Here is a 57,671-nt window from a genome sequence, read left to right as displayed (position 1 = left end):
TTTTCTACTTAATCATCATCTAATATAAATTGATAATATAATTACATTTTATTATAAAATTATTATATTATCAGCGTTTATATTATTATCAACTAACAACTAAATTTGTACATTTTAGTTAACATGTTTTTAAATGATGATTAAATTGGAATAATCTTTATTTACGATATAAAGTATATCACTAATTATTCATAAGTCAAATGTACTAATTTTAAAATCCACTTTTCGTTTATCATTTTAATTCTCAATTATCAAAAACGCACTACCATCTATCTAAAAAAATGCTTTAAATTCAATATTTTCAGGACTTCTTTATTTTCAATTAAAAATTTTTAAAATTTATTTTTCCACGAAATGAATAATCTAAATATCCGTAATTTTAGTTAATTTATAATAAAAAGAGAGTCACTAGATTTAAATCGAGTGACTCTCTTCGTTTTTTGCATTTAATCTCTAAATTCCTATTATTTTAGAATGAAATAATAGTTTTAACTAAATGGATTAATTTACATACCTAAACGTTCCATTAACAATTTAATCTGTTCGCGTTGTTCTTCTAACTGATCTTTTAATGCAGCATTTTCTTTTTCAAGAGTATTCACTTTATCGTCAAGAACAGTCAACGTACTAAGTGGAGCTTGTTTATAATTCTGTGCCCCTTTTGCATAGTCACTATCTTGACCTACACGTAAAGAAACACCAACATTAAACATGTTTTCATTACCACCGAAAGAACCACCAACACTGAACATTGTATCATCATTTGGACGGTAGAACGCACCGACTGCCACAGCTTGTTTGCTTTGGAATGTACCAACACCAGCCGCAATGGATAATTTTTCTTCTTCCAAGTATTCCATTGGATGTAAAGCAGCCATAGCAGCAGCGTGAGCACCAATCGTATTCATACGGTTGTTAAGATCACGTTTTACACCACTTAATTGACCTACATTTACAGCATCATTTGGTTCAATGCCATGTGCTACATTTTGAATACGATTACCTTCAGCACTAATTGTGCCAGTGCCTGGAACGTATTGACCATTTACTTGTTCACCAGGAAGAACAACTAAACCACCAGGTACACTTAAACCATCATTTAAGTTAGTTGGACCGCCATTATTATTAGAAATACCTTTGTCATTAATTGTTACAACAGTATTGCCATCTTTATCCTTCACTTCTACGCCATTAGGGCCAAGAACTGTAGAATTGCCATTAGGATCTTTAGATGTTACACCATCAGGCTTGATTGTTGTAGAAGAACCATCTTCACCATTAACAGAGATACCATCTTTGCCATTTGTGGAAATGCCATCTTTACCAACAATTGTAGCTGGTTTGCCATCATCACCATTAACAACCATACCATCGGAACCAACAGTAGTGCCAGGGTTGCCGTCTTCACCTTTTACAGTAAGACCATCATTATTAATACTTGTATTACCAGTTGTTACACTGCCATCTTTGCCAAGATTGATATCTTTAGCCAATTTAACAGTTAATGTATCTTTACCATTAGAAACAACACCAATATTGTTATCAGTTAATTGTTCTTCATTGGAAATGCCACCATTAACAGTTAATTTTTGGCTTAATGCACGATGTGCTGTATCACCAGTGTCACCACCGAAGTCAAGACCAGCTTGTGCTACGGCTTGAAGGTCTTTAATTGTAGCTAAATTACTCAAAGATGGGCCAATTTTGTCTAATAGACCATCTTTACCTGGTTGTCCATCTGCACCTGGCGTGCCACCAACAATGTCTTTAGCTTCTTGTTCAGTAATAGGTTTACTATTATCCTTATTATCTAGACCTAGACCACTAGTACCAGCACCAGAACCTAAGGTAGACTCAACAGGCTTAGCACCATCTTTAGGGTTGCCATTTTCATCAACATCAGATGGGTTGTAATTCTTGCCATCATTGCCAGTAACCAGTTTACTGTCATCAATTGGATTACCATTCTGGTCAACTTTAGTTAAATCACCAGCTGCGCCCAATTTGCTTTCTAGCTTATTGATATCGCCCTTTAACTCTTCTTTAACAGCATGCAATTGGCTACCATTTACAGCATCTTTAGAATTAGCACTTACGTCACCATCTGCTACATTGGTAATTTTGTTACCACCATTGTTAAGGCCTTCATTAGTTAAGGATACAGTTTTAGTTGCATCACCATTACTTGGTGTAATTGTTACGCCTGTGCCATCAACTTTAGTCGTAATGCCATCTTTTGTAGTAGTAGTTATACTACCATCAGTTAATGTAAGATCCTTAGCTAAGCCCACTTCAATCGTGTTATCATTAACTTTTGTTGTAATATTTTCATTGGCTCCTACAATATCAAAGCGATTTGTTTTACCTTCAGTACCTTTGTCTACTGTAATACCTGCAGCAGTGGCATTTTTATCAGCCCCCACTACGAAGCTTTCTAACTTGCTATTAGCAGCTGTATTGATATCACCAATCTGACCTGCTAAGACCTCAGCAGTTTGTTTGAGATCACTTACATTAACTGCTGAATTAGGATTAGATTCATTAGCCGCATTCAATTTATCCGTAAATTTAGCGCCATCTTTACCAGCAATCGCACTCTTCACATTGTCTATTGTTTGGTCACCTGCTGAAATGCCAGCAGTAGTGAATTTTAGCTTATCAGAAATAGTTAAACCAGTGGCATCTACTTTTGGTGCATTCGCGCCATTACCAAAGGATATGGATCCAGCATCTGTTAAATTTAATGTATTAGCTAAACCTATTTTAACCTGACGTTCTTCTATTGCTGTAGTAATGTTTTCATTAGCACCTAAAATGTCAAAACGTGTATTATCTTTATCCACGGCAATGCCCTTCTCTTGTGCTGCTGCATCTGTACCTACAGTAAATTTGCCAAGTTTACTTTCTGCTGCTGTATTGGCATCACCAATTTTATCTGCTAGCTCATCAGTTACACTATTTAAGTCACCTACATTAACTGCTGAATTAGCATTAGTAGCAAGAGCTGCATCTAGCTTATCAGAGAATGTGTCCCCAGCTTTATCAGAAATAGCACTCTTCATATTATCTACTATCTGATTACCTGCCAAAATGCCCGCATTAGTGAATTTTAACTGATCAGAAATAGTTAAACCAGACACATCTACTTTTGGTGCTGTAGCAGCCGTACCAAAGGCCACACTACCATCAGCAGTCAAGTTAATATCCTTAGCTAATTTAAGCTCTAAACCATCAGTAGTATCATTAGCCACCACACCAATATTGCCAGTAGTTAACTTAGCTTTTGCTTCTGCAGTGGATACATCCGCCCCACCAGCAATAGTTAACTCATCACCTAAATCACGGTGAATAACTGTCGTATCATCGCCAGAGTAATTAATACCGGTTGCGCGAAGCTGTTTTAATTGCATAACATTCACTGCATCGCTATCAGCTGTACCAGCAGCAACATTGGTAATTTGTCGAGTATAACCTTCCTTACCAACAGATACTGCACCATAACCACTCTTGTAAGTTGATATAAGAGATTTTAAATCTGCATCAGCAGCATTAAATTCTATGGCCGCAGCCTCCCTAGCCTCTCTATTTGCAGCTGTCTTGCTCTTTTCATATGCAGCATTTTTTTCTAAATAAACTTGTAATTTTTCATTATATACTTTTGATTTAGCATTATATTCTTCAGCCTTACCTAAAGTACCTGCAAGAGCCGCATCAGTATCCCCTTCAAAGACAGTATTTGTTAATGGATTATATCCAACAATCCCTTTTTCAGTATTCGCATTAGACATATATCCTAATGCAACCCCACGTGAAGCAGTCGTATTAGTTTCAGAACCAATCGATACCCCTTGTGCACCAGTTGTATAAGAGGAATAACCAACTGCCACGCCTTGTACCGTGGAGACTTCACTACTACCACCTAGTGCTGTAGCCTGAGCGGCAGTTACCTTACTTCCGCCACCAACAGCAGTACCTTGCGCTGCATTTGTAACAGTAGCTAAATAACCTACAGCTGTACCAGCAAGGGAGTTACCTACATTCGATTGACTACCAACACCTACAGCGTTCTGAGATTTATTAATGCTTGCCATATTCCCCAATAATAAGCTAAATCGACCTTCTGTGATTGATGATAAGGTACCAAGAAGTACTGCATTATTAGACGTATTAGTTGTTCCGCCCATAATTTTATTGCCTACCCCAATAACTGTTGAATTCGTAGCTTTTTCGCCAACATAAGAACCTGCACCAATCGCAATCGCTTTCTCGCTATTTGTTTTAGGTAAGTATTGATCTGGAGCATCAGAAGTAGCCCCATCTTTTTTAGTACTAAGACCAATACCAATAGAATTAGTACCATTAGTCACAGTGAAAGTACCTATAGCAACGGATTGATTTCCAACTGCTTTTGCATGACTACCAGTAGCTACCCCATATTGACCAGCTTGAGTATTATAACCTAATGCAATCGAACGAAAAGCACTTGCATCAGCATGAGCACCTACTGCCAAGGAATATTCCCCTGCATGTGAAGTAAGACCAACAGCTGTACCTTGGTGACCATCAGCAATGCTATTTTGACCTACAGCCAATGTGCCACCGCCAGAAGCTTTTGCATCAGAAATAGCTAGCGGTTGCGCATCTACAGCAGGATCAACATCGATATATTTTAAACCAATATCAATGTTAGTGCCATCTTGATTTAATTTAATACCACGTTCTGCACGTAACGTTACTGTATTACCATTTTTAATCTCTGTAGGAGTACCAACAGCAGTTGCTTCACCATCACCAACAGTTGTAATAGAAGTAACTTTTGCAACACCAAGTGTCCACGATGAATTACCTACAGCCGTTGTAACATCATCCTTCGAAGCAATATCCGTAACAGCAAAAGGTTGTTCATCATTATTAGTAGTAATTGACAAGGTGTTAGTATCTTTGTCAAAAGCTACATTAGTAATCTTTGTATCTACTGCATTTACTTTATATTCTGTATAGCCTTTTGAAATATCACTCTCAACGCTACTAATATTCTCACCTGCTATTATTTCAACACGCGCAGCTTTTAATTGTGCTACATTGACTGCGTCAGTATCTTCAGAGCCTGCGGCTACACCTGTAATTTGACGATAAATACCTTCTTCTCGATTACCAACCGAAACAGCCCCCATAATAGATGCATAAGGGGCAAATAAATTATAATATTCATTCCGTGCATCATCTAATTCTTTATAATCAGGATTATTAGTTTTAGATATAATTTGTCTAAGTGAAATTTCACCTTCACTTTGCTCATTAACTAAACGACCATATTCTTTGATTTTTTCTAAGCTAGCTTGATATTTATCTTTATCTTTATCATATTTATATAAATTTTGCATCTCAGAATTTAGCAAATCCTGATTCTTTTGTCGTTCACTAATATAGTTATTATATTCTTTCTCTTTTTGCGCTAAATCAGCATGCTTTTGAATAGTAGCAACAATCCGGTCATAATCAGCTTTTTTACCAATTTTTTCTGCCAATGCAGCTCTATCCGTTGTATCATACGTAGAAAAATACCCTACTTCGCCACCAGTTCTATCCGCAATACTCTTGTAACCAATAGCGACACCATTGGATTTTGCAATCGCTCCATTACCAAGTGCTACAGAGCCCACTTGCTGCGTTTCACTATAAGCACCAACTGCAATCGCTGAAGTAGTAGGCCCCTTAGCAAAACGACCTATAGCAATAGAGTCTACACCATTAGTTGTTGTCATATAGCCAATATTTACTGCGTGTTCTCCGTAATTCTTATTAAAATCACCAACAACAACCGCATTTGTACCCGTAACAATATTCTTATCACCCAACAAAGCGGCATCTTTTACATAATTATTATTACCTACTATAGCTAGACCATTAACAAACGTTTCTGTTACTTCATTAGTTTCCTTTTTATAATTCAAATTTTTTGCGGTATTATTAGATCCTACAATAACAGCATTATAATTTAAATTATTATTACCGATTGTATTGGGACCAATAATTACTACATCTCTACCTTGGCCTTCAACACCAGCCTGAGAATTATCCTTATTCGCCTCTTTTGTAGAATTAATACTTACATATTGCAAAGTATCAACAGCATCTACAGTATACATAGATAATCCAACAGTCCCCATCAATGTAGCAGCAATTAATTTAGATAAAATATGTTTATCTTTACTAGACTTCATACCTTTACCTCACTTTAAATATAAAAAGTAAATACACTTTCATTTAAATATTACAATCAAAACTGAACCTAATCCTAAAACTTCATACATGACACACAACAAAAAGATAAAACAAATTTTTACCTTCCAACTCTTTTACTATCCCCTCCAAACTAAGCTATCCCTTCCTCGTAACATAAAGTTTTTAATTTTTTAATCTACGCGAGTATATTATCTCATTAACTAAATTTTCATATACTCTTCCTCCACTATCATAGACTAAATAATTCAATATAGTCAATTACCAATAGACTTTTTACCCCCAGATGTATTTTTGTAGTGTACATAAATAAATTAAACTCATAAAACCTGATAATTAAAGCTCTTAATAAGCGCATATTAATTGGTTTTATCAACTCATTAGGTCTTCATATACACCCTGTCTAACATTACACGAATCGTGTAATGTATATTCATAAAAAATAGTCGTAAACTCTTTTTACGACTATTTTCTATGTATTATTTACTTTTTTAATACGTAAAGATCTATCAAGCTAAAGTTAAACTTTTTAACTATATCTGCTTTCGTAATTAGCTAACAAATTCTAGGCACCTGATCCTCACCTAACTGATCAAGCAAGCGCACTCCACCAAGAGCTGTTTTAAGGCCTACTTTGCCTACGTTACTACTTAATGTTTCACCAATGCAAACAGCTTCTTGACCATATTCAGTCTTATGAAGGATATCAAGTACGGTTTCAACAGCTTCAGCCTCTACTACAAAAACAGCTTTTCCTTCATTAGCCAAATACAACGGATCATATCCTAAAATACTGCACACAGATACAACTTCTTCATGAATAGGCACTTTTTCTTCATCAATACGTATTCCCACTTGCCCTTGGTCAGCAATTTCATACAGAGTCGTGGCTAAACCACCTCGTGTTGGATCACGCATAACAGCTACATTATCACCTACAGCTTCAAGTACAGCCATAACCATATGATTAAGGGGCGCACAATCTGTTTTAATCGTTTCAGGCAAAGCTAATTCATAACGGCTCCCCATAACAGCAATCGCATGATCACCTATGGATCCTGATACAATAATTTTCATGCCCGGTTTAACGCGCTCAGGATCAATGTGAATATGGTCTGGAATCATACCAACTCCGGCCGTATTAATGTATAATCCATCGACAGCGCCTTTTTCAACAACCTTCGTATCACCAGTAACTATAGTTACACCAGCTTCCTTAGCCATTTGTGCCATAGTAGCTAAAATGGTATCTAAAGTCTTAACAGGTAACCCTTCTTCTAAAATAAGACCACAACTAAGATATAAAGGCTTAGCTCCATTCATAGCTAAATCGTTAACAGTACCACAAACAGCCAATTTACCAATATTGCCACCAGGGAAAAATTGTGGTGTCACTACATAAGAGTCTGTTGTAAAAGCCATACGACCAGCCGGCACAACAAACTGAGCACCATCATGAAGCTTGGCTAATGTATCATTTTTAAAATGAGGCATGATATATCGCTCCATTAATTCATGGCTAAAACGACCACCATTACCATGAACTAAGCGAATTGTTTCTTCCATTAATAGCCTCCTATTCTTCCCAAGTCATACCACCACTAGCACGACCATATTTATACCACGCTGCACAACTACCTTCTACAGAAACCATACAAGCACCTACAGGATGATCAGCAGTACATAATTTACCAAATAGACCACATTCATCAGGGCGAATTAAGCCTTGTAATACGCGACCACACTGACAGCCTTTAGGTACACCACCACTTTCAATAGGACCAAGTGGTATAGCACGCTCCGCATCAAGAGCAGCATAATCGCCTTTTAACCTAAGGCCTGATTGAGGAATCGTACCAATACCACGCCAGGTATCGTCAATCACTTCATACAGTTCATTCATAAGAGCTACTGCCACGGGGTTTCCTTTCTTAGCAACCACTGATTTGTATTGATTTCCTACATAATATTGACCACTTTTACGTTGTGCCAATAAATCACGAACAGCCGCTAAAATTTCAAGGCCATCAAAACCAGCTATACAAGATGGCATATGACATTCAGTGGGAATAAAACTATACGGTTCTTCCCCAATAATAACGCTCACATGACCTGGTAGAATAAACCCATCAAGATGCCCTTCTTTTTGATTCGCTAAGGCTCTCAAAGCGGGTGGTACTAATTTATGAGATACTAAGAAAAATACATTCGTAAGACCTGATAAGGCCACTGCTTTAACTGCTGCAGCAATTACAGCAATAGTCGTTTCAAAACCAATCGCTAAAAATACAATTTTCTTATCTGGATTAGCTTTACCTAACTCGATAATTTCAAGAGGGCTATAAATAATGTGTATCTGAGCACCCTGACTTTTTGCTTCCCATAAATTACTATGCGAGCCAGGAACTTTAAGCATGTCTCCAAAAGTAGCGACAATCACATCGTCCATAACCGCATAAGCTAAAGCTTTATCCATATACACTTGATCTGTAACGCAGACTGGACAGCCTGGACCGCTAACCAATTCAATACCTTTAGGCAATAATTGACGAATTCCTTCACGGAAAATAGCCACCGTATGCGTGCCACATACTTCCATAAAGCGGACTGTTTCACCAGGTGTATGTAAAGCTTCTATTTCTTTAAGCAGTTCCTTAGCGACCTGCGTTTTTTCCTGCAAAGTAATTTTCTTCAAGTTCTTCCAACTCCCTAAATGCTTCCATCGTAGCTCTTGCTTCTTCTTCATCTACTACTTGCACGGCACAACCAGCATGCACTAACACATAGTCTCCTACTTTGGCTTCTGGCACTAACATTAGATTAACATCTCGAGTAACCCCGGTTAATTCAATAGTGCCAATAAATTCATTTACTTTAATGAGTTGAGCTGGTACAGCTAAGCACATACGCTTTCCTCCAATCTATCTGTTAGGAACAAACTACGCTCATTGAATCTACGTTTTATCAAATTAATAGTCATTCGCTAACCGTTGATGACCGAGCCATAACTGCCCCAATGCTAAGCCGCCGTCATTAGGTGGCACTCGCCGTGGCAATAACATGACTTGATCATGATTAATATTCATCATTTCTTCTATGAGGCGACGGTTTTGAAATACCCCGCCACATAAGACAACTTGTTTAATTTTATATAAGGAACAAAGATATTCCATAGTTTCTGTAATCCCATAAGCCAAGGTTCTGTGAAACGATGCAGCCAGCACTCGTTTTGAAATACCATCCCCCAGATGACCTATAATATCTTGTACTAAGGGTTTAAAATCAAGAATTTCACCATCAAAAGTAAATTCCTTAATCTTACCACGTTCACCATGGGCCAGTTGTTCTAAACCAAGGGCAATCTGCCCATCAAAGGTGTGTACATTACCTAGGCCAAGCAAAGAACCTACTGCATCAAATAAGCGACCAGCGCTACTGGCTTGTACCATAGGCATACCATGTGTCATCATTTGATCCAATAATTGCCAATTTTCAGGTAGTTTAGCTAACCAAGGCTCCAGCCAAGTTGGTATGGAATCGCCATAAGTGTCCCGAATATACCATAAAGCTTGCCGCCAAGGCTCTTTTACAGCCGCTTCACCGCCAGGTAAAGGGGCTCCATGTACATGAGCTAAGCGCTGCATAGTAGCGCCTTGGCATAATAAAAATTCGCCACCCCAAACAGTACCATCTAGCCCATAGCCCGTACCATCAAAGCAAATCCCCAGCACTGGCTCTTCTTGCAATCCATATTCAGCCATAACAGCAGCAACATGAGCATGATGATGCTGAACCTGAATAAACGGAATACTTTGTGTTTCACTATAAGATTTACCATATTGACTAGAAAAATACTGGGGATGATAATCAGCCACCACTGCTTTAGGCGTTAATCCAAATAAGTCCTTATAGCGTTCAATAGTATGAACTAAACTATTATTCATGGCTTCATTGGCTAAATCGCCAATATGTGGCCCCATAAGCACCGCTTCACCACGGTTCATAGCGAAGGCATTTTTCAAATCACCACCCATAGCCAGTATAGTATTGGCCCCTTGATCTGGCAAACGCACATTAAACGACAATGGAACATACCCACGACTGCGTCGTATTGGTAACGTTTCCCCCTTCACTACTTCCACCACAGAATCATCTACAGACGCTACAATTCGGCGATTGTGAACCAAGAAATAGTCCACCACATTCATAAGTTGTTCCTTAGCCTCGTCATCTTCAAAAATAACTGGCTCACCACTGCGATTACCACTGGTCATGGCCCAAACTGCACCAGGTGGCAACCATACTTCATGAACAGGCGCATAAGGCAGCATAATCCCAATATAGTGATTATTGGGCGCCACTACAGACCAAGCGACATTAGCCTCTGGACGCTGTGGTAAGAGCACAATAGGCCGTGCTGACGATTGTAATAAAGCTTCTTCTTCTGGCGTGAGATGTGCTATTTGCCGTGCTGTTGCTATAGAGTCCACCATAACTGCCAACGGTTTATGGGGTCTCCTTTTACGTTCTCTTAAACGTTGTACAGCCTCTCTATTTGTTGCATCACATACAAGATGATAACCACCCACACCTTTAAACGCAATAATATGACCTGACATTACATAATCGCGCCCCAAAGTTAAAGGATCTAACTGTACATCAGACCAATCAACTACAGCAGAGTCAATCGCACTATTACTATGACGGCTATTCACAGATTGCCATTCACCATTCACTACCTCATATAACTTATATTGAGGTCCACACACGGGACAAGCATTAGGTTCTGCATGATATCGACGATCTGTTTCCGTTTCATACTCAGTTTGACAGGCTTTGCAAAGAGGGAACCCTTTCATCGACGTAAACTGACGATCATAGGGTACTGTTTCCACAATAGTATAACGAGGCCCACAATGAGTGCAATTGATAAAACTATAGCGATAACGCCGATTCATAGGATCGTGTAACTCTTGTCTACAAGCTTCACAAGGAGCCGTATCAGCGCCTATAAAGGTAGCCGGCTGTCTACCCGCTGGTGATGGTGCAATAACAAATAAGTTTTCATCACCTAATGATAAGTCTGTAACAGTTATACTATCTATCCGAGCCAAAGGGCCTTTGCGCGTTTGTACTTGCTCAACAAAAAAGTCTACTGCTTCTTCCTTACCTTGTACTTCTGTATACACACCTGCATCATCATTGTATACAAAACCTACTAAGTGTAACTCTCGTGCTATAACGGCAATAAGGGGGCGAAACCCAACCCCCTGTACTATGCCTGTAAATCGTATACCTTGTCGCTTCATAAATTAGTTCCTTTACTACTTATGTATAACATCTGTGTATACTTTATATAGTGATCATATGTGTCAAATGACCAACTACTTACTGAATATAATCCTTACTGAATATAATCTTGTAAATTCTTATATTCAAAGATTTTCTTTACATCCAATTATGCTGTTTTCGTTCTTGGAAAGCTGGATCATCTTTTGGCACAATGCCTTGTTCACGCAATTCATCCAATTCTGCTTGAATCATAATAGCGCATTCAATGCGTTTTTTCTGTAGTTCACAGCCTAATGCATACGGCTCATGAATAGTTCCCGTAAAGGTTTCATTATTGGCATGACAGCCACCAGAACAGAAGAACTTAGCCCAACATTTGGCACAAGTCGGCTTAGTGAATACATGGGTATTACGGAATTCTCGTGGAATATCAAAGTTTTTAAGGCCTTCAAAAACATTGCCTAACACATACCCATCACGGCCTACAAATTGGTGACATGGATAAATATCCCCATTTGGTACAATAGCCATATATTCATGACCAGCACCACAACCGCGCAAACGCTTAGCCATGCAAGGACCACGATATAAATCCATACGGAAGTGGAAGAAATTAAACTTCTCTCCCCAACCTTCTTTTTGACGCTCCAAGTATAAGTCAGCAAGCTTTTCATACTCTTCCATCAACGCTGGTAAATCTTCATCACGAAGTACATACTCGCCTTCTTGGCCTACTACTGGCTCCATAGATAAATGTTCAAAGCCTAAGTCAGACATAGCAATGACGTCTTTAGTAAAGTCCAAATTATTATGCGTATATGTACCACGAGCATAATATTCTAAACCATCCCGTTGTTTTACCGCATTGATAAGATTTTTAGCCACTGTCTTATAAGTATCTGTACCACCAGCACTTGGACGCATATGATTATGAACTTCTTCACGACCATCAATAGATAGCACCATACTTAATTTATGTTCATTTAAGTAATCGATCTTTTCTTGGGTTAACAGAACACCATTGGTGGTCATAGTCATTTTGAAAATCTTATTGTGTTCAGCGCCCACTTTTTCGGCATATTCAATGGTTTGCTTAACCACGTCCCAATTCATCAAAGGTTCTCCACCAAAGAAGTCAATCTCTAAATGTTGACGAGGACCACTCATAGAAATTAAGAAGTCAACTGCTCGTTTAGCTACATCAAAACTCATGAGTTCACGTTTCACACCGCCATAGTCCCCTTGGCTAGCAAAGCAATATTTACAAGCTAAATTGCAATCATGAGCAATGTTTAAACAAAGGGCTTTTACAATAGGCTTTTCAGCAGCTACAAGTTTGAAATCTTCCGACATCGGTGCATATAGCATTTCGTCTTTGATTAAACCATCGATTTCATCTAACAACTCGTCAAGCTCTGCTGGTGATTCTACACTATCAAGAGCTTCATGAACCGCAGCTCGATTCGTGCCATCATAAATATCTAGCACGCGGTCTGTTAATTCGTCGATTACATGAATAATGCCACTATTTACATCAAGACAGAAATACTTATCCTTCATCTTGAACTTGTGAATCATTGGTTTTAATTCTAACATGGTACCTCCATATATTTAATAGTTATTACTACATTTATATTATACTACATCCCTCTTATTTTTAGTCTTAAAAAAAGGTTCTACCATATATGAAAGAATTACATAGGAACAACAATATATTTCCCCAATTCTCTCCCATATGGTAAAACCTTGCATTTATACTCCATCATCTATTAGTTCTTAACCCAATATGAGAATAAGACCTAATCATTACATGGTAATAATTAGGTCATTTCTCATCACTATTGTGCTTCACAACTTATTTTTGTTTGCAAACTTGGTTGCCTACAGTACAGCTTGTTTTGCAAGCGGATTGGCAAGAAGTTTGGCATTCGCCACAGCCACCAGTTTTAGCGGTTTTCTGTAAAGATTCTGTGTTGATTGTACGAATACGTTTAGCCATTTGCTTCAACCTCCTAAAATTACTATTACCTGTTACACATATTTTATCATAGTCAATTACCGATGAGCAATAGGTTTCTAATGATAAATATCAATACCCAGCATGACATTGAGAAATGGATATCCCCTTATTTTATAGGGTTTTAAACGGTGCTAATTATCTATTGCCTTACGTCCGTAATTTCAAAATATAATAATCTATGACTTCTTATATCGCTTTATTTTATGCCCAAAGCGTCACGAAGGGTGGTTAAATTTTGAGTCATAATAGAAATGTAATTCTCACCACCTTGAATTTGTTCTTCTGTCAAGCCTTCCACGGGATTTAGCATATATACTTGAGCTCCTGTCTCAGCCGCAATCGCATTGGCTAATTTTGGATTAACTAAGGCCTCACTAAATATAGCCTTCACATTGTGCACTTTTACAAAACTAATAATAGCCGCCATACGATCCGGGGTTGGTTCTGCATCTGGCGATACGCCCATGATTCCGAGCTGAGTAAAACCATATTGCTTGGCTAAATAACCAAAGGCTTCATGAGTTACTACTAATTCCTTATTCGGCACTTGTTGGGCAAACGCTTTATATGCCGTATCTAATGCCAGTAATTTTTCTTTATAGGCCTTACCATTCGCTTCATAATACGCTTTATTCGCTGGATCGGCTTCACTAAAAGCTTGTACAACTAAATCTACTTCCTTAGCCACATTCATAGGATTTAACCAAATATGTGGATCCACCCCGTCATGATGATGGTCATGTTCTCCTTCTTCATGAGTCATTGCACTATTTTGATGAACACTATCTGATTGGTGGCTATGAGAGGCTTCGTCACTATGTGTATGCGCATGTGCTTCCTCGGTGCTGTCTAATTCTGTTGTTGTAATTGGAAGTACCTCTACAGCCCCTGCCAATTCTACAGTCTTAGCATCTTTAATAATATCGGGAGCCAATAATTTTTCTGTAGGCTCTAAGCCTGCTCCATTATAAATAAATACCTTTGCTTTACCGACCGCCTTCAAGTCTTTTACAGTTGGCTCCCAGTCATGAGGTTCTGTCCCCGGTGGTACCAACATAGTGACATTAACTTTGTCGCCGCCAACTTGTTTAGCCACATCATACGCTGGATACACGGTTGTTACTACCGCCAATCCTTCTTTATTAGTTTCTGTAGTATTAGAACCACAACCGCCTAGCAACAATGCACTAGTTAATACGCCTATAGCTAATAAACTTCTTAGTCCCAAGATTCGCCATTTCTTCATAAAATCATCCTTTCTATCACATTATCAAAAATACAACAACAATTGCTCATGTATCAATATGTCATATTAAAAAGCCCCGACAAAGTGTCAGGGCTAGTCTTAGTCTCAAATGTATTAAGCTTTCTTAAGTTTAGCCCGTAACGCCATTACTACGGGAGTTCCTACTACTACAGCCGCCAATGCTTCTAATGGACCATGGAACACGGCTACACCAATTACGATGTTAGCAACATGGTCAATCGGAATCCCTTTAGCCGCTGCATACGGTTCAGCATAAATAATATAAATTAAGGACATTACTAAAATAGTATGAACCATAGTACCTACAAAAAGAGCTATAATAACTCGCCAAATAGCACGTTTAAATGTTAAATAGCGATATACTAAATAGCTAATAGGTCCGATCAACATACGTGGTAATACAGACACAATCGGGTTTAAAAATACAAAAGACATTATATTTGGCTGTATCATATTTTGAACTAAGCTATAGCAACCAAAAATGAAGCCTATAACCATACCAATTTTAGGTCCTTCTAAGAGAGCGCCTATCAAGGTTGGTATATGTAATATAGTAGCATTAATTGGTGGAATAGGAATAAAACCAAGACCCGTTACCCCTAATACTACAGTTAAAGCAGATAAAAGCCCAATAATTGTTAATTGTCGTAAACTAAACCGCTGCTTAGGTTGCGTTTTTTTAAGCCCCTTTGCCTCTGCTACTATTTCTTTAGTCGTTTCACTAGACGTAGTATTTACTTTTGATGATACGGTTACGTCTGTCCCTTTTTCCTTATCTGTGATTGTCATATGCTTCCTCCGTTCTTATTCCACTGCGGATATAAGTCGAATAAAAAAATAGATGATTCCTATAATTGCTATCGTTCTGTTTGCGCTTAATTAGGCAATACAGACAGTCACAATCTAGTAAATCATCTACTATATTATTAAATAAGCTAGTTCCTGTCAAGGCTAAAGGAAAAATACTACTTATTAGCCGCTCGTTTAGCTTGCCAATTAGTAATACTATCTTCTAAACGTAAGCCAATTCCTACAGATAAGGCCAGTACAAGAAACTCAAGCAAACCTGGTGTAATATAAACTAATATATTCCCTTGGAAAACAGGCATTAAGAAATACAAAAGTTCCATAGCAAAATCAGGTTTCCAGCCATACATCAAATGTCCATTAATCGCTAGCCAAGCTAAAGCAGTTAACATAATACGACCTAAACGAAGGCCCTGTTTTTCACCAAATTTTGGATGTAAGTAAATAGCAATCACTGCCATAGTCCAAATTACAAAACCATATAGCCAAAGTTGTAAAAAGCCAAATACTTGCGCACTAATCTGAGCCGCTAAGGCTGGGTCAGGGATATTTAAAAATAATACATCCCCTAACAACAACATAGGAATAGGTAGCGAATACACAGCCATGTCTAAAGAGTCATCAAGCCAACGATTAAATCGAGGACGACTGAAAAACATAGTCAAAATAACATTTACTAACATCATCGCAAATAAAGCAACTAAAAATAGACCTACCCAAGTTAAAATAACTAAACTTGTATTATCTGCAGATACCGTAAAAGGAATGACACTATCACCTAAAAAGAAAAATGTTAAACACCATAGCCAGCTATATACATATAAACCACTTCGCCAAGGATAGGTAACTAACCCCTCCAACCGATTATGTCGACGCAATACAGAAGGCACAATCAAAGCTAATACTAAAAAAGCTACCATACCTAAGGTTGCACCTTGCGTAGCCAAGACGACCATAGAAATTGGTACTATAATAACAGCACACAGTACAAACATACGTAATAAATTTTTAATCATTTTGCTGAACTCCTACCTACCAAGCTATTTATCATATATCCTACGGTAAATGATAAAGCAACTTGTACATACATAACGATGACGAAGGCAACATCACGACCTACGCTAGGCAGTGCCCATAAGAACGAAAAATCACCTACAAAGAAACTTTGATACGTACCTAATTGTACCAATATCCAACCAACAATATAACAAAGACGACCTATGCGCTTTTCATCAGGACCAAAACCACTTCGCTTAGACGATAAATAGGCCAAAGGAATCGCCAAGGATAAAACTAAATAACTAACCAAGGCTACCATGGCGCTAGACCCATTATGAATCGTATAGGCTCCCAAAGGAACTAATATTATAAAAACACTCATATAAAAAGTACGCCCCAAGATATCGACGAGGACTTTCATGCCAAAACCTCCCAATTCTATAATCCAATAGTTTTATTCTACTATAGGCGCCCTGAAAACTCAACAAAAATAGCGGGCTTTCCTAAGAAAACCCGCCAATTTATAACCCTTACGCTACAACTTGAGCCTCTGCTTCGATGACACTATCATCACTGGCTGTTTTATTTGCCGGTAATAATGGGGTCATACTGCGCAAGCCAATCCCCAAGGTGAACATATTATGCATCCATGCAGTGCTGCTTGGTGTTAATACTTGGAATAAACCTAAACCAACTAAAGCACCATTTACACCAACGATAGAATTATAATTGAATTGAATACGATCCATCAAGCGCATCGCAATCCGACGCAAGTCAACAATGCTACTTAAATTATCAGAAGATACAGTCACATTAGCAATTTTTTGCGCAATAGGTGCCCCTTCATTCATAGCAATACCTACATGCGCTTCCGATAAAGCTGGTGAATCATTAATGCCATCACCAATCATCATAACTGTATAGCCTTCCTCTTTCGCTTGTTTTACATAAGCTGCTTTATCGCCTGGCAATACTTCTGCATGCACTTCATCAATGCCAATTTCACGAGCTACTCGCTCCGCATTGCGTCGGCTATCCCCAGTCATCATAACTACTTTTTTAATACCTAAATCATGTAAGTCTTGAATAACTTGTTTAGCCTCTTCACGAATTGGATCTTTAATTAATAACACTGCAGCTAAACGTCCACTAATGGCAAGATATAAATGAGAGAAACCACTAGGCAAATTATCAAATTTATCCTGCTCACCATCTGGAATAACTGTTTTTTCATCATCAAATATAAAATGAGCACTCCCAATACGACATTTACGATTACCCACTTTAGATGCAATGCCATGAGCTACTATGTACTCTACTTTGGAAGAGTGTTTTTCTTTATGTGGCAAATTATGTTGTTCCGCTGCATTCACAACTGCTTTCGCCATGGAATGAGGGAAATGCTCCTCTAAGCAAGCTGCCAACATTAGCATATCATCAGGATCATTACCATCAAACGTAATAATATCTTCAAACACTGGCTCCGCTTTTGTCAACGTTCCCGTTTTATCAAAAACAATAACATCAGCCGCTGCAATTTGTTCTAAATATTTGCCACCTTTAACAGTAATGCCCCGTTTTGATGCTTCTTCCATAGCAGATAATACGGCTAATGGAATACTCAACTTTAAGGCACACGAAAAATCAACCATCAAGAAAGATAAGGCCTTCATAGTATTGCGTGTTAATAAATAGGTTAAAACGGTACCAGCAAAGCTAATTGGTACTAGTTTATCCGCCATATGAAACGCCTTTTGTTCCATACCAGATTTCATCTGTTCAGACTCTTCGATGAGTGCAACAATTTGCTCATACCGTGAAGATTTAGAATTGCCTCGCACTTCAATTACACAAGACCCTTCTTCTACAACGGTGCCAGCATAAACAGAACACCCTTCATCACGACGAACCGGCTCAGGTTCACCTGTCATAGAGCTTTCATTCACAAGGACAACGCCTTCCAGTACGACACCATCTAATGGTACGACTTCACCTTGACGTAGCACAACTTGATCACCTTCGGCTACTTCAGCTACAGGGCGACTTACTTCAACGCCATCCACCTTAACCCATACCTTATCAACGTTTAAAGACATGCTCTCTGCTAAATTAAGTACTGATTTACGCAATGTCCATTCTTCTAACGTTTCACCAATACCGAGCAAGTACATAATAGCACCTGCTGTAGAAACATCCCCACGTAATAAGGAAACTGCTATGGCTACACCATCTAATACCTCTACAGATAACTTACGATGCCATAGCATAGTTACAGCTGTTTTAGCAAATTTTAAAGCATTAAACCAAGACCAAACCATATTGATTGGTGCTGGTAAAAGTAATTTTTTACCTAAATATACAAGAGTTTGATTAATCATTGACTCTTTATATTTTTTATTGACCAAACGTGGCGAATATTCAGTTAACGCTGGCGCATTACTAAAATCTAATTCATTAAGAGCCACCAAAGCATCACGTACAGCTATTTCATCCCCTGTATGCTGAATGATTAAGTCTCGTGAACGAGTAAAGAACTGCGCCTTTTTAATCGCAGGCTGCTTCATTAATGTATTTTCTACATACGCTGCTTCCGCATCATTAAATAGGCGTCCGGTGCATCTAACATGAAGACGTTTCGATAATCGTTGAATAACCGAAAACTTCAACATATTAATTATTCACCCTTTTCTTCTTCAAATAAAGCTTCTTCTTTACGACGATTTTCGTTAATTTCTTGCGCATCAGCTAAAATGCTACCACTAGAAGCTTGTACTTTTTCAGCTGTTTGCATAACGCTTTCTTTAGCGCGTAACCCAGCAGCTACTACATTAGCATATACTTTTTTAGCATCTTTACTAGTTAATACTTTAAGGCCTACTGTACCAAGAGCCAAACCAGCTGCGAATAAATTAGCATTTTTTACTTTGTCTTTGTCTACATTAAACATATAAATCTCACCTTTCTTTTTACCAACTGTACTAGTAGTACAACATTAAATAATAAAATTAAAATGTAAATTAACCCTTTGTGTATAAAATAGCCAAGGCTCACCTCACTGAACCTTGGCTACTTTGGCCGTAAATCTTTGGAATACCCTGTATTCGTCAGTACTTACTGTTATATCCTATTATTTGCTACCACTACAACTACAACCACAGCCACAACCAGAGGCTCCTTCATGCTGTTTCTTGTCCGTACTATTACCGCCACAACCGCAGCCACAACCGCCTTTACCAGAAACAGTTTTGTAAGCTTCACGAATAACAAACAATACAGCGAATAATCCGATAAGATAAACTATTAGGTTCTCCATTATCATACACCATCTTTCTCATTTTATCAATACCATTTCGCAAACATTTTGAGAATAGGCTTTTAAACTCTATATTCTCAATGAGTATCATTGGTTAATTCTCATTTAACAAACAATGGGAACTAGCTAATAATTTAACGAAAAATGCTTGAACTTTGAAATCCATTAAAAGTTATAACTGCCTATCAATGGAAACCAAGCAAACGACCGCCATTATAGATAATAAAAGCTGCTAACCAAGCGAGACCAGTGGAATAAACCATAAAGAAACCTAACCAGCCCCAACCACCAGCTTCACGTTTAAATACAGCCATAGCTGCAAAACATGGCGGATAAATAAGAACAAACATCATTAAACCAACTGCTACCAGTGGTGTAAAGGAAGGATCTGTACGTAAGTATTCTTGCAATGGTTTTTCATTTTCTTCATCAGCCCCTACTGCATAAATAGTACCTAACGTACTTACCATAACCTCTTTAGCTGCTAAGGCAGTTACTAAGGATACACTCATCTTCCAATCAAAGCCTAATGGACGCATAATTGGTTCAATTGTTTTACCAATCATAGCTACATAAGAACCTTCTAATTTTTCAGAGGCTTCTTGCTGATCAAGTTCACCAAGTGCCTCTTCTTTATCTTGATTGTTCAAGTAAATCGCCCAAGCCACTGGGAATTCAGTTGAATTAGCAACTTGAAGATCATTGAAATAGTCTGGTACTTCTGGTGCTGCTTCTTCAGTCTCAGCTGTTGCAATAACTTCACCATTTAAACCTTCATCACCAATTTCTTCTTCTTCAACCCCTGCTTCTTCAGCAGCAGCATCTTGTTCTTCCTGAATAGCTGTCATTTTATCAACTAAAGCCATAACAGATTCTTTTTGACTTTCCGTAGCTAAACCAAATTGCAAGAAAGTCGCTTCATCTTTAGCCTCATAATCTTGAGTTACTTGTGCTCGAGCCGCATCAAAATCTTGAGAGTATGGTACCTCTTGTGGATAGGAAGCTAAGAACCAAATCAATACGGATGCCGCTAAAATAAAGGTACCCGCTTTTTTCACATATAACCAAGCACGTTCCCACATGTGCATTAACACACTTTTAACAGTTGGCATATGATATGGCGGAAGTTCCATTACAAATGGTTCAGACTCACCAGGGAATAAGAATTTGCGGAATATTTTAGCCATTACAACAGCTAAAATAATCCCTGCAAAATAAATAGCAAATAAGGCTGTACCCCGTTGAGCTACTGGGAAGAACGCCCCAATAAACAAGGTATATACTGGTAAACGGGCACTACAAGTCATAAATTGAGATACTAAAATCGTAATCATGCGGTCACGATTATTATCTAAGATACGAGCCCCCATAATAGCTGGAATACTACAACCATAACCAATTAAAAGAGGAATAAAGGATTTACCATGCAAACCACAAGCACGCATGATACGGTCCATTACAAAAGCTGCACGCGCCATATAACCGATATCTTCTAAGAACGCAATACCTAAAAATAGCAATACAATCAATGGTACAAAGCTTAACACAGCCCCTACCCCAGCAATAATCCCATCAACAACTAAGGATTGTAAAAGTCCTTCTGGAATAACTGTCGTAGCCCAAGTACCTAAGGCAGCAAACGCATCTTCAATCCAACCTTGTGGATAAGCCCCTACTTCGTTTACGAAGTTAAACAATAACCACATAATAATCATAAAGATTGGTAAGCCTAAAACACGATGAGTCAACACCTTATCTAAACGATCAGATTTTGTTTCAATTTCTTTAGGCGTACCTTGTAAACAATTATTATAAGTTGCTACAGCAAAACTATGACGGAATTCTTGGAATATAATTTCTAAATCTACTTTATCTTTTAATGTTTCACGCCACTGTTCTGCTTTTGCCAAAGCCGCTTCAGTATGTTCAAAAGCCTTAACTTTTTTTACTACATCAGTATCTGCTTCTAATAGCTTAATAGCTACCCAACGCAATGGGTATGAAATAGTGCCTGCTTTTTCTAATTCAGCCGTTACTTCATCAATCGCCGGTTCTAACGTAGGGCCATAATCAATAGTAGCACTTGGCTTTTTAGCTTCTTTTGCTACATCAATAACAGCTTGTAACAATTCTTTAGTACCAACATTGTCACGACCTACTGTTTCAACAATAGTAGCCCCTGTTAACTCACTTAACTTTTTAATGTCAATATGTACACCCATATCTTTAGCCACGTCAGACATATTAAGGGCCATAACTAAAGGACGTTCAAGTTCTAAGAGCTGTGCTGCTAAATATAAATTACGTTCTAAATTAGAAGCATCAATAACATTCACTAATACATCAGGCTCATCATTGATAATTACATTACGAGCTACTAATTCATCTAAGGATCGAGCTGTTAAGCTATATGTACCTGGTAAGTCGATAAAGAGTAAATCTTTACCACTAAAGGTACATTCCCCTTCTTTCTTTTCCACGGTTACACCGGGATAATTACCTACATGCTGTTTCGCACCAGTAATATTATTAAAAATTGTTGTTTTACCACAATTCGGATTCCCCGCTAAAGCAATGCGGATGGACGTGGTATTTTGGTCACTCATCCTAGGCCTCCTGACTTACTTCAATGTCAATAGTGTCTGCTTCACTTACACGCAGAGCTAAATCAAAGTTTTTCACTTTAATTTCAACTGGGTCACCTAAAGGAGCGAATTTCATAACTCGCACAAAAGTCCCTGGTACCAATCCCATATCAACCAGACGATGTTTGATATTACCAGAGCCACGCAATTGTTTAATTACCCCAGCTTCACCTGGTTTCATCGACGCCAACGATTTGATCACAGTCCTACACCTCCTTGTGACAGAACAAAACAAGCCTATTTATAAATAAGCTTTGCTAAAAATCCGCCATTAACTGATAAAAAATTACAATTAAATTATATCACAGTAGAGGATAATTTCAATAATGAGTTGCAATATCGAATCATGTCAAAGTACATAGATTTTTTTAAATTTTCATTATCACATCAATACTCAAGACAAATATAGGAAACTATTTATATCTTTTCTTATCATTATCATTTGATATATCTTCTCTTTTACTCTAAAATATGCAAAAAATAAAACACTTATCAACCGATTATCAATTAAATAGTCATTCTCACTGAATTATTACTATATATTTTTAGCAAAAAAACTATGATTTTAAGTAAAATATATTAATTTTATACTTTTGTAGTCGATACCCCAACTATATTAAGACCAAAACTATAGCCATACTATAAGCTACGTTACTTATTATGGCCATATTACAAGCTATGTTACTTATGATATAATGAATATATAATTTCGCTAACTTAATCTTATATATGTAACATATATTAAACCACTTTAAAAGGAGTTCCTATATGAAATCATTTCAAACTTTAGGTGTAGTGCCAGAATTAATTGAAGCCTTAACCAAACAAGGCATTAAAGAGCCTACCCCTATTCAAGAACAAGCTATTCCACCAGCCTTCAAAGGTCATGATTTAATCGCTATGGCACAAACAGGCACAGGTAAAACACTGGCATTTTTACTGCCCGTACTGCAACGCATTAATATTGATGTATTTCAGGAGCAAGCACTTATCATAGCGCCTACGCGTGAACTCGTAAAACAAATCGCCGAAGAAGCCAAAAGTATTGGCGATATTCTGGGTATTGACGTGTTACCTCTTATTGGTGGCCGCACTATTGAAGGGCAATTACAACAATTAGGACGCCGTCCTCACGTAATCATCGGTACGCCAGGCCGTTTACTAGACCATGCTACCCGAGGCTCACTAATACTTGATACAGTCCGTCGTATCGTATTGGATGAAGCGGATCAAATGCTGCATATGGGCTTTTTACCTGATGTAGAATCCCTCATTGAACGAACCAATGCAAATCGTCAACTCCTGCTTTTCTCAGCCACTGTACCAGATAGAATTCGCAGTCTCGCCAAAGCATATATGAAAAAGCCTATGTCGGTAACAGTCAAAGGTAATAATGTCACCTTAGATACCATTGAGCAACGAGTTATTATGGTGAAACCAGAAGAAAAGCTTGAGCGTTTAATGGCACAAATTAGAGAAGATAATCCTTATTTGGCCATTGTATTCTGTAATAAAAAAGAAGGTGCCATTCACCTTTCTTATGAATTAACAGCTGCCGGCTTTAACATTGGCGAACTGCATGGGGATTTGACGCAAGGACGCCGTACTCAAATCTTACGTGATTTCGCCCGTGCTCGCACACAAATCTTAGTTGCTACCGATATTGCAGCTCGCGGTATTGATATTGAAGGTATCAGTCATGTATATAACTTTGACGTACCTCATGATGTTGATTACTACATTCATCGAATTGGTCGTACCGGTCGCGCTGGCACTAGCGGCATTGCCATTACTTATGCAACCCAAGCAGATGAACCTTGGCTACGTCGCATCGAACGCGCTATTGAAGCAACCTTAACTAAATACACTACCGATGGACAAGTTAAAACTAAAGGACGTGCCCAAGCACCTAAAAAAGCCGTAGCTAGTAAAAAGCCTGCTATCAAGTCTAATTATCAGGCCACTAAAGCTAAACGACATAAAGCAACCGGACATAAAGGAGCGAATACAAGACGTCGCCGCTCTCGCTAAATGGCGATTTAACTAATGTAAAAAAGACCGATTTTAATTAAAACTTTCTATTAATTAAAAGGGCTCTTAGCTGTAAACTTATGACAGCTAAGAGCCCTTTTATAAATAAAAACCTTCAAGATATAAGTCTACATTTACTTAAAAATAGTCTTTTTGTCATTTAACTAGTGAACGGGCGACGCCTTTTATACAATAGGGAAAAAGCCAATTATAGCTACAAGAAAATCATTGTTCGTAAGAACGTCAGTTTTCGGTAGATATAATTGGCTTTTTAATAATCAGGTAGAAAATTTAATAGGTTTTCCCTCCACATCCGCCACAATTGTTCTACACTGTGGTTGATTAGAGCAAGTCCAATTCACACGACCATTTCGTGTAATAGGCACTAAATACCCTTCATTACACCGAGGGCATTTATATGTCAAAGTTCCCTTGGCTTCTCCTTCTTTTAATGCATTAACTACTTGTAAATCAACTTGATCTTGTGCCCCATAAGGTACTCCGCCATCACCATTAAAAGAACTGCGATTAACACCACCTACAGGCTGTGTATGACGGCACTTAGGAAATTCTGTACAGCCATAAAACTCACCAAATTTACCTTTGCGTAGCTGTAACTTTCCCTGCCCACAAGCAGGACAATCGGCTAACTTACTTAATTCTTCTTCACTTAAACCCTGCCGCCCAGCTACACTATGACTGCCTTCGCCCCCTCCTAGCGAACTATCGCCAGTTAATGGAGCCTGTCGTTTCACCGTTCGTACGGTACTAGCAATATTAAACCCATCTGTATCTAAACCATCCATAGTAAGCCCATTGTTAGTTTTTTCAATCAGGCGTTTCAAAAATGCAACCTGATCCGTCAAAAATGAATCTAACGTATCAGCCCCTTCACTCATAGCCGCCAATCGCTCTTCCCACAAAGCGGTCTCATCAGGATATAACATTTCTTCTGGCAAGGCATCCACTAATAAATATCCTAACTCTGTAGGTTGAATGACTTTTTTCTTTCCTTTTACGGACATAAATTTACGATTGATTAACTCATCAATAATGGTAGCTCGAGTTGCTTCTGTCCCAATGCCAGATACAGCTTTTAATTGCTTTTTCAAGTCTTCATTTTTTACATACTTGTGAATTTCCTTCATAGCTTGTAATAATGTAGCTGCCGTAAAACGACTTGGTGGCTTTGTCTGCTTAGGATCAATCGCATAGTTATCCATAACTACGGTATCACCCTTTTTTACATTTGGTAATTCACCACTGTCCTCAATAACCGGTCCTTTTTTGCCTGTACTAGAGGAATCTTCATTTTCTTCGTTAGTATCCCCATCACTGGAATCAGAATCTGTGGTATCACCATTTTGTTCTGTCTTCTTAGGCTTTTGAAATAATGCTTTCCAGCCTAGCACAGTAATAACACGACCATGAGCAACAAACTGCTCTCCCTCTTGCCCTACGGTCAAGCGCGTTTGCTCATATTCATGTTCTGGATAAAATTGCCCAATATATGACTGCGCAATTAAGAAATAAATATTCCGTTCCATTTCTGGTAGCGTTGCCATATTACAAGCCACTGTAGTCGGTATAATGGCATGATGGGCGGTAATCTTCTTATCATTCCAAGCACGAGATTTAATAGTTTGGTCAGCGTTCTTAGCCCATTCACCAATAACCCCACTATTTTTGCTTAAATTTGCTAAAATACTCTGACGATCTGCATATTGGTTATTCGGCAAATAGTCACAATCTGAACGAGGATAGGTCGTTAATTTTTTCTCATATAATTTCTGTGCTGTATCTAATACTTGTTGTGGATCATAGCCATAAGCTTTACCAGCTGCTACTTGCAACGCCGATAATGATAAAGGTAGTTTTTGAGGCTCCTTTTTCTTAGTTTTTTCACGCTTTTCAATAATGCCTGTCTTACTATCTACTAACCGTTTAGCCAATTCTTCAACAATGGCTTTATTCAGCAAACGACCTTCTGGATCTAAACCAATTTGTTCATCTTTTGGCTGCCAGGTTGTCCAGAAACTACCATTAGCATGTTCATATAATACTTTTAAAGTAAAATAATCCACAGGTACAAAGTTGTCTAATTCTCGTTCCCGTCGCACTACAAGCGCCAAAGTTGGCGTTTTAACACGGCCAATAGGAAATGTGACTTTATTACCTTGACGACGCTGTTGCAATGTATAAGCACGGGATAAATTCATGCCAATTAACCAATCCGCCCGTGCTCTTGCTAAGGCAGATTGTTGCAAATTATAAAAATCTTTATTATCACGTAAGTCAGCTAAAGCTGAACGAATTGATTTCTCATCTAATGCGTTCAACAAAATACGTTTTACTGGCTTTGTATTATTGACAAACAATAAAATTTCATCAATTAGCAATTGCCCTTCTCTATCCGGGTCACCAGCATTAACTATTTCATCGGCTTCCTCAATGAGCTTTTTAATTGTATAAAACTGCTTTTCACTACTTTTAGTAATTAATAAGCGCCACTCATCAGGCACAATTGGCAAATCCGCTGCATTCCATCGCTTATAACGCTCATTATAGTCGCCAGGCTCAGCCTGTTCTAATACATGGCCGAAGGCCCATGTCACCACATCATCACCTTGTACAATAAAACCATCGCGTTTTTGTACACGGCTCTGTTCTGGCAAATATTTACTTATTTCTCGCCCCATACTTGGCTTTTCGGCAATAAATAATCTCATAGGCCCTCCTTTATCTGTTCTATTATACACTATCTTTGCGTTTCATAAAAGAAATCTACTTCCTTAATGACAACCAAGCATATTGTAGTATATAATTTTAAGGATAGATAATTTGTATGAGGTGACAACATGACATTCTTAGAAGAAGTAAAACGTCGGCGCACCTTCGCGATCATCTCGCATCCTGACGCCGGTAAAACTACATTAACGGAAAAACTACTCCTTTACGGTGGTGCTATTCACTTAGCAGGTTCCGTAAAGTCTCGTAAAACACAAAAATATGCTGTATCTGACTGGATGGAAATTGAAAAACAACGTGGTATTTCAGTTACAAGTTCAGTACTTCAATTCGACTATGATGGTTGCCGAGTTAATATTTTGGACACCCCTGGTCACCAGGATTTCTCAGAAGATACATACCGTACTCTTATGGCTGCCGACAGTGCTGTCATGCTTATCGACGTCGCCAAAGGTGTGGAAGCACAGACAAAAAAACTCTTTGCGGTTTGTAAAGAACGTGGTATCCCTATTTTTACCTTTGTTAACAAAATTGACCACTTTGGCCGTAATCCATTTGATTTAATGGAAGAAATTGAAAACTCCTTAGGCATTCGTGCAGTGCCAATGAATTGGCCTGTAGGGATTAATGGTGAATACCAAGGCATTTATGATCGTGAAACGCACACTGTTGATTTATTTGCCAAAGATGAAACCCACGGTCAGCAAAAATTAGCGTCCACTAAAGAATCTGTTGATGACCCAGCCTTCCGTGAACTCCTAGGTGACGAAGTCCATCAATCTCTTATTGATGATATTGAACTCCTAGATGTTGCTGGTGATGAATTCGATTTTGATCGCGTCCGCGCTGGTGAATTAACGCCTATGTTCTTTGGTTCTGCTATGACTAACTTCGGTGTAAAACCGTTCTTAGAAAAATTCCTTGATTTAGCACCGTCTCCAGCACCACGCCAAGCGTTAGAAGAAACTGTAGAAGCTTCTTCAGAAGATTTTTCGGCTTTTGTTTTTAAAATCCAAGCTAACATGAATCCAAACCATCATGACCGTATTGTATTCATGCGTATCTGCTCTGGCAAATTTGAAAAAGGCATGTCTGTTCTTCACCGCCAATCCGGTAAAACAATTCGCCTAGCACAGCCACAACAATTTTTAGCTACTGAGCGTACTATTATTGACGAAGCCTATCCAGGCGATATTATTGGTGTCTTTGATGCAGGCACTATGGGTGTAGGTGATACGCTCTGTGCAGCGAACCATAAAGTAACCTTTGGTGACTTCCCTGTCTTCCCGCCAGAGTTCTTTGCTCGCGTAAGTCCAAAAGACACTATGAAACGGAAACAATTCCAAAAAGGTATGACGCAACTAGCACAAGAAGGGGCCGTCCAAATTTTTGAACAGCCTCATTCCCTTGATTCCTTCATCGTTGGTGCTGTTGGTATGCTTCAATTTGAAGTATTACAATATCGTCTACGAAATGAATATGGCGTAGAACCTATTACCGATTCCCTACCATATAGCGTAGCACGCTGGGTAAAAGGCAATGTAGATATTAAACAACTAAAAGGGCTCGATAATGCTATGGCTGTAAAAGATAATCGTGGCCGTACGGTTATCTTGATCAGCAATGAATGGCAAATGGGTTGGGTGGTAGAGCGCAATCCTGACGTAACATTCCTTGAAACGCCACCGCTCAATGAGCACTTAAATGAATAATTACTTATAAAAGTTGTGTAATAAAGTATTTACACCACAACAAAACACTAAAAAACCTATCCGATTCGCAAACCTGCTACATGTAGCCAAAGGTATTGCTCTATGGGATAGGTTCTTTTATTATAATGAAAATTTAATACAAAATTTAAAATCAAAATATCTATTTCAAAAAACTCCTAATCGACAACAATACGAATTCTAGCTAATCCTTTGGCCCTTTGCAACCAAGGAGCGTTGTATCAAGATTGCGTAATGTTGTGGCGTATAAAGGCAAAGAAACCCCGACCATGAACGAGGTAATATGCATAGCACTTATTTTCAGACATAGTCAGGGTTTCTTTATATATATTTTAATTACTTTTTAAAATAACGGAACTAATGCCGCCAAAGTTGGTTGATTATGAGCACGTAAAAAATCGCGTAATGACCAAAGGCCACCTACTATTTCTACATAATGCAAACGCAATTTCATACTCAATAGCGGATTGTCCCCTTCAAATATAGGCACACGATTCAAATTAAAATTATTCGCCCCTTGATTGACATTACCTGTATCTACAGTGAAAGCTAAACGATAGCCCGCTTGTTTAGTTAAATTATCTATGTCAGCCGTAGTAAAACCACAAGGATACGCAATATATTCCACAGAATGGCCTAGTACACCTTCTAGCAGCTGTTTAGACTTTATAAGCTCTGTCGTCACTGCACTTAATGCTAAAGAACGCAAATCTTTATGACTATACGTGTGAGACTCTATATCAAAAGTCTGACTCGCCTCCATCGCTCGCAATTGCTCTGCATTTAAAAAACCGGGAGTACCAATAGAATCGCCAATCATAAATAGGGTTGCCTTCATGCCATATTTTTGCAAAATTGGCATTGCCTTTTCATAGTTATCTACATAACCATCATCAAAGGTAATGACCACTGGTTTTTCAGGCAAGGAAACATTATTTTGTAAATAATTATAAAGTTGATTTAGCGTAATAGCATGAAAGCCTTCCTCATGCAAATATGCCATCTGTGCTTCAAAGTCGCTGGTTTTCATTGTTAGTGGTGAAAACTTCTCATCATTCACTTGATGATAATTTAAGACGGGAATACCACGCCATGAATATATAGGTGCTGTTGCATAAAAACCAACCATAATAATTGTTAGTATAAGCGCCAATAAACCGATTCCCTTAAAAACTTTTTGTAACATGTTATGCGTCCTTATGCACCATATAGTGAATGCCAAGCATTAGCTAAGCGAGCAAATTCATCTAAAGTAAAAGTTTCGCCTCGCAAACTACCATCAATCTGAGCCTCGCTTAAAATAGCTTCAATCTGTTCTTTACTAAGCCCTGTCGTTTTCATAGTATTGCTAAAAGTCTTACGCCGTTGTGCAAAAGCAGCTTTAATAACGCGGAATAATAAACGTTCATCCCCTACTTGCACTGGTGGTTCTTTACGCAAACGACAACGAATAACAGCACTGGTTACTTCTGGTGGTGGTAAAAATGATTTTGGTGATACTTCAAACACAATATCTGGCTCAGTATAATACTGCACCGCCACCGATAAAGCACCATACGCCTTAGAACCTGGCGTTGCTACCATTCGCTCAGCTACTTCTTTTTGTACCATCACAACAAGACGCTCAATCGGCAATTTCATCTCTAGTAAAGACATGATAATCGGCGTTGTAATATAATAAGGCAAATTAGCTACTACTTTAAACGGCTTGTCATTCATTAATTCAGGAATATTTACCTTTAAAATATCACCATGAATAATGCGCACATTATCATAGCCCGCTAAGGTCGTATCTAATACTTCTAAAAGACGTCGATCTAATTCTACAGCTGTAACATCAGCTTTGCTCTGAGCTAGTCCTTGTGTCAACGTACCAATACCCGGTCCAATTTCTAGGACTGGCTCCCCTGGTATAAGTTGAGCGGCCTTTACAATATCATCAACTACATGGCGAGAAATCAAAAAGTTTTGCCCCAACTTTTTGCTCATGTGTATGCCAAAACGTTTACATATATAATGTACTACTTCTGGACTTGCAATAACTGATTCTAACATATAGTTCCTTTCAAAATATAAGTAAACGTTTACCCAATCATAATGTCACGCATCGCTTCATTAAACTCTTCGCGAGTAACGCCATAATGATTAAGGCGGTATAAAAATTGCTTACTATTGCCATAGCCAATCCCTAATTTTGCCCCTGCAATAGCTCTATTATCGGCACTCCGTGGAAAACCAGTTAAACTATGTGCCACCATATCTTGCATCGTAAATTCTTCAGAAGATTCTAACGAATGCGTATGTAAATTGCTTAATGCTTCCCGAATAGCTTCTGGCGATGCTTGTTCAATACCAATATCATCATTGGCCGTTGCTAAATCACGTGACACAAATGCATGTTGTGCATTAGGAAATTTTTTAGCTAAAAAACGACGAATCCGTTCTCCAGCCGTATCAGGATCTGTAAAAATAATAATACCTCGTTTGTCATAGGCTACTTGAATCTGCTCTAATACGCCTTTACGCAATGTAAAACCTTCCGTGGCAATACAATCAGCTTCTATAGCTTTGGCAATTTGTTGAATGTCTGACTTACCTTCTACTACAATGACTTCTTTTAACATAAGTATGTCCTTTCCACAATAGCCTAATACTACGTTCTGTTAAATTTTTAATAGAGTTTCCTACGAGAGAAACTGACTATTTTTGCTATTTAATTTTACCAAATTCTGAGTAAATAATAAAGAAGCGGCCACAAAACTGTGAACCGCTTCTTACGCTGCGTTTTCCATATACATTTCTTTATAGAATTACTTATTGTAACACATAAACTTCAATAGATTGACGGCCAAATTCCATAGCCTCACCATACGAGTCCATCAATAAATCAATCCGATGACCTCGAATAGCCCCACCTGTATCCGCAGCTATGGCCATGCCATAACCAGGAATGTATAACCGTGTCCCCAATGGAATTACATTAGGGTCAACTGCTACTACGCCTCGTCTAGCCACCATACCGGTAGCTGTGATGCCTCGACCATCACCATCGCCTGGTAAATACGCGCTCGCTTCCATTGTAAGCACCTCGCGATAACGTACTACCCCACGTGATGTTTCAACTACATCACGGGAACCTTCTTTGATGATTGTCGGTACCATCTGTTTAATATCATTCTGACTAATAATTTGCTTTTTAATCTCTTTACCATCCTGGTACAAGATTTCTTCTTGAACGGAAACTAAGCCAGCAGTTCCTTCTTGAACTACTTCTTGCTCACCTACGTGCATAGAATCATCTCGTTGACGAATGACCTGTACTTCTACAGGTTTTTCATACGTTTTAACAGAACGACTGGTTACTCGGGCTATTGCTACCTCACTACCTGCTTGCAAGTGTGTGTCACTATCGCCCAATGGTACGTAATTAGGTGCCTTATATCCCAACTCATCAGCTAAGCCTTGGGCTGTTGTTTGCACAGTCATCACTTCTGAAGCTACGCCATCAACAGTTACTTTTACAGGAAACGCTCTTACTACAGTAAGTTCTGTGCCATTTTGTACAGTAGCTGTACTCAATAAAATAGCATCTTTACTACCAAGCGCAATCCCGGCATCATGTAAAATCCCATCCGCTGAGTTGAGGTGTGTCTTAACAACGCGTGTCTCTCCATCGGCAATAATTGTGACAGATTTTTCATTCCAAGCAAAGCCTGAAATAGTAATAAACACCATTGCTAAGAGTAACAGAACAAGCCCTGTATGACGCTTCACAAGACTCGTCATATGCTTCTTCTGCATTACTAGATATTTTGTCATCTAATCCCTCCTGCTCGCCTATTCTACCACAAAGAGATATTCACCGTCAATCATTTTGAGCAATACGAAAAAGAATGGCTATTTCATAAGGTTCTCAGGTTTTATCAAATGTGCGGTTATTTTATATTGAGTCCATACACAGTGTACACTAAAGAGTTATCACCACATATATTTATTTTTTTACTAAATCTTTCGTTCATTTTTTATTCAGTTTAGTAATAATAAACCCTTCACCACTGATAGCATACGCTTGAAAAGCCTATCCCATAAGGAGTGAAGGGTTATATTATGTTTCCGAATTTTAATACCAACTTTTGATATATTCAAATCTTTATCAAAAAAGAGTATCTTTTCGATTCAGAAAATTTATTTGTTTTTACTAAATTTTTGTAAAATTATAGAGAATTTTTAACCAAAGCAAATTTATATATTCCGCTCTCATTCGTTAAACGATTCGTGTAAATATTTTACCTCCATGTATAAGTAAAATTCCTATAATTATAGACTAATTTCCTATAAATTATAGGTTAAACTTCTATAAATTAATAGTTTTTACTCTTTATACATTGGTTGCATTCGTTCTACTACAGTTAGTTGTGGACGTTCACAAGCCTTTTTAGCCTCTTTCATGAGTACTTCTTGGGCCGAAACACGGTCTTCTTTACTTACCAATTTACGATAAGACCCATCAGCTCTCATTACATGAGCCTTTTGATTATCTTGTAAATATAGATCTAAAATACCACGAATACGTTCTTTATGATCTTTATCTTCAATTGGAATCATCAATTCTACCCGCTCATTTAAATTTCTTGGCATCCAATCAGCACTCGACAAGAATACACGATCACTACCACCATGGCGGAAATAGAATAAGCGATGATGTTCTAAGAAGCGCCCAATAATGGAACGAACTTGAATATTTTCACTTACATTTGGAATCCCTGGGCGCAAAGTGCAAATACCTCGAACTATTAAATCGATTTTTACCCCTTTTGATGAAGCTTCATATAATTTAGCCACTACTTCTTTATCTAACAAGGAGTTCATTTTAGCAATCATATACGCTTCTTCCCCTTGTTCAGCATATTTGATTTCTTCATCAATTTGCTCCATAATCTTCTCCCGCAAATTGAGTGGTGCCACTATGAATTTATTCCAAATAGGTGGATCTGAATATCCTGAAATTAAATTAAAGAATGCTGATGCATCTTCGCTGTATTCATCATTGCAAGTAAAAATACCACAGTCCGTATATAAACGAGCTGTTTTACCATTATAGTTCCCTGTAGCCAAATGAACATAGCGACGAATAGCATCATCTTCACGGCGTACAACCATGGTAATTTTAGAATGAGTTTTCAAACCTTTTAATCCATAAATAACATGGCAACCTGATTTTTCAAGGCGACGAGCCATCAAGATATTATTTGCTTCATCAAAACGAGCTTTTACTTCCATAAGCACAGTTACCTGCTTACCATTATCAGCTGCTTTAATTAAGGAAGAAATAATTGGCGAATTGCTACTTACACGGTATAAGGTTTGCTTAATAGCTAATACATTAGCATCATTGGCCGCTTGTGCTACAAAGTCCTCTACTGTTTGGAAGGTTTCAAAAGGATGATGTACAAAAATATCATGACGCTTAATAAGATCAAAGATATTTTCTTCTTCATGACCTACCAAATCAGCTGGTTCACAAGGCTCAAATGGCACATATCGTAAATGCTCATAGCCAGGCAAATCACAGAAACTAAAATACATACATAAATCTAATGGACCATGAACCATAAACGCATCTTTAGGCTTTAACTGTAAACTGGATAAAATAAAATGCAACAACTCATCATCAGGCTCTCCCGCCACTTCTAAGCGTACAGTTGCACCACGGCGACGACGGCGTAAGGATTCCTCCATTTCAAGGAGCAAATCCTGTGCTTCTTCTTCATCAATCTCTAAGTCCGCATCACGGGTAACGCGGAATGTCATAGTTTTTAAAATATCATACCCTACAAAGAAAGTATGCGCATAATAGGTAATAATATCTTCTAAATAAATAAAGTAACGTTGCCCTTCATGACTAGGTACTTCTACGATACGATCCAATACGGATGGGATTGGCAAAATAGCAATTTTTGCTTCTACATCTTCTTCAGTTTCTACGATAGAACGCTTAATCTGAACTACTGTATTAATAGTTTTATTCGCTAAAAAAGGAAATGGATGGCCAGAGTCTACAGCCAGCGGCGTAACAACAGGATATACCACTCGCTCAAAGTGCATCCGCAACCACTCTAATTGTTCACTATTTAAATCTTCCGGCCTAACAAAATGTAAACCTTCTTTACCTAGCATTTCCATAACATGATTCAAATACGTATATTGCACGCGCACTAAACGCTTTGCCGACTCATCAATAGCCTTTAATTGAGCCTTCGCATCCATATGTGCCGCATCATATTTTACAATCCCATTTTCTTCTTGGTGCCTTAAACCAGCTACACGAATCATAAAAAATTCGTCTAAATTAGAACTGGTAATAGCAATAAAACGCAATTTTTCCATTAAAGGATTAGAGTTGTCAATGGCCTCTTGCAACACTCGTTGGTTAAACTTTAGCCAAGATAATTCACGATTAAAGTAATATTTATAATTATTAAACATACCTTATTTGCCTCCTATACGTAAGACCATTTCCAAACCAAATACTTCGCTAAAATATTCAGCTTCTCTCTCAAAGGTCCACTTCTCTAATGATATATCTTGGTCTGTATGCACTTTGACAATCATTTTTTTATCATCACGTTTCACAGCAATTTTTGAAATCTTACGTTTATGACTTACATCTAAGGCCCGCATACAACGCAATATGGCGACAAACTTCATGACCCATACTTTTTGCGATTCTTTTAAATAACGGAAGTTTTCATCATCATCATCTGGTTTACCCTTGTAATGATAGTACACTACATTAGCAACAACTTCCTTTTCACTATCCGATAGGCCAAATAAGTCTGTGCCCATAATAATATGATAAGCGTGTTCACTATGATTGCGTAAACTAACAAATTTGCCAACTTCAGCCAAAATAGCCGCCAATTGAAGGACAAAAATCATACGATCTGTAATGCCATATTCAAGTAGCCCACGACATAACTGGAGGGAAAAACGTTCTACTTCACGAGCATGCTTCGTATCCACCTGATAACTCTCTGCAATGGCTCTAGCTAACTGTAAATTTTGCTCGCGCATCATATATAAAAACTTATTATTTTCAATTTCAGCCCCATAGTATAAGACTACCCCATCCACAAACCCATAGGAACTAATCAATAAACTTTGCGGATGAACCATTTTAAGTAGTTCAGAATACAAAACAATGGTAGGCATTAAAATATTAGCCCGATATTCTGGTAATTGATAACGGTTGACTAACTTAGTCGCCGTTACCCCATGGAAAGACTCAACGAACTCTTCAAATTGCTTAGGCAATAAAGCCATAGTCTCTTTACCATGAGTTTCAAACCCCATCAAATTAGCAATTTCACGAGCCTCGTCCCCTGATAAAACAAAATATTTAACATTAAAACGACGTACTTCCTCTTCCACTGGTTTTAGCATACTATGCAAGTATTCACCTACCGCATCTGGGAAAGACAACGAGGACCGCTGATTACGATTAAAGGACTCCATTACCCGTAACGTACCAATATGGATATTTTCCTGAAATAGTAAGGCCCCGCCTTTCCAAACGGTAATACCTACACCACCAGATGTAATATCAAGGAACAATGCAGCATCATCTGTATTGGTTAACCCTTGATGCATCATATGATAATAAAGACCAAAATATTTAAAATAAATTTCTTTAGGCATATCCACAACTTCTACTTTAAAGCCTGTTTGCATAAAGATTTGGTCCATAATACTACGACGATTTTCTGCCTCACGCACAATGGCCGTGGCATACACGGTATACTCCGTTACGCCATTTTCTTTCATCAGTCGTTTATAGCCTTTTAAGAGCCGGCAAATTTCTTCAATCGTTTGAAATGACAAGCGTTTATTATGAAACAGCTCTTCTCCGAAGGTAACATCACGAGACGCATATTCAATTATCTTTACATCATCAATCGTTGTATATTCTACGATTGTCATACTCATGCTACTAGCCCCTAAATGGATAATTCCATACAAGAGCGGCTTTTCTAAGGCCATAATACCTCCTTACAAGGCTTCACGCCATTCTACAAGTAGATTCTTTTTAAAATCTTTCTTACATTGTTTGATTAATTTATTAATCACCACCTCAGCCATCGATGTATTGCCCCCTGGCTTTTTCCAAACTGTTACAGTAATATCTTTATCTGTAAAATCAGAATTAACTAAGACAGCCGATTGCTCATGACTTTCATCAATAGCCTCAGCCAACGCTAATATGAGGGATACTTGAGCTATCATAGTCTTATCGTCAGTGCTTAATAAATGCCCATAAGGCGAACTCTTAATAAACTTATTATTGGCTCCATGTGAATTAGCTGCTACAAAGGCACAAATAGCCTGCTCACGATGGGATAAGCCATATAAATTACTATTTACAATTAAGTACGCACTATGTCGCGCATGACCATAATAGTTAATGCTTTTTCCCAAATCATGAAGTAACGCAGCTACTTGTATTAATTCTCGTGCTCGTTCGCCCCACTGATATACTAAATTCCATTGATCAAATAACATGGTGGCTAAATTCGTAATATATTTTGCATGGATTAAATCACATTGAACCATACCAAGCAATACATTTTGAGTGGAGTGCATCAAAATATTATCAATAATACCATCTGGATTTAAATAATGTTCGCCATAATACCGATAGAACATGCCATCGCGAAGGCCACAACCACTAACACGAATTGTATTCGCATCAACAAATTGCATAAGTTCTCTAATTAAAGCTGTGCCAGCAATAATAATATCAGCACGTTCTACAGAAAGACCTGCTATTTTACGACGCTGCTCTAAGGATTTATTGCAAACCATATCATAAATTTCATCTAAACGTTCATACGTGAGTTCATAATTATGTAATTTTGCAATGGGATAGTTATGAGCTCGCTGATCAATTTTAGCTAAATTACGTACGGTGCCACCAATCCCAACTAAAGGTAATTGCTTATTTTTTAACCACTTTTCTTTGCTAAGCATGTCTTGAATGTATGAGATAAGACTTTTACGTTCCTTCTCACTCATTTCATCGCCTTTTTGAAACTCCCCTGTCAAAGTGAGTGCGCCCATAGGCAAACTTACACTCTGTTTTATCTTGCGACTCTTAACTAAGGTAATCTCAATACTAGCGCCACCTAAATCGAATAGAATAAAATCTTCTAAGCCGATAGTATTAACAACCCCTAAGAACCCTAAAAAGGCTTCTTCTGAACCATCAATACACTCTAGATTAATGCCGGTTCGTTCCTTCACAATTCGAATGAAATCATCACCATTTTTAGCTAAGCGAACTGCCGCTGTAGCGACCGCGTAAATCTCTTCACTTTCCATAGCCTTGGCCATATGAGCAAAACCCTTTAAAGTCAAAATAGCACGGTCAATCGCTTCATCGGTGAGACGATTCTTCTCCCACATATTTTCACTTAAACGAATGCTTTCCTTTTGTTGATATATAAGCTGATAACTTCCATTTTTATTAATTTCAATAATTACAAAACGAACGGAGTTAGATCCTAAATCAATAAATGAAACACGCTTCATATTTTTACCTCTCACTCTAAAACAATATGTTACCTTAATCTTACCGAAACTGAAAGGGTATTTCAAGAATATTACATAATCTTTACGTGTTTTATACAAAATTTCTAGTAATTTCCAAAGGGTTACTTATAATTTACGGATAAAACAAAAGAAAGGCTCCCTTCACCAAACTAGCAAAAGGAGCCTTTCTTTTTATGTTTACTTTTCTATTTTATATTAAATATACGTTTCCCATTTTCAAGGGCAATAGCTGCTAATTCATCAGGATCCATGCCACGAAGGCTAGCAATTTCTTGCGCCACAAATTGTGTTTTACTAGGGTCATTACGACGTCCTCTAAATGGTGGTGGCGTTAAATAAGGCGAATCTGTTTCAATCAACAAACGATCTAATGGCACCTCTTTAGCTACTTCTTTTAATTTAGTAGATTTTGGAAATACCACAGGGCCTGCAAAAGAAATATAATAACCCATTTTAATACATTCTTTTGCCATTTCCCAACTTCCAGAATAGCAGTGGAAAATACCATAGTTACCTTTACCATAAGTACGCAGCGTGTCCATAATATCACCATGAGCATCACGATCATGGATAATAATAGGCAAATCTACTTCACGAGCTAAGTCTAGTTGACGTTTAAATTCGCGCATCTGAGTATCTCTATCAGAAAAGTCATAATAATAATCTAAGCCAATTTCACCAATGGCCTTTACTTTATCATTATGCAACGCTTGTTCTTTAAAGTATTCGTAATCAGCTTCGGTTACATCTTTTGATTCGTGAGGATGTACACCCACTGACGCATATACAAAGTCATACTTAGCTGCTAGAGCAATAGCCGATTCAGCAGTTTCACGATCCACCGCCGGACACATAATAAATTCTACGCCTTGAGCTAAACAATCTTCAAGCATAGCCTCTCTATCGTTATCAAAGCGATTATCGTTAATATGCGCATGAGTATCAAATAAACGCATCTTACTTCACCAAACTTCCTGGGATTAAGGATTCAATATTAGTTACTTCTAAATGATCAGCAAAATCGGAGGCAGATAAAATCATACCGCTAGATTCAATGCCCATTAATTTTTTAGGGGCTAAATTAGCTAAGTAGATTACTTTTTTACCAATCATGCTCTCTGGTTCATAATATTGAGAAATACCACTCACTACAATCCGTTCTTCTACACCTACATCAAGAACAAATTTTAAAAGTTTCTTAGATTTTTTAACTTTTTCACAAGAAATAACTTGTGCTACCCGTAAATCTAATTTAGCAAAATCATCGTATTCAATATTTTCTTTAATTGGTGGAATTTCTTGTGCCGCTTCAGTTGCTTCATTCTCGTCCTGAGCTACAACAACTTCATTAGCTACAGCCGGCGTTTCAATCATTTCAGGCACTTCGAAGCGAGGGTAAATTGGATCCCCTTTTACGACTTTAGTACCTGTAGCTAAACCACCCCATTGACGAACATCATCTAAGGTAGCCCCCGCAAAGCCAGTTAAACCTAACTGGTCCCAAATTTTAGGAGCCCCTGTAGGGATTACTGGATCGACTAACACTGCAATAATACGAAGCGCTTCTGCTAAGTGATACATAACAGTCTGTAGTTTTTCTGCATCCCCTTCATTAGCGCCTTTAGCCAATACCCAAGGCATAGTTTCATCAATATATTTATTGGTACGGCTGATAAGAGCCCACACAGCTTTTAAAGCGCGATTTAAATCAAACGCTTCCATATAGGTTTCATAATCTTTTACAGTCTGCACAGCCAAAGCAGCTAGATCTTTATCATACTCACCAACCGAAGGCATAGCTGTAATAACACCACCATGATATTTTTCAATCATAGCCACAGTACGATTTAATAAGTTACCTAAATCATTAGCTAAATCGGAGTTTACTCGCTGTACAAAGTTTGGCAAAGTAAAGTTACCATCATTACCTAAATGAATTTCACTAAGCAAATAATAACGCAACGCATCAGAGCCATACATATCAATCAATGGGATTGGGTCCACTACATTGCCAAGGGATTTACTCATTTTTGTGCCATCAACTACAAGCCAGCCATGACCAAACACTTTCTTTGGAATAGGAAGTTCCAAACTCATAAGCATAATCGGCCAAATAATCGAGTGGAAACGAACAATTTCTTTCCCCACTAAATGAATATCCGCCGGCCAGAATTTTTCAAATAAGCTCTTATCCTCTTCTAATGGATTTAACGCACTAATATAGTTAACTAACGCATCAAACCATACATATACAACATGTTTAGGATCAAATGGAACTTTAATACCCCAGTCAAAGCTAGTACGCGATACGCATAAGTCTTCAAGACCCTGTTTTACGAACTGAATCATTTCATTACGACGTGCTTCTGGTTGAATAAAATCAGGATTTTCTTCAATAAATTGTAGCCACTGGTCAGCGTATTTATTCATTTTAAAGAAATAGCTTTCTTCTTCTACTTCTTCCACAGGACGACCACAATCTGGACACGTATGATTAGGTCCTAATTTTTGTTCAGTCCAGAATGTTTCATCAGGAGTACAGTACCAACCTTTATATTTAGATTTATAAATATCCCCTTTGTCATAGGCCTTTTGGAATAAATACTGTACGACTTTTTCATGACGTTTTTCTGTAGTACGAATAAAATCATCATTGGAAATGTTCAATGCTTTCCATAATTCTTGGAACCCATTTACAATCTTTGTCGTATATTCTAATGGGGTAATACCCATGGCTTCGGCAGCACGTTGTATTTTTTGACCATGTTCATCAGACCCTGTTAAAAAACGTACTTCATAACCAGCACGACGTTTGAAACGTGCCACTGTATCCGCAATCGTTGTGCAATAGGTATGGCCAATGTGTAATTTAGCACTTGGATAATAAATTGGCGTAGTAATATAAAATCGTTTATTAGTTGTATCAGACATACAATAACCTCCTCTTAATCGCGCAGGGCTGTTTCCACTGCATTATAGACATCTCGTCTTGAAACGCCTGTCCGTTTAGCTATTTCCCGAATGGCCTCTTTTTTTGCCATTCCTTCTTCCATAAGCATCGTTACAGCACTTACATAATCACTAGCATCAACTTGTGTATTTTCATTCTCACTATTTTCACTATAGCTAGCACCACCAATGATTAACACAAACTCGCCCTTAATAGTAATCCACGCCTCAGCCTCCTGTAAATTAGCTAAATCCGTGCGCACAAAGGTTTCAAACTTCTTAGTTAATTCTCGACCTACCACTATAGGACGGTTGCCTAAATATTTATATAACTCCTGTAACGAGGCTTGTAAACGATGAGGTGCTTCATAAAATATCAAAGTACCTTCATACGTTGCCACGCGCTCTAATAAAGCCTGACGATGACTACTTTTTTTAGGTAAAAAACCTAAAAACGTAAATTCCCTTGTATCTAAGCCTGAAGCAATGAGGGCTGTTAAAGCTGCATTAGGTCCTGGTAATGGAACTACTTCAATAGACGCCTCAATAGCAGCTTGCACTAATTCAGCTCCAGGATCTGAAATGGCCGGCATACCTGCATCACTAACAAGAGCCACATCATGACCATTTAAAAGTAATTCCATAATAGGTTCTTCTTTCACTTCTTTATTATGTTCATGATAGGAAATCAAGGGCTTTTTAATATCAAAATGCTTTAATAGCAACCCACTATGACGAGTATCTTCGGCGGCAATGGTGTGAACTTCCTGCAACACACGAACAGCCCGATACGTCATATCTTCTAAATTGCCAATCGGCGTAGGCACCAAATATAAGGTTCCTTTCTTATCGCTCATACCAACTACGCACCTCCTCACTATACACCTTAGGTTGCTCATATATATACAAAGGTGGCTCTGTAATAAGGCCAACCTGACCAGCTTTACAACTCTCTATCAAAACTAATTTAGCTTTTGTATGGGGAAAACTATGCACATAGCGAAGTCGCTTAGGTTCTAAATTGGCAGAACGTAAAGCAACTACTAAATCTACCAATCGTTCCGCATTATAAATCCACCACACCTGACCACGGTATTTTACTAATCGAGCCGCTGCTTGCACAATCGCCGCCAAAGAATACTTCATCTCATGACGTGCTAAACTTACATCAAGCGCTTGAGGCTGTTTTCCCTGTTGCGAATTAAAATACGGCGGATTGATAAGAATACCATCAAAACGGCCTATCCACATAGCGCCACTTAATTGACAATAATCAGCTTGAACCACTTCAATGAAGTCTTCTTTCTTATTAAGTTCAACATTGCGTGCCGCTAATTCAGCCATCAAGGGATTTACCTCAATGGCTGTAATCTGCTTGGCCCCACGGGTTGTCATCAACAAAGGGATAACACCTGTACCAGTGCCCAAATCAGCATATGTTCGTTTCTCATGAAATTTTGGAAAATGAGCTAATATAACGGCATCAATAGCAAAACAAAATTGATCTGTTCGTTGCCATAATTTCATGCCCTCAATTAATAAATCATCTAAGCGCTCATTATTCTTCATCAGGCAACACAATTTCTGTCCATGGAAGATCAATCGTGCGACCTTCTTCTAATTGGACTTTGACAGTTTTCTTATTGCGATTGATTTTGAGGACTTTCCCCATCCCTTCATCAGTCACAACATCTTTACCAATTCCTGGTGGCTCCACTACAACAGGTACTACTTTAGCTTTTTGTGTATACAAATCGCCACCTTTAGCATAGAGATCGTTCTCATAGTTTAAGCAGCACATAAGTCGGCCACAAACGCCCGAAATTTTAGTAGGGTTCAAACTCAAGTTCTGATCCTTTGCCATACGAATTGATACAGGCGTAAAGTCACCTAAAAATGTAGCACAGCAAAGTGGACGACCACAAGCACCAATACTATTGAGTATTTTAGCTTCATCACGTACACCCACTTGACGTAATTCAATACGAGTGCGGAATACTGTAGCTAAATCTTTTACTAAATCACGGAAGTCAATACGACCATCAGCGGTAAAGAAAAAGATAATTTTATTCATATCAAATGTGTATTCTACATTGATAAGTTTCATTGGCAATTTGCGATTAGCAATCTTTTCTAAGCAAATCTCAAAGGCCTTTTCTTCTCGCTGTTTATTCTTCTCAACTTGCTTGTAATCCTTTGGCGTTGCCTTACGAATTACACTTTTTAAGGGTTGAACAACAGTCTCAGGATCCACCTGACGAGGGGCAATCACCACATCACCAAACTCTAACCCCCGAGCTGTTTCTACGATAACGCCATCGCCTAAATCTAGGTTAGCACCACCGGGAGCAAAATAGTAAATCTTGCCCGCTTTTTTAAATCTAACTCCAACAATGGTAGTCACTGGGTGTCCTCCTTTATGGCTTGTCGTAGCGCAATTAACACGCCATCCATGACTAAACCGGCTTTTACATATAATCGAAGTGCCTCTTCGGCCGCTAATGTCTCTCGTTCCACCGCTAATAGCGATTTAACCCGCCACTGTTCTAAAATGGCCAACATCCGCGCTTTTTGTAAAGGACACTGTAATACTTCATCGGGGGCACCAACGCGTAGTGCCATCATATCTCTTGCTAATAGGCGTAACCACCCCATAAGCTCTCTCATATCATCCCGACTCAATGCTTCTGTTTGCAAACTTAAGTGTGTAAAAAATAATCGTCTAGGTAATCCTTCCATAATTTTCATAGCTTGTTCTAATAAGGGCAAGGCCCCTTTCAACGCAAGTTCACGAACTAAGGCAGGATTCCCTTGACCAGCACCTAAAGCTTGTCGTAAATCACCTTGAATACCTTCCTTAGCTAACGCAGCTTCAATCTCACTATCAGCTACAGGCCCAAAAGGAACTAGCATGCAGCGAGATTTTATAGTAGGTAATACAGTGGCAATTTGATTCGTAATAATAAGGAAAAAAACATTAGCTGGGGGCTCTTCAATAGTTTTTAACATAGCATTCGCCATCACTGCATTGGCTGTATGAAAGTCTTCCACTATTACCACCCGGCGCCCTTCACTAGCCCGTCCTAAATAAGAAGTAAGCAATTCATACCATTGCTCAACTTTTAGCACAGATTTCATAGGGCGCAGCCAAAAAGCATCGCCTCGGTCAATATATATAGGCAAACCCTCTGCTTCTGTCTTTTTCTCTGATTCACCATCTGCTACGCGAGCTGAAGCTACAGCTTCTAAAAAAGAAGCCCCTCCATCGGGTGAAAAAACAGGACGACCTATTAATAAGGACGCCAATCCTATTGCCGTATTGAGTTTTCCTAGGCCTTGCTCACCATATAGCAATACACTATGTGGTAATGTACCTCGTTCAACCAATGCTGTTAAATGAGCAATAATCGAACGCTGCCCAATGACATGATCAAAATACGACATAGCACCTCCTGCGTAACGTTTCTTGCTGAAAAATCCTTTATAAAAAAGACCTTTACAATATATTATTATATACCGTAAAGGCCCTAAAAAACAACTTATTACTTCTCATCCAACAATGAGCGTACAGCTCTATAAACATCGTCATGAATCGCTTCAATAGTCCGAAGCTGATAGTCTTCTGTTGTACAAGGTATTCGTTGCCACCCATATCGCGCCACTAACTCATCATAAGCACCATGAACGCGCTTTAAATACTCATGATCCCGCTCATGAATATCACCAGTAGCACCACCAGTTTTATGTTTCCGGTCACGCATCAAAGCTTCACTAGCAGCTAAAGGCATATCCAATAAGCACACTAAATCAGGTCTAGGCAAACCAAATTTTACAAATTCAAACTCTTCTAGCCAATCTAAAAACTGACTTCTAGCTATAGGGTCTTCATATTTTACCATTTGATGAACCATATTAGACGTAGTATAGCGATCAGCCAATATAATACTGTCTGACTCGTAATCCTGTTGCCAATCCATACGAAAAGAAGCAAACCGATCCACTGCATATAAACTACTTGCTACAAAGGGATTAACATCATTGGGATTCTTACCAAAATCACCAGCTAAATACATTTTAACAGGCATCGCCGCTGGACTATCATAATTAGGAAAACTAACCGCTTTTACGGTATATCCTTCTTTTACTAGACGGTCTTGCAATAAAGCAGTTTGCGTTGCCTTACCACTGCCATCGCCACCTTCAATAATAATCAATCGACCCATATTACACCTCACCGCACATCTTCAATTACTTGAATCATAGTTAACGATTTATCTGCACTCCCATTGGGAACATATCCTTGGGCTTGTCGCTCTCTTATATATTCTACCACAGCTGGCGTAATTCGTTCACCTACAGCAATAAATGGAATACCTGGTGGATAATAACTAATAGTCTCACCACAAACACGGCCTATAGCTTCCACTAAGGGGATACTAGTCATAGGCTGGTAAAATCCTGCCCGTGGCGTTAACACAACTTCTGGAGTAGGTAGCTTTGTGCTTAAAATAGCACTATCAGAGCCAGCCTTTTCTTCCTTTAAATCAGTCATGTTAGCATGGTTTAAAATAGAAGCTTTACTCTCTATAGTCGCTGTACTCTTATGAATAGAAGCCTTCTGTGCAATGTGATGAACGGCTTTTACCAGCCGCCCTATTGAATCAGCAGTATCCCCTATGGTAATTAAGACTAAGACATGATACCCCTGTACTAACTCAACTTCAATACCTTCCTTACGCAACAGCTGTTCCGCTTCACTCCCAGTTAACTGCAACGCTTTAAAGTCTATCAATACTTTGGTCTGATCATACTCATAAATATCAGCAAAATCATCAGCCTCTGGTACAGCAATGCCTGGTATTGCCTGCAATGCGTTCCGCAAGTCGTTAGCTAGCTGTTCCGCTTGCCCTACCAAAGTTCGTCCTTCCATAGCCATTTGTTGCCGCGCCATATCTAAGGAAGCCAAGAAAATATAATTGGGACTCGTGCTTTGCAACACTTGATGTGCTTGTGTAATACGTCGTTGATTCACAAGTGATCCCTGACAATGAAGCATAGAAGTCTGGGTTAAAGAGCCTATTAATTTATGCGTACTCTGCGCTACTACGTCAGCTCCGCATGCTAAAGCACTGTGAGGTAACTGTTTACCAAAAGGTAAATGAGCGCCATGGGCTTCATCAACTAACACCATCACACCATGAGCATGAGCCACTTCAATAATAGCTTTTAAATCAATAGCAATACCGTAATAATTAGGATTTACTAAAACTAACGCTTTTGCTTCTGGATGAGCCAATAAAGTAGCTTCGACTTCTGCTACTGTCGTTCCCAAAGGCACTCCCCAGCGTTCATCAAAACGGCCATTCAAATAAACAGGCCTAGCACCACTCAAAAGTAAACCGCCCATAACTGAGCGGTGCGCTTCACGAGGTATAATAATTGTATCATCAGGACCTACAGTCCCCATAATCATGGTTTCAATTAAAGCAGTTGTACCATTAATAGAAAACCAAGTTTGATCAGCTCCGTATAATTGGGCTGCTAAATCTTGTGCTTCTTTTAAAGCCCCTTCTGGTTCATGCAAATCATCGAGGGCATACATAACACCTAAGTCATAGGGTAAGGCATTAGCCAACCATTGTCTTAATTTTGTAGGTGCCCCTACCCCTAATTTATGCCCTGGTGTATGAAAGGCAGTAAAACCATCCTTCGCATAAGCTTCTAAGGCTTCTACAAAAGGCATTCGTTCTTGTGAATATTGTTTCTCATTTCTACTATGAACTTCAATTGTACTTTGAGCTTCAACTATACGTTGAGCGTCAACAGTATTATAAGCATCAGTTGTACTCTGAAGTTCAGTTTTGCTATGAGGCTCACTATTAGCCGTCATTTTATTTTTCTTCATATATTTTAACGCATACCTCTTGCCAAACTGTCTATTTGAATGTATCTACAAAATACTGGCGTAATTCTTGACCTCGTTCGCTACTAGTCTGAATTCGTTCTAAAGCTTGGCGCAATGAATCTTGTAAACGATACGTATGGAACTCAGAAGGTTTCACCCAAGCAAAGTCAGTATGTTCCTCTGATAAAACAATATCTCGACTGGTAGCTTTTGCGATAAAAATAACACCCGTTAAGAATTGCAATTTTGTACGTTTATATGACCATAGTCCAGCTACATCTAATAATTCTACCGTTAAACCTGTTTCTTCTCGCACTTCTCGTAAGGCCGCATCATGTAAATCTTCACCAAATTCTAACCCACCACCAGGAAATTCCCAAGGTCTAAGGCCTTCTCGATCTTTCTTCTGTAAAAGTAACACATCTCCATCACAAAAAATCATACACTTTACTGACATCCCCATTCGTGGGGCTCGGCGTGTTCTTGGTGACAATGGGCGTGATTTACGATTTTTACTATTTTGACGTACGAACATGCAATCCTCCAGTATATAGCTCACTTAAACTCTACTCTTTATTCTTCCAAATCTATATTATAAACTTCAAATCCATATTATAAATTATTTTATATCGAAAAAAAAGAGACTATAACTCCGTATAGTCTCCTGTGTCTTACGCTATCTTATTTACTATAAGCGGCTGCATACTGCGTCCCAAGCGTTACATATTTTTCCATTTGCTGAATAACATATCGTAGCTGTCTGCCACTTAATGTTGTTAATTCTTTGCCTTTTGAGGCGTTATTAATAATGTGAGAAATCTCGAAACCACTATATCCCAGCACCGATAAGCGGTTCGATAAACTTTTAATCTTGTTCATAATCGAACCTCCTTGTAATAATGTCTTACAGCGATTTGGGTTAAAACCAACTGCTCTTAAAGTGGTTGGGTTATTACCACATACCCTTTTCGACTGCACAGGAATGTTCAAGATTATGACGTTGTTGGGTTTAAAGTTCATCCTCCTCAAGCATTAACACTGACAATCTATTCCGGATAATATATCAATTATATCGAAATTATTAGAATATGTCAAGTTATTTTTAGGCTGAGTTTAAAATTATAACATATTCACTCATATGTTGCAAATAAAATCAAATCTTAATTCCGACGCCCTTTCTTTGGATTGTATAAGTTCATTCCCTTATCAATCCCCACTTCTAAGGTGCCTAAAATTGCCTCTGCCATGGCTTTAATCCCCTTAGAAACCTTTTCTTGTTGGTCTTCAGGGAAAGGTGCTAACACATGATCAATAACAGTCCATTGTGGCAAAGGACGACCAATACCAAAACGGAAATGAGGAAACTCTGATGTCCCTATATGAGCAATCAGTGATTTAATCCCATTATGACCACCAGCACTACCATTAGGGCGAATGCGCAATTTACCGACTGGTAAATCCATATCATCATAAACGCAATATACATCGGCTGGGTCAATTTTATAATAACGCATCAAAGGGCCTACTGACTCCCCACTAGCATTCATAAATGTCTGTGGTTTTACCAGTAACACTTTTTCACCATCAATAGTAATTGTGGTAATTAAAGCTTTAAAGTCTTCACGCCATGGTGTATGAGCTTCTTTTTCAACCATAGCATCAATCACCATAAAGCCTATATTATGCTTTGTCTTCTCATACTCTTTGCCTGGATTTCCCAGACCGACTACCATTTTCACTGTTTAAATCCTTATCCTTCATAGTCAACACACTACGGGCTGAACCAAACAGTCTGTAGGTGTATTATTTATCAAATAAATTACTTACCGACACTTCGTGGAAGATACGCATAATCGCTTCGCCCAATAAAGGTGCTACTGATAATGACGTAATATTAGGCAATTTATGTTCTTCTGGCAAATCAATCGTATTCGTTACAATTAATTCTTTAATATTGGAATTAGCAATACGTTCACAAGCAGGGTCTGTTAATACAGCATGTGTTACACAGGCCATAACAGATTTAGCACCAAATTCTTTAAGCGCTTTAGCCCCTTCAACTAAAGAACCAGCTGTATCAACAATATCATCAATGATAATACAGTTTTTGCCTTCTACATTACCAATTAAATTCATTACTTTTGCTACCCCTGGTTGAGGCCGTTTCTTTTCAATAATCGCAATAGGCGCTCCAATACGGTCAGCCAAATCACGAGCCCGTGTAACGCCACCAAGATCTGGAGATACTACGATTAAATCTTCCATATTTTTTTCATTAATGTATTTTGCTAAAATAGACGCACCAAATAAGTGATCCACTGGCACATTAAAGAAGCCTTGAATCTGACCAGCATGAAGATCGATAGTTACCAATCGAGTAATCCCTGCTGTTTGCATTAAATCAGCTACTAATTTAGCTGTAATTGGTTCGCGACCACGAGTTTTGCGGTCTTGACGTGCATACCCATAATAAGGTACAACGGCTGTAATATGACGTGCTGATGCACGTTTTAGAGCATCCGCCATTACTAACAATTCCACTAAATTGTCATTCACTGGATAGCTTGTAGGTTGTACGATGAAAACATCTTTACCACGTACACTTTCATCAATCATAATTTGAACTTCGCCATTGTTGAAACGACCTACAAATGCTTCGCCTAAAGGTAAGCCTAAGTAATCACAGATTTCTTTCGCCAACTCTGGATTTGCATTGCCTGTGAAAATTTTAAGTTTCTTACCGTCTTCAAATGCCATGATTCAATACCCCTTTTGCTTATTAATAACTTCGTTGCTCCTAGCAAACCTCATTCTTTATTATTGTATACTATTTACTACCTACATTGCAAAAAAGTAATCAAAATTTTTTATTTTTTCTTAAATGTATCATCAGTTACCCAATTTTCTTTCACAATTTGACGGGCACGACCAACAGCCAAAGATTTACTTGGCACATCTTTAGTAATCGTTGAGCCAGCTCCAATATAGCTATAATCACCAATAGATACAGGTGCTACTAAGTTTGAATTACAACCTACAAAAGCACCATCGCCAATATGCGTACGATGCTTTATTTTCCCATCATAGTTGACTGTAATTGTACCGCAGCCAATATTAACACCACTGCCTACATCGCTATCACCAATATAGGATAAATGTGGGAACTTAGTGCCTTCACCTACAATACTATTTTTCACTTCTACAAAGTTACCAATGTGAACACGTTCACCAATCACCGTATTAGGTCGTAAATGAACATATGGGCCAATATCAGCACCAGCTTTTACCTCACAATCATGAGCATATGTAAAATAAATAACAGCACCATCACCAACAACTACATTCGTAAAACGACTGTGCGGACCAATTTCACAACCTTCGCCAATGACTGTATTCCCTTCTAAAATCGTTCCCGGATGAATCACTGTATCGGCACCGATTTCAACCTCCGGTGCAATATATGTGTTACTAGGATCAATTATAGTCACCCCTTGATCCATAAACTGGCGGTTCGTACGATTACGCAATATCCGTTCTGCTTCTGCCAATTGTGCACGCGAGTTAACACCTAAGGACTCTTCTTCATTATCCATCATGTAGGCACTTACACGGTCACCTTGATTTACAAGAATGCCAACTACATCTGTAATATACAACTCACCCTGTGCATTATCATCAGCTAATTGCTCTAAACAAGGCCATAATTTTTGACTATCAAAGGCATACATACCCGTATTAATTTCTTGCACAGCCAATTCGTCTGGACGACCATCCTTTTGTTCCACAATGCGCAATACTTTGCCAGTTGCCTCATCACGAATAATACGACCATACCCTGTTGGATCTGCCATATGAGCTGTTAATACTGTAGCCGCTGCACCAGTAGCCTCATGTTCAGCTAATAAAGCTTCTAAAGATTCTTTGGTCACTAATGGTGTATCGCCACAGAGCAATAAAATTGTCCCTTCATAGGCGCCCAATAAAGGCTTCGCTTGTTTTACCGCATGGCCAGTCCCCTTTTGTTCATGTTGGGTTACAAATTCAGCTTGGTCACCCAAATGAGCTTGCACCGCTTCACCACCAAAGCCAACGATAACAATATTACGTTCTGTACCAACAGTTTTTACTGTATCAAGAACTCGTTCTACCATAGCCTTACCAGCAACAGCATGCAATACTTTTGGCAGTTTAGACTTCATGCGCGTTCCTTTGCCCGCTGCTAAAATTAAAGATGTTATATGTTTCATAATTAGGCCTCCTCATTAGGCTTGCAATATACTGGTTCAATATCAACTGTCCGTGCGGTTTCATCAACCCCATTTAACACGAGTAATGCTTCATAATCACCGACTACTTTAGGACTAGGTGAAGCTGTTGCTACTAAAACGCCAGTCCCCACGACGGTGCCTCCCATTTCAGTGACTAACTCTTTCATACCGTTAGCCGTGCCACCAGCTTTCATAAAATCATCAATGAGTAGCACTCTAGATTTTGGTGGAATCGCCCGTTTTGTCAATGACATAGTTTGAATCCGCCGCGAAGATCCGGTCACATAATTAATACTTATAGAAGACCCCTCTGTTACCTTACTATCACGGCGTGCAATAACTAAAGGTTTATTAAAAGCACGTGCTACCATGACCGCTAAAGGAATCCCCTTTGTTTCAACGGTCATAATATAATCTGGCCTCCGTTCAGCAAAGCGAGTCATAAAAATCTCGCCTAAACGGCTCGTAATATGCCAATCATATAAAATATCTGACATATATAAAAAACCACCAGGAATCACTCGATCTGGTTCTTGTAAACGCTGCTGTACTTCTTTAAGAACGGCAAAAGCCCGCTCTCCTTGACGATACGGTATAAACCGAACACCACCAGCTACACCAGCTACTGTTTCAATGGTTCCTAATGAAAAATGCTGTAAGGATGCTTTTACACAACTTAAATCTTCGCTTAACGTTGATTTAGCAATATCAAAGAATTCGCAAAAATAGCGTAAAGATATCAATTCTTGCGGAGAATCTACTAACAGTTTAGTAAGCGCTACCATGCGCTCGACGCGTCGCACTTTTTCCACTGTATACCTCCTTATACAAAAAAATAACGTTGTCGCCTCAGCCAACAACTCTTTTCTCTCTTTAAGGATACCACAAAATAAGTATTAAATATATACTTTTCCCTAAAAAACCATACATTAAGAACTAAAATTTTTCGAACGTTCGTATAACACAAAAAGCCCTCGATTCCTATCGAAGGCTTTTGCTGCATTTTAGATGTTAATAATTAAATACCTACCAAGTACTAACTCTTCTCTAAAATATATCCCTATTAATCTAATACATATACCGTAACCGTTTGACGACCAAATTGAATGGCCTCACCATGCGAATCCATGGCTAAGTCGATACGATTACCTATAATACTGCCACCTGTATCATCAGCTACCGCATAGCCATATCCTTCTACGTATACAGCTGTGCCTAAAGGAATCACATCAGGATCAACAGATACATAGCCTCGTTTTAATAAATTACCACGAGCTGTGTAAGCTGTATTACCTGGATCATATGCTGAATAGGCAGTAGCGTTCATTGTCAGAGCTTTCTTATACTCTGTAGGAACGCCTGGTTGCTGAGAAAGCAACGTCATTGTCTCACTATCTACTTCACCAGTTACAGTTAAGCCATTAGCTTCTTGAAAGCGTTTTAAAGCGCTAGCTGTTCCTTGACCAAAGATACCATCAATGGAACCTGGTGAAAAACCACTGCTGGCTAAACGAGTTTGCAAGTCAGAGACAGAGCGGCCTCGATCGCCAAAACGGGAAACTTCCACGTTATTGCGCACATTGCGAGACTGTTGCGCTGCTGCAAACAGCTTATTGTTCTCTTTCATCGCTGCTAAGGTATCACCATCAACTCGGCCAGTAGCAGATAAGCCCATTTGTGATTGAAATGCGCGTACTGCATATTCTGTATTATTGCCGAAAATACCATCAGCTTGGTCTACAAGGTACCCCTGCGTTATCATCAAACGCTGAACAAGTTGCACCTCACTACCGCGATCACCGCGTCCTACATCGGCTAGTACAACAGATGTACAAGCCATTAGAAACGTCAAGAGAACTGTCACTATTCTAAGTTTTCTCAATATTTCCACCTCGTATCTAAATGCAACACTATTTTACCGTATTTTGGGCTTTTTGTCAAAATTTGCCCCTTTTAAGCAATACTTGTCACCACTTTTTAGGCTTAATTCAAACAATTTTCCCACCATGATTACTTTTTTCAAAATAAAAAGAGTTGCTTTCCCCAAACAATCCAATTTAGGATAAACAACTCTTTTATTACGAACTTACTATATGATTCTAACTTATCAGCAATTGCAAAATATTATTTAAATAAGCACACCTTACTCATAAAAATCATCTGTTTCAATAACTTCACATTCTGGCGCTACATAACGAAGAACTACATAGCCCAATACGCCAGATACGATAGAACCTAGGAAGATACCTACTTTAGCTAATTCTTGAGTATGTCCTGGCTCTAACGCTAATAAATTAACAAATAGACTCATAGTAAAGCCTACACCACAACAAAGTGCTACACCATACATATGTGTCCAAGTCAACTGATTTGGTAGTTTTACTAATTTAGATTTTACCAATACTAGCATAATGCCAAAAATACCAATCTGCTTACCTAAAAACAAGCCTAAAGCAATCCCTAACACAACAGGATGAAATAAGTCACTACTCTGGAAATCGCCAAATGATACACCTGCATTTACAAAACCAAATAGAGGCACAATTAAGAAAGTAATCCATAAAGCCAATGCATGATGCCATTGATTTAAAGGAAGAATCTCTTTATCCCCTTTCCATACTCGCGATGGAATTGTCATAGCTAAGATAACACCGGCTAAGGTAGCATGTAGACCCGATTTAAAAATACAGAACCAAAGGGCAATCCCCAAAATCGCATAAGGCCAAGGGCTTACTACATTCTTTTTATTAAAAATTAATAAAAGAATAAATATGGCTAACGCCCCACCCATAAAAGCAAAATTAAAGGTTGTGGTGTACACCGCAGCAATAATAATAACTGCTATTAAATCATCTACCACCGCCAAAGTTGTTAAAAACACTTTAGCCGCCAAGGGCGCCCGCGTACCTACTAATGAAATAATACCTATAGAAAAGGCAATATCAGTAGCTGTTGGAATCGCCCAACCACGCAATAATTCTGCATCACTATAATTAAAGGCTGCATATACCAACGCTGGTGCGAGTACCCCCATAAGGGCTGCAATAGTTGGCAAGAATCGTTTTGCATGGGTGTTTAATTCCCCTTCTAGCATTTCATGCTTTACTTCTAGCCCAACGCCCAAGAAGAAAATAGCCATCAATACGTCATTAACCCAAAGTTCAACGGATAGTGGCCCTAACATCAGATGTAAAAATGAGATATACGCCTCAGACCACCCAGAATTCGCAATGCCTACTGCAAGAATTGACATTAATAACAATAGTATACCACCTGTAGCAGGTGCATGTAATAGTTCTTTTAAACGCTCCATGTACTCCCTCACTTCAAATTATATTTAATATATACTGCTTAATAATTCGTCATTAATAAACACTAAATATATTATACCGCAAATAAAAAGAGGCTTGCAATAATGGAAGAAGCTCACCACTCTAAAATGGTGAGCCTTTTCCGCAAGCTAGTATTACTAAATTGAATACTAAAATAAATTATGAGTCTTTCTTTTCTAATTCCGATACATCTGGCGTAAAATAACGTAATACTACATAGCCAATGCAACCAGATAAAATAGATCCAATGAAAATCCCTATTTTAGCCATCTCTTGCGCATGACTTGGCGGGTACGCCAATAAGTCCACGAATAAACTCATTGTAAAGCCAATCCCGCAACAAACAGCTATACCATACACGTGAGACCAAGTCGCATGAACCGGCATATCAACTAGTTTAGCCTTAACTAAAATAAATACTGTACTAAATACCCCAATTTGTTTGCCTAAAAAGAGTGCTAGTGAAACGCCGAGAACTACTGGATGGAATAAATCGTTGAATGAAAAATCATGGAATGATACGCCTGCATTAATAAAACCAAACAAAGGTAAAATTATAAAAGTTATCCACTTAATCAACGCTGCATTCCATTGAATTACTGGTGAAATCCACTTACCTGATTTATACTGTGCTCGATATGGAATCGTCATAGCCAAAAATACACCAGACAACGTAGCATGCAAGCCAGATTTAAAAATACAATACCATAAAATAATGCCGAGTAATACATAAGGTAAAGGATTGAATATATTTCGCTTATTTAAAATCATTAGCAAAATAAATATTAATACACCAAATCCCATGTATAAAAATTGTAAGCTCTCTGTATAAAAAGCAGCTATAATTACAACAGCAATTAAATCATCAACTACAGCTAACGTCGTAAGCAGAACCTTCATCGCAACAGGTACACGCGATCCCAATAAGGATACAACACCAATAGAAAACGCTATATCCGTAGCCGTTGGAATAGCCCATCCTCGATGATATAAAGGGTTATCATAATTAAAAGCAAAATAAATAATAGCAGGCACTATTACCCCACAACAAGCAGCAATAGTTGGTAATACCCGTTTTGCATTTGTATTTAATTCCCCATTAATCATTTCATGCTTGATTTCCAAGCCTACACTTAAAAAGAAGATTGCCATCAGCACATCATTCACCCATAATTCAACTGGGAATGGTCCTAAATTGAATTTCAAGAACTGAAAATACTGTTCTGAAAATGGTGAGTTAGCTGCTCCAATGGCTAAAGCTGCAGAAATTAACAGTAGAATACCGCCAGCAGAGGGAGACTGTAAAAAAGCTTTGATTTGACTCATACGCGTCCTCTTCTTTCTAAAGAGATACTTTTCAATATAGTCTGAAAAGTATCTCCTGTATAATTATTTCATTCCGTCATTTTATATATAATATTATATCATCTTTTATCAACAAACAGAAATTCATTTTGTGCATTTTGAAGGTACATCTGTCTAATTAAAGAATAACGAATAAAAAGAGAAGGAATTATGTCTATCAAGTAAAAATAAAAGAACCATACTTTCGTATGGTTCTAATAATGGTGACCCAGGAGAGATTCGAACTCCCGACCTTTTGATTCGTAGTCAAACGCTCTATCCAGCTGAGCTACTGAGTCATGTAAATTTTCAATTATGTGAGTAAAATGGTGACCCAGGAGAGATTCGAACTCCCGACCTTTTGATTCGTAGTCAAACGCTCTATCCAGCTGAGCTACTGAGTCATAACTTACCACTCGAATATGATACCACAATATACTATCCAATGCAAGCATAATTTAAAATTCATTCAAAATGAATTAATCTAGCCTAAACAATAGAATGAGCGACCCTAAGGTCGCTTTCTATATTGTGGCAGGGGCAGTAGGACTTGAACCCACAACCAACGGTTTTGGAGACCGCTACTCTACCAATTGAGCTATACCCCTATGTAGTATCAAGTCACACTTGATACTAGAATATAATAACAAAAGTTGAGTAAAATGTCAAACACTATTTTAATATCTTAAACTCAGAATTTAAATACATCCTATCATATATTTTTTTACCATAGACCCTCTATAAATTAATAGTAAAACACATAAAATTGTATTTTCTAAGGCTCTAGGAGGCGAAAAATTTGCCCTCCTATTCAACCTACTAATATCCAATAAGATTATAAATAGTGTAAATAAAAGAGTTGTAGCAGCTAAAAGAATATTAATAGAGCCTTATTTTTCTAACTATCACATTCTTAGTGCTTTTCACTTATTGAAACCATTTGCTAAGAAGTTTTTAATATCGATTTAAGTAATTCATTTGATTTTGTTCGCCCTTTTACCCCTATAAAGGCAGTTTACTACTTTTCTCAGCTTCTGGTCGGATAGGAAGCTATACCAAAAAAGACACCAACCTAAGTTGATGTCTTTGATCAATCAGCGACTACCTATCCTCCCAGGCCGCTTCCAGCCAAGTACTTTCGGCGTTTACGAGCTTAACTACTGTGTTCG

Annotated in this window: 43 protein-coding genes and 3 tRNA genes; 2 read left to right on the top strand and 44 right to left on the bottom strand. The window is 38.3% G+C overall.

Features of this window, described 5'->3' with window-relative positions; translation table 11 throughout:
- Nucleotides 1-506: 506 nt before the first annotated feature.
- The 16 genes from NFR27_RS01635 to NFR27_RS01560 form a co-directional block, all read right to left on the bottom strand.
- Nucleotides 507-6,224: a YadA-like family protein gene (locus NFR27_RS01635; RefSeq protein ID WP_251440741.1), complete on the bottom strand. Its 5,718-nt coding sequence runs from the start codon at nucleotides 6,222-6,224 to the stop codon at nucleotides 507-509.
- 574 nt (nucleotides 6,225-6,798) lie between these two features.
- Nucleotides 6,799-7,809 carry a hydrogenase expression/formation protein HypE gene (gene hypE, locus NFR27_RS01630; RefSeq protein ID WP_251440743.1) on the bottom strand — a complete coding sequence of 337 codons (1,011 nt, stop codon included), beginning with the start codon at nucleotides 7,807-7,809 and terminating at the stop codon, nucleotides 6,799-6,801.
- A 10-nt stretch (nucleotides 7,810-7,819) separates the two neighbouring features.
- Complete coding sequence (gene hypD, locus NFR27_RS01625; RefSeq protein WP_251440745.1) at nucleotides 7,820-8,938, bottom strand: hydrogenase formation protein HypD; 1,119 nt, start codon at nucleotides 8,936-8,938, stop codon at nucleotides 7,820-7,822.
- On the bottom strand, nucleotides 8,898-9,149 hold the full coding sequence (locus NFR27_RS01620) for a HypC/HybG/HupF family hydrogenase formation chaperone (RefSeq protein ID WP_251440747.1): 252 nt from the start codon (nucleotides 9,147-9,149) through the stop codon (nucleotides 8,898-8,900). Before NFR27_RS01620 ends, hypD begins: the two co-directional genes overlap by 41 nt.
- A 63-nt stretch (nucleotides 9,150-9,212) precedes the next feature.
- Nucleotides 9,213-11,552, bottom strand: a complete 2,340-nt coding sequence (hypF, locus tag NFR27_RS01615) for a carbamoyltransferase HypF (protein WP_251440749.1) — start codon at nucleotides 11,550-11,552, stop codon at nucleotides 9,213-9,215.
- 139 nt (nucleotides 11,553-11,691) lie between these two features.
- Nucleotides 11,692-13,131 carry a thioether cross-link-forming SCIFF peptide maturase gene (gene scfB / locus NFR27_RS01610; protein WP_251440751.1) on the bottom strand — a complete coding sequence of 480 codons (1,440 nt, stop codon included), beginning with the start codon at nucleotides 13,129-13,131 and terminating at the stop codon, nucleotides 11,692-11,694.
- A 259-nt stretch (nucleotides 13,132-13,390) separates the two neighbouring features.
- The gene (gene scfA / locus NFR27_RS01605) at nucleotides 13,391-13,534 is read right to left on the bottom strand and encodes a six-cysteine ranthipeptide SCIFF (protein ID WP_004693318.1); all 144 of its coding nucleotides are present in this window, start codon (nucleotides 13,532-13,534) and stop codon (nucleotides 13,391-13,393) included.
- A 217-nt stretch (nucleotides 13,535-13,751) separates the two neighbouring features.
- Nucleotides 13,752-14,801, bottom strand: coding sequence for a metal ABC transporter solute-binding protein, Zn/Mn family (locus tag NFR27_RS01600; protein WP_251440753.1), 1,050 nt, complete (start codon nucleotides 14,799-14,801; stop codon nucleotides 13,752-13,754).
- 114 nt (nucleotides 14,802-14,915) lie between these two features.
- Nucleotides 14,916-15,611: an ECF transporter S component gene (locus tag NFR27_RS01595; RefSeq protein WP_251440755.1), complete on the bottom strand. Its 696-nt coding sequence runs from the start codon at nucleotides 15,609-15,611 to the stop codon at nucleotides 14,916-14,918.
- Nucleotides 15,612-15,787: 176 nt separating this feature from the next.
- Nucleotides 15,788-16,645, bottom strand: coding sequence for a hypothetical protein (locus NFR27_RS01590; protein WP_251440756.1), 858 nt, complete (start codon nucleotides 16,643-16,645; stop codon nucleotides 15,788-15,790).
- Nucleotides 16,642-17,049, bottom strand: a complete 408-nt coding sequence (locus tag NFR27_RS01585) for a hypothetical protein (protein WP_251440757.1) — start codon at nucleotides 17,047-17,049, stop codon at nucleotides 16,642-16,644. The genes NFR27_RS01590 and NFR27_RS01585 overlap by 4 nt, the downstream gene beginning before the upstream one ends.
- 109 nt (nucleotides 17,050-17,158) lie before the next feature.
- Nucleotides 17,159-19,297 carry a heavy metal translocating P-type ATPase gene (locus NFR27_RS01580; protein WP_251440761.1) on the bottom strand — a complete coding sequence of 713 codons (2,139 nt, stop codon included), beginning with the start codon at nucleotides 19,295-19,297 and terminating at the stop codon, nucleotides 17,159-17,161.
- A gap of 5 nt (nucleotides 19,298-19,302) precedes the next feature.
- Nucleotides 19,303-19,575 carry a DUF6110 family protein gene (locus NFR27_RS01575; protein WP_251440764.1) on the bottom strand — a complete coding sequence of 91 codons (273 nt, stop codon included), beginning with the start codon at nucleotides 19,573-19,575 and terminating at the stop codon, nucleotides 19,303-19,305.
- 180 nt (nucleotides 19,576-19,755) lie between these two features.
- On the bottom strand, nucleotides 19,756-19,941 hold the full coding sequence (locus NFR27_RS01570; RefSeq protein ID WP_251440766.1) for a FeoB-associated Cys-rich membrane protein: 186 nt from the start codon (nucleotides 19,939-19,941) through the stop codon (nucleotides 19,756-19,758).
- Between the two features lie 185 nt (nucleotides 19,942-20,126).
- Entirely contained in the window at nucleotides 20,127-22,547 is a 2,421-nt protein-coding gene (gene feoB, locus NFR27_RS01565; protein WP_251453892.1) for a ferrous iron transport protein B, read from the bottom strand.
- A 1-nt stretch (nucleotide 22,548) separates the two neighbouring features.
- Nucleotides 22,549-22,767, bottom strand: coding sequence for a FeoA family protein (locus tag NFR27_RS01560; protein ID WP_251440796.1), 219 nt, complete (start codon nucleotides 22,765-22,767; stop codon nucleotides 22,549-22,551).
- 587 nt (nucleotides 22,768-23,354) lie between these two features.
- Between NFR27_RS01560 and NFR27_RS01555 the strand changes: the two genes are divergently transcribed.
- Entirely contained in the window at nucleotides 23,355-24,617 is a 1,263-nt protein-coding gene (locus NFR27_RS01555; RefSeq protein WP_251440769.1) for a DEAD/DEAH box helicase, read from the top strand.
- 278 nt (nucleotides 24,618-24,895) lie between these two features.
- Here the strand turns inward: NFR27_RS01555 and NFR27_RS01550 are convergent, their stop codons facing one another.
- Nucleotides 24,896-27,346 (bottom strand): DNA topoisomerase 3, encoded by a 2,451-nt coding sequence (locus NFR27_RS01550; protein ID WP_251440771.1) that lies wholly within the window; start codon nucleotides 27,344-27,346, stop codon nucleotides 24,896-24,898.
- Between the two features lie 129 nt (nucleotides 27,347-27,475).
- Here NFR27_RS01550 and NFR27_RS01545 point away from each other — a divergent pair, with 129 nt between their 5' ends.
- Nucleotides 27,476-29,077 (top strand): peptide chain release factor 3, encoded by a 1,602-nt coding sequence (locus tag NFR27_RS01545; protein WP_251440773.1) that lies wholly within the window; start codon nucleotides 27,476-27,478, stop codon nucleotides 29,075-29,077.
- Nucleotides 29,078-29,438: 361 nt separating this feature from the next.
- Here the strand turns inward: NFR27_RS01545 and NFR27_RS01540 are convergent, their stop codons facing one another.
- The 27 genes from NFR27_RS01540 to NFR27_RS01410 form a co-directional block, all read right to left on the bottom strand.
- Nucleotides 29,439-30,281, bottom strand: a complete 843-nt coding sequence (locus tag NFR27_RS01540) for a polysaccharide deacetylase family protein (RefSeq protein WP_251453889.1) — start codon at nucleotides 30,279-30,281, stop codon at nucleotides 29,439-29,441.
- An 11-nt stretch (nucleotides 30,282-30,292) separates the two neighbouring features.
- Entirely contained in the window at nucleotides 30,293-31,150 is an 858-nt protein-coding gene (gene rsmA / locus NFR27_RS01535; protein WP_251444250.1) for a 16S rRNA (adenine(1518)-N(6)/adenine(1519)-N(6))-dimethyltransferase RsmA, read from the bottom strand.
- A gap of 29 nt (nucleotides 31,151-31,179) precedes the next feature.
- A complete protein-coding gene (rnmV, locus tag NFR27_RS01530) occupies nucleotides 31,180-31,719 on the bottom strand; it encodes a ribonuclease M5 (RefSeq protein WP_251444247.1) in 540 nt (179 codons plus the stop codon).
- A 190-nt stretch (nucleotides 31,720-31,909) separates the two neighbouring features.
- Nucleotides 31,910-32,914, bottom strand: a complete 1,005-nt coding sequence (locus NFR27_RS01525) for a 3D domain-containing protein (RefSeq protein ID WP_251444244.1) — start codon at nucleotides 32,912-32,914, stop codon at nucleotides 31,910-31,912.
- A gap of 552 nt (nucleotides 32,915-33,466) precedes the next feature.
- Complete coding sequence (locus NFR27_RS01520) at nucleotides 33,467-35,581, bottom strand: RNA degradosome polyphosphate kinase (protein ID WP_251444241.1); 2,115 nt, start codon at nucleotides 35,579-35,581, stop codon at nucleotides 33,467-33,469.
- Nucleotides 35,582-35,584: 3 nt separating this feature from the next.
- Complete coding sequence (locus NFR27_RS01515) at nucleotides 35,585-37,135, bottom strand: Ppx/GppA phosphatase family protein (protein ID WP_251444239.1); 1,551 nt, start codon at nucleotides 37,133-37,135, stop codon at nucleotides 35,585-35,587.
- Nucleotides 37,136-37,144: 9 nt separating this feature from the next.
- Nucleotides 37,145-38,683: an exopolyphosphatase gene (ppx, locus tag NFR27_RS01510; RefSeq protein ID WP_251453886.1), complete on the bottom strand. Its 1,539-nt coding sequence runs from the start codon at nucleotides 38,681-38,683 to the stop codon at nucleotides 37,145-37,147.
- A gap of 206 nt (nucleotides 38,684-38,889) precedes the next feature.
- Nucleotides 38,890-39,660, bottom strand: a complete 771-nt coding sequence (locus NFR27_RS01505) for a TatD family hydrolase (protein WP_251453884.1) — start codon at nucleotides 39,658-39,660, stop codon at nucleotides 38,890-38,892.
- Between the two features lies 1 nt (nucleotide 39,661).
- A complete protein-coding gene (metG, locus tag NFR27_RS01500; protein ID WP_251453882.1) occupies nucleotides 39,662-41,635 on the bottom strand; it encodes a methionine--tRNA ligase in 1,974 nt (657 codons plus the stop codon).
- A 14-nt stretch (nucleotides 41,636-41,649) separates the two neighbouring features.
- Nucleotides 41,650-42,510 carry a 16S rRNA (cytidine(1402)-2'-O)-methyltransferase gene (gene rsmI / locus NFR27_RS01495; RefSeq protein ID WP_251444231.1) on the bottom strand — a complete coding sequence of 287 codons (861 nt, stop codon included), beginning with the start codon at nucleotides 42,508-42,510 and terminating at the stop codon, nucleotides 41,650-41,652.
- Nucleotides 42,500-43,222: a tRNA1(Val) (adenine(37)-N6)-methyltransferase gene (locus NFR27_RS01490; RefSeq protein WP_251444229.1), complete on the bottom strand. Its 723-nt coding sequence runs from the start codon at nucleotides 43,220-43,222 to the stop codon at nucleotides 42,500-42,502. The genes rsmI and NFR27_RS01490 overlap by 11 nt, the downstream gene beginning before the upstream one ends.
- Nucleotides 43,212-44,057, bottom strand: a complete 846-nt coding sequence (locus NFR27_RS01485; RefSeq protein WP_251444227.1) for a PSP1 domain-containing protein — start codon at nucleotides 44,055-44,057, stop codon at nucleotides 43,212-43,214. Before NFR27_RS01485 ends, NFR27_RS01490 begins: the two co-directional genes overlap by 11 nt.
- Nucleotides 44,054-45,097, bottom strand: a complete 1,044-nt coding sequence (locus NFR27_RS01480; protein ID WP_251444224.1) for a DNA polymerase III subunit — start codon at nucleotides 45,095-45,097, stop codon at nucleotides 44,054-44,056. The genes NFR27_RS01485 and NFR27_RS01480 overlap by 4 nt, the downstream gene beginning before the upstream one ends.
- Before the next feature lie 98 nt (nucleotides 45,098-45,195).
- Nucleotides 45,196-45,876, bottom strand: coding sequence for a dTMP kinase (locus tag NFR27_RS01475; protein ID WP_251444222.1), 681 nt, complete (start codon nucleotides 45,874-45,876; stop codon nucleotides 45,196-45,198).
- 8 nt (nucleotides 45,877-45,884) lie between these two features.
- Nucleotides 45,885-47,396 (bottom strand): aminotransferase class I/II-fold pyridoxal phosphate-dependent enzyme, encoded by a 1,512-nt coding sequence (locus NFR27_RS01470; protein ID WP_251444256.1) that lies wholly within the window; start codon nucleotides 47,394-47,396, stop codon nucleotides 45,885-45,887.
- Nucleotides 47,397-47,589: 193 nt separating this feature from the next.
- Nucleotides 47,590-48,093, bottom strand: a complete 504-nt coding sequence (locus tag NFR27_RS01465; RefSeq protein ID WP_251444219.1) for an NUDIX hydrolase — start codon at nucleotides 48,091-48,093, stop codon at nucleotides 47,590-47,592.
- Between the two features lie 146 nt (nucleotides 48,094-48,239).
- Nucleotides 48,240-48,437, bottom strand: coding sequence for a hypothetical protein (locus NFR27_RS01460; RefSeq protein WP_251444216.1), 198 nt, complete (start codon nucleotides 48,435-48,437; stop codon nucleotides 48,240-48,242).
- 281 nt (nucleotides 48,438-48,718) lie between these two features.
- Nucleotides 48,719-49,297, bottom strand: coding sequence for an aminoacyl-tRNA hydrolase (pth, locus tag NFR27_RS01455; protein WP_251444213.1), 579 nt, complete (start codon nucleotides 49,295-49,297; stop codon nucleotides 48,719-48,721).
- Between the two features lie 64 nt (nucleotides 49,298-49,361).
- Nucleotides 49,362-50,315 carry a ribose-phosphate diphosphokinase gene (locus tag NFR27_RS01450; protein WP_115309481.1) on the bottom strand — a complete coding sequence of 318 codons (954 nt, stop codon included), beginning with the start codon at nucleotides 50,313-50,315 and terminating at the stop codon, nucleotides 49,362-49,364.
- 110 nt (nucleotides 50,316-50,425) lie between these two features.
- Nucleotides 50,426-51,805: a bifunctional UDP-N-acetylglucosamine diphosphorylase/glucosamine-1-phosphate N-acetyltransferase GlmU gene (gene glmU / locus NFR27_RS01445; RefSeq protein WP_251444210.1), complete on the bottom strand. Its 1,380-nt coding sequence runs from the start codon at nucleotides 51,803-51,805 to the stop codon at nucleotides 50,426-50,428.
- Nucleotides 51,806-51,807: 2 nt separating this feature from the next.
- Complete coding sequence (gene purR, locus NFR27_RS01440) at nucleotides 51,808-52,638, bottom strand: pur operon repressor (protein ID WP_251444208.1); 831 nt, start codon at nucleotides 52,636-52,638, stop codon at nucleotides 51,808-51,810.
- Between the two features lie 251 nt (nucleotides 52,639-52,889).
- On the bottom strand, nucleotides 52,890-53,666 hold the full coding sequence (locus tag NFR27_RS01435; protein ID WP_251444205.1) for a peptidoglycan-binding protein: 777 nt from the start codon (nucleotides 53,664-53,666) through the stop codon (nucleotides 52,890-52,892).
- Between the two features lie 303 nt (nucleotides 53,667-53,969).
- Nucleotides 53,970-55,139 (bottom strand): Na+/H+ antiporter NhaA, encoded by a 1,170-nt coding sequence (gene nhaA, locus NFR27_RS01430; RefSeq protein WP_251453880.1) that lies wholly within the window; start codon nucleotides 55,137-55,139, stop codon nucleotides 53,970-53,972.
- A gap of 178 nt (nucleotides 55,140-55,317) precedes the next feature.
- Nucleotides 55,318-56,484, bottom strand: coding sequence for a Na+/H+ antiporter NhaA (gene nhaA / locus NFR27_RS01425; protein WP_251444198.1), 1,167 nt, complete (start codon nucleotides 56,482-56,484; stop codon nucleotides 55,318-55,320).
- 240 nt (nucleotides 56,485-56,724) lie between these two features.
- Nucleotides 56,725-56,801: transfer RNA gene (locus NFR27_RS01420), tRNA-Arg, on the bottom strand.
- 28 nt (nucleotides 56,802-56,829) lie between these two features.
- Nucleotides 56,830-56,906 (bottom strand) — tRNA-Arg (locus NFR27_RS01415).
- A gap of 128 nt (nucleotides 56,907-57,034) precedes the next feature.
- A tRNA-Trp gene (locus NFR27_RS01410) sits at nucleotides 57,035-57,110 on the bottom strand.
- Nucleotides 57,111-57,671: the final 561 nt, after the last annotated feature.

The organism is Veillonella intestinalis (genome assembly GCF_943192895.1).
GTDB lineage: Bacteria > Bacillota > Negativicutes > Veillonellales > Veillonellaceae > Veillonella_A > Veillonella_A intestinalis.
Note: the sequence above shows the minus strand (reverse complement) of the source record. Positions and strands in the feature narration are given on the sequence as shown.

Bases quoted from the DNA above. Each gene is read 5' to 3' on its own strand.
- NFR27_RS01635 (WP_251440741.1), bottom strand. From the start codon at position 6,224: ATGAAGTCTAGTAAAGATAAACATATTTTATCTAAATTAATTGCTGCT.
- hypE (WP_251440743.1), bottom strand. From the start codon at position 7,809: ATGGAAGAAACAATTCGCTTAGTTCATGGTAATGGTGGTCGTTTTAGC.
- NFR27_RS01620 (WP_251440747.1), bottom strand. From the start codon at position 9,149: ATGTGCTTAGCTGTACCAGCTCAACTCATTAAAGTAAATGAATTTATT.
- hypF (WP_251440749.1), bottom strand. From the start codon at position 11,552: ATGAAGCGACAAGGTATACGATTTACAGGCATAGTACAGGGGGTTGGG.
- scfB (WP_251440751.1), bottom strand. From the start codon at position 13,131: ATGTTAGAATTAAAACCAATGATTCACAAGTTCAAGATGAAGGATAAG.
- scfA (WP_004693318.1), bottom strand. From the start codon at position 13,534: ATGGCTAAACGTATTCGTACAATCAACACAGAATCTTTACAGAAAACC.
- NFR27_RS01600 (WP_251440753.1), bottom strand. From the start codon at position 14,801: ATGAAGAAATGGCGAATCTTGGGACTAAGAAGTTTATTAGCTATAGGC.
- NFR27_RS01595 (WP_251440755.1), bottom strand. From the start codon at position 15,611: ATGACAATCACAGATAAGGAAAAAGGGACAGACGTAACCGTATCATCA.
- NFR27_RS01590 (WP_251440756.1), bottom strand. From the start codon at position 16,645: ATGATTAAAAATTTATTACGTATGTTTGTACTGTGTGCTGTTATTATA.
- NFR27_RS01585 (WP_251440757.1), bottom strand. From the start codon at position 17,049: ATGAAAGTCCTCGTCGATATCTTGGGGCGTACTTTTTATATGAGTGTT.
- NFR27_RS01580 (WP_251440761.1), bottom strand. From the start codon at position 19,297: ATGTTGAAGTTTTCGGTTATTCAACGATTATCGAAACGTCTTCATGTT.
- NFR27_RS01575 (WP_251440764.1), bottom strand. From the start codon at position 19,575: ATGTTTAATGTAGACAAAGACAAAGTAAAAAATGCTAATTTATTCGCA.
- NFR27_RS01570 (WP_251440766.1), bottom strand. From the start codon at position 19,941: ATGGAGAACCTAATAGTTTATCTTATCGGATTATTCGCTGTATTGTTT.
- feoB (WP_251453892.1), bottom strand. From the start codon at position 22,547: ATGAGTGACCAAAATACCACGTCCATCCGCATTGCTTTAGCGGGGAAT.
- NFR27_RS01560 (WP_251440796.1), bottom strand. From the start codon at position 22,767: ATGAAACCAGGTGAAGCTGGGGTAATTAAACAATTGCGTGGCTCTGGT.
- NFR27_RS01555 (WP_251440769.1), top strand. From the start codon at position 23,355: ATGAAATCATTTCAAACTTTAGGTGTAGTGCCAGAATTAATTGAAGCC.
- NFR27_RS01550 (WP_251440771.1), bottom strand. From the start codon at position 27,346: ATGAGATTATTTATTGCCGAAAAGCCAAGTATGGGGCGAGAAATAAGT.
- NFR27_RS01545 (WP_251440773.1), top strand. From the start codon at position 27,476: ATGACATTCTTAGAAGAAGTAAAACGTCGGCGCACCTTCGCGATCATC.
- NFR27_RS01540 (WP_251453889.1), bottom strand. From the start codon at position 30,281: ATGTTACAAAAAGTTTTTAAGGGAATCGGTTTATTGGCGCTTATACTA.
- rsmA (WP_251444250.1), bottom strand. From the start codon at position 31,150: ATGTTAGAATCAGTTATTGCAAGTCCAGAAGTAGTACATTATATATGT.
- rnmV (WP_251444247.1), bottom strand. From the start codon at position 31,719: ATGTTAAAAGAAGTCATTGTAGTAGAAGGTAAGTCAGACATTCAACAA.
- NFR27_RS01525 (WP_251444244.1), bottom strand. From the start codon at position 32,914: ATGACAAAATATCTAGTAATGCAGAAGAAGCATATGACGAGTCTTGTG.
- NFR27_RS01520 (WP_251444241.1), bottom strand. From the start codon at position 35,581: ATGTTTAATAATTATAAATATTACTTTAATCGTGAATTATCTTGGCTA.
- NFR27_RS01515 (WP_251444239.1), bottom strand. From the start codon at position 37,135: ATGGCCTTAGAAAAGCCGCTCTTGTATGGAATTATCCATTTAGGGGCT.
- ppx (WP_251453886.1), bottom strand. From the start codon at position 38,683: ATGAAGCGTGTTTCATTTATTGATTTAGGATCTAACTCCGTTCGTTTT.
- NFR27_RS01505 (WP_251453884.1), bottom strand. From the start codon at position 39,660: ATGCGTTTATTTGATACTCATGCGCATATTAACGATAATCGCTTTGAT.
- metG (WP_251453882.1), bottom strand. From the start codon at position 41,635: ATGTCTGATACAACTAATAAACGATTTTATATTACTACGCCAATTTAT.
- rsmI (WP_251444231.1), bottom strand. From the start codon at position 42,510: ATGAGCGATAAGAAAGGAACCTTATATTTGGTGCCTACGCCGATTGGC.
- NFR27_RS01490 (WP_251444229.1), bottom strand. From the start codon at position 43,222: ATGAAGAATAATGAGCGCTTAGATGATTTATTAATTGAGGGCATGAAA.
- NFR27_RS01480 (WP_251444224.1), bottom strand. From the start codon at position 45,097: ATGTCGTATTTTGATCATGTCATTGGGCAGCGTTCGATTATTGCTCAT.
- NFR27_RS01475 (WP_251444222.1), bottom strand. From the start codon at position 45,876: ATGGGTCGATTGATTATTATTGAAGGTGGCGATGGCAGTGGTAAGGCA.
- NFR27_RS01470 (WP_251444256.1), bottom strand. From the start codon at position 47,396: ATGCCTTTTGTAGAAGCCTTAGAAGCTTATGCGAAGGATGGTTTTACT.
- NFR27_RS01465 (WP_251444219.1), bottom strand. From the start codon at position 48,093: ATGTTCGTACGTCAAAATAGTAAAAATCGTAAATCACGCCCATTGTCA.
- NFR27_RS01460 (WP_251444216.1), bottom strand. From the start codon at position 48,437: ATGAACAAGATTAAAAGTTTATCGAACCGCTTATCGGTGCTGGGATAT.
- NFR27_RS01450 (WP_115309481.1), bottom strand. From the start codon at position 50,315: ATGGCATTTGAAGACGGTAAGAAACTTAAAATTTTCACAGGCAATGCA.
- glmU (WP_251444210.1), bottom strand. From the start codon at position 51,805: ATGAAACATATAACATCTTTAATTTTAGCAGCGGGCAAAGGAACGCGC.
- NFR27_RS01435 (WP_251444205.1), bottom strand. From the start codon at position 53,666: ATGGCTTGTACATCTGTTGTACTAGCCGATGTAGGACGCGGTGATCGC.
- nhaA (WP_251453880.1), bottom strand. From the start codon at position 55,139: ATGGAGCGTTTAAAAGAACTATTACATGCACCTGCTACAGGTGGTATA.
- nhaA (WP_251444198.1), bottom strand. From the start codon at position 56,484: ATGAGTCAAATCAAAGCTTTTTTACAGTCTCCCTCTGCTGGCGGTATT.